Source organism: Marinobacter sp. M1C (assembly GCF_023314135.1).
In the GTDB taxonomy this organism is placed as follows: Bacteria; Pseudomonadota; Gammaproteobacteria; order Pseudomonadales; family Oleiphilaceae; genus Marinobacter.
In genome coordinates, this window is the sequence record NZ_CP092289.1 from 1265808 (window position 1) to 1323164 (window position 57357).

General features: G+C 56.5%; 52 protein-coding genes (2 of these 52 running past the window's edge). 37 read left to right on the forward strand and 15 right to left on the reverse strand.

Translation table 11 applies throughout. The features are described 5' to 3' along the window. The 4 genes from MIH19_RS06180 to upp all read right to left on the reverse strand — a co-directional run. On the reverse strand, positions 1 to 312 hold the start of the coding sequence (locus tag MIH19_RS06180; RefSeq protein WP_249008030.1) for a hypothetical protein. Its footprint begins 540 nt before the window's first position; the window shows 312 of its 852 coding nt (coding positions 1–312); it begins with the start codon at positions 310 to 312; its stop codon lies beyond the left edge, outside the window. A 118-nt stretch (positions 313 to 430) separates the two neighbouring features. Further along, a complete protein-coding gene (gene nirK / locus MIH19_RS06185; protein ID WP_249008031.1) occupies positions 431 to 1603 on the reverse strand; it encodes a copper-containing nitrite reductase in 1173 nt (390 codons plus the stop codon). A gap of 300 nt (positions 1604 to 1903) precedes the next feature. After that, positions 1904 to 3217, reverse strand: a complete 1314-nt coding sequence (locus MIH19_RS06190) for a uracil-xanthine permease family protein (RefSeq protein WP_249008032.1) — start codon at positions 3215 to 3217, stop codon at positions 1904 to 1906. A 2-nt stretch (positions 3218 to 3219) separates the two neighbouring features. Next, positions 3220 to 3858: a uracil phosphoribosyltransferase gene (gene upp, locus MIH19_RS06195; RefSeq protein WP_249008033.1), complete on the reverse strand. Its 639-nt coding sequence runs from the start codon at positions 3856 to 3858 to the stop codon at positions 3220 to 3222. 259 nt (positions 3859 to 4117) lie between these two features. Between upp and flhA the strand changes: the two genes are divergently transcribed. The 14 genes from flhA to MIH19_RS06265 all read left to right on the forward strand — a co-directional run bounded on the left by flhA (position 4118) and on the right by MIH19_RS06265 (position 18235). Further along, entirely contained in the window at positions 4118 to 6286 is a 2169-nt protein-coding gene (gene flhA / locus MIH19_RS06200) for a flagellar biosynthesis protein FlhA (protein WP_249008034.1), read from the forward strand. A gap of 57 nt (positions 6287 to 6343) precedes the next feature. Then, positions 6344 to 7705 carry a flagellar biosynthesis protein FlhF gene (flhF, locus tag MIH19_RS06205; RefSeq protein ID WP_249008035.1) on the forward strand — a complete coding sequence of 454 codons (1362 nt, stop codon included), beginning with the start codon at positions 6344 to 6346 and terminating at the stop codon, positions 7703 to 7705. A gap of 110 nt (positions 7706 to 7815) precedes the next feature. After that, on the forward strand, positions 7816 to 8628 hold the full coding sequence (locus tag MIH19_RS06210; protein WP_249008036.1) for a MinD/ParA family protein: 813 nt from the start codon (positions 7816 to 7818) through the stop codon (positions 8626 to 8628). 27 nt (positions 8629 to 8655) lie between these two features. Then, a complete protein-coding gene (locus MIH19_RS06215) occupies positions 8656 to 9396 on the forward strand; it encodes an RNA polymerase sigma factor FliA (protein ID WP_249008037.1) in 741 nt (246 codons plus the stop codon). Between the two features lie 77 nt (positions 9397 to 9473). Then, on the forward strand, positions 9474 to 9857 hold the full coding sequence (gene cheY / locus MIH19_RS06220; RefSeq protein WP_249008038.1) for a chemotaxis response regulator CheY: 384 nt from the start codon (positions 9474 to 9476) through the stop codon (positions 9855 to 9857). Positions 9858 to 9877: 20 nt separating this feature from the next. Continuing rightward, positions 9878 to 10663 carry a protein phosphatase CheZ gene (locus MIH19_RS06225; protein WP_249008039.1) on the forward strand — a complete coding sequence of 262 codons (786 nt, stop codon included), beginning with the start codon at positions 9878 to 9880 and terminating at the stop codon, positions 10661 to 10663. A gap of 16 nt (positions 10664 to 10679) precedes the next feature. Continuing rightward, positions 10680 to 12716 carry a chemotaxis protein CheA gene (locus tag MIH19_RS06230; RefSeq protein ID WP_249008040.1) on the forward strand — a complete coding sequence of 679 codons (2037 nt, stop codon included), beginning with the start codon at positions 10680 to 10682 and terminating at the stop codon, positions 12714 to 12716. A gap of 95 nt (positions 12717 to 12811) precedes the next feature. Beyond that, positions 12812 to 13963 (forward strand): chemotaxis response regulator protein-glutamate methylesterase, encoded by a 1152-nt coding sequence (locus tag MIH19_RS06235; protein WP_249008041.1) that lies wholly within the window; start codon positions 12812 to 12814, stop codon positions 13961 to 13963. Next, positions 13963 to 14706 carry a flagellar motor protein gene (locus tag MIH19_RS06240; protein WP_249008042.1) on the forward strand — a complete coding sequence of 248 codons (744 nt, stop codon included), beginning with the start codon at positions 13963 to 13965 and terminating at the stop codon, positions 14704 to 14706. The genes MIH19_RS06235 and MIH19_RS06240 overlap by 1 nt, the downstream gene beginning before the upstream one ends. A 16-nt stretch (positions 14707 to 14722) precedes the next feature. Then, complete coding sequence (gene motD / locus MIH19_RS06245) at positions 14723 to 15508, forward strand: flagellar motor protein MotD (RefSeq protein ID WP_249008043.1); 786 nt, start codon at positions 14723 to 14725, stop codon at positions 15506 to 15508. A 125-nt stretch (positions 15509 to 15633) separates the two neighbouring features. Next, the gene (locus MIH19_RS06250) at positions 15634 to 16431 is read left to right on the forward strand and encodes a ParA family protein (RefSeq protein WP_249008044.1); all 798 of its coding nucleotides are present in this window, start codon (positions 15634 to 15636) and stop codon (positions 16429 to 16431) included. Further along, complete coding sequence (locus tag MIH19_RS06255) at positions 16424 to 17140, forward strand: chemotaxis protein CheW (protein WP_249008045.1); 717 nt, start codon at positions 16424 to 16426, stop codon at positions 17138 to 17140. The genes MIH19_RS06250 and MIH19_RS06255 overlap by 8 nt, the downstream gene beginning before the upstream one ends. A gap of 141 nt (positions 17141 to 17281) precedes the next feature. Next, positions 17282 to 17770 carry a chemotaxis protein CheW gene (locus MIH19_RS06260; RefSeq protein WP_249008046.1) on the forward strand — a complete coding sequence of 163 codons (489 nt, stop codon included), beginning with the start codon at positions 17282 to 17284 and terminating at the stop codon, positions 17768 to 17770. Between the two features lie 60 nt (positions 17771 to 17830). Further along, positions 17831 to 18235, forward strand: a complete 405-nt coding sequence (locus tag MIH19_RS06265) for a DUF2802 domain-containing protein (protein ID WP_249008047.1) — start codon at positions 17831 to 17833, stop codon at positions 18233 to 18235. 15 nt (positions 18236 to 18250) lie between these two features. Here the strand turns inward: MIH19_RS06265 and MIH19_RS06270 are convergent, their stop codons facing one another. Next, the gene (locus MIH19_RS06270; RefSeq protein ID WP_249008048.1) at positions 18251 to 18541 is read right to left on the reverse strand and encodes an EscU/YscU/HrcU family type III secretion system export apparatus switch protein; all 291 of its coding nucleotides are present in this window, start codon (positions 18539 to 18541) and stop codon (positions 18251 to 18253) included. Beyond that, positions 18538 to 19941, reverse strand: coding sequence for a flagellar hook-length control protein FliK (locus tag MIH19_RS06275; RefSeq protein ID WP_249008049.1), 1404 nt, complete (start codon positions 19939 to 19941; stop codon positions 18538 to 18540). Before MIH19_RS06275 ends, MIH19_RS06270 begins: the two co-directional genes overlap by 4 nt. A 119-nt stretch (positions 19942 to 20060) precedes the next feature. On the opposite strand from MIH19_RS06275, the gene ccmA reads away from it, so the two are divergent. From ccmA to ccmI, 9 genes are all read left to right on the forward strand, one after another. Continuing rightward, positions 20061 to 20702, forward strand: coding sequence for a cytochrome c biogenesis heme-transporting ATPase CcmA (gene ccmA, locus MIH19_RS06280; RefSeq protein WP_249008050.1), 642 nt, complete (start codon positions 20061 to 20063; stop codon positions 20700 to 20702). Next, the gene (gene ccmB / locus MIH19_RS06285) at positions 20692 to 21399 is read left to right on the forward strand and encodes a heme exporter protein CcmB (protein WP_249008051.1); all 708 of its coding nucleotides are present in this window, start codon (positions 20692 to 20694) and stop codon (positions 21397 to 21399) included. Before ccmA ends, ccmB begins: the two co-directional genes overlap by 11 nt. A gap of 35 nt (positions 21400 to 21434) precedes the next feature. After that, on the forward strand, positions 21435 to 22184 hold the full coding sequence (locus MIH19_RS06290) for a heme ABC transporter permease (protein ID WP_249008052.1): 750 nt from the start codon (positions 21435 to 21437) through the stop codon (positions 22182 to 22184). After that, on the forward strand, positions 22184 to 22426 hold the full coding sequence (gene ccmD, locus MIH19_RS06295; RefSeq protein WP_249008053.1) for a heme exporter protein CcmD: 243 nt from the start codon (positions 22184 to 22186) through the stop codon (positions 22424 to 22426). Before MIH19_RS06290 ends, ccmD begins: the two co-directional genes overlap by 1 nt. Positions 22427 to 22440: 14 nt before the next feature. Further along, positions 22441 to 22911, forward strand: coding sequence for a cytochrome c maturation protein CcmE (gene ccmE / locus MIH19_RS06300; RefSeq protein WP_249008054.1), 471 nt, complete (start codon positions 22441 to 22443; stop codon positions 22909 to 22911). Between the two features lie 79 nt (positions 22912 to 22990). Then, positions 22991 to 25027 (forward strand): heme lyase CcmF/NrfE family subunit, encoded by a 2037-nt coding sequence (locus MIH19_RS06305; protein ID WP_249008957.1) that lies wholly within the window; start codon positions 22991 to 22993, stop codon positions 25025 to 25027. Further along, on the forward strand, positions 25027 to 25563 hold the full coding sequence (locus MIH19_RS06310; protein ID WP_249008055.1) for a DsbE family thiol:disulfide interchange protein: 537 nt from the start codon (positions 25027 to 25029) through the stop codon (positions 25561 to 25563). The genes MIH19_RS06305 and MIH19_RS06310 overlap by 1 nt, the downstream gene beginning before the upstream one ends. Next, positions 25563 to 26063 carry a cytochrome c-type biogenesis protein gene (locus MIH19_RS06315; protein ID WP_249008056.1) on the forward strand — a complete coding sequence of 167 codons (501 nt, stop codon included), beginning with the start codon at positions 25563 to 25565 and terminating at the stop codon, positions 26061 to 26063. The genes MIH19_RS06310 and MIH19_RS06315 overlap by 1 nt, the downstream gene beginning before the upstream one ends. A gap of 59 nt (positions 26064 to 26122) precedes the next feature. Then, entirely contained in the window at positions 26123 to 27439 is a 1317-nt protein-coding gene (gene ccmI / locus MIH19_RS06320) for a c-type cytochrome biogenesis protein CcmI (RefSeq protein ID WP_249008057.1), read from the forward strand. A 76-nt stretch (positions 27440 to 27515) separates the two neighbouring features. Here the strand turns inward: ccmI and MIH19_RS06325 are convergent, their stop codons facing one another. The 6 genes from MIH19_RS06325 to MIH19_RS06350 are packed head-to-tail and all read right to left on the reverse strand — an operon-like array spanning position 27516 to position 34411. Continuing rightward, complete coding sequence (locus tag MIH19_RS06325) at positions 27516 to 29015, reverse strand: hypothetical protein (RefSeq protein WP_249008058.1); 1500 nt, start codon at positions 29013 to 29015, stop codon at positions 27516 to 27518. Continuing rightward, positions 29009 to 30886 carry a VWA domain-containing protein gene (locus MIH19_RS06330; protein WP_249008059.1) on the reverse strand — a complete coding sequence of 626 codons (1878 nt, stop codon included), beginning with the start codon at positions 30884 to 30886 and terminating at the stop codon, positions 29009 to 29011. Before MIH19_RS06330 ends, MIH19_RS06325 begins: the two co-directional genes overlap by 7 nt. Continuing rightward, on the reverse strand, positions 30879 to 31904 hold the full coding sequence (locus tag MIH19_RS06335; protein WP_249008060.1) for a VWA domain-containing protein: 1026 nt from the start codon (positions 31902 to 31904) through the stop codon (positions 30879 to 30881). The genes MIH19_RS06330 and MIH19_RS06335 overlap by 8 nt, the downstream gene beginning before the upstream one ends. Continuing rightward, complete coding sequence (locus MIH19_RS06340; protein ID WP_249008061.1) at positions 31901 to 32431, reverse strand: DUF4381 domain-containing protein; 531 nt, start codon at positions 32429 to 32431, stop codon at positions 31901 to 31903. The genes MIH19_RS06335 and MIH19_RS06340 overlap by 4 nt, the downstream gene beginning before the upstream one ends. After that, positions 32428 to 33417, reverse strand: a complete 990-nt coding sequence (locus MIH19_RS06345) for a DUF58 domain-containing protein (protein WP_249008062.1) — start codon at positions 33415 to 33417, stop codon at positions 32428 to 32430. The genes MIH19_RS06340 and MIH19_RS06345 overlap by 4 nt, the downstream gene beginning before the upstream one ends. Before the next feature lie 7 nt (positions 33418 to 33424). Further along, on the reverse strand, positions 33425 to 34411 hold the full coding sequence (locus MIH19_RS06350; protein ID WP_249008063.1) for a MoxR family ATPase: 987 nt from the start codon (positions 34409 to 34411) through the stop codon (positions 33425 to 33427). A gap of 189 nt (positions 34412 to 34600) precedes the next feature. On the opposite strand from MIH19_RS06350, the gene MIH19_RS06355 reads away from it, so the two are divergent. From MIH19_RS06355 to MIH19_RS06370, 4 genes are all read left to right on the forward strand, one after another. Continuing rightward, the gene (locus MIH19_RS06355; RefSeq protein ID WP_249008064.1) at positions 34601 to 39505 is read left to right on the forward strand and encodes an NAD-glutamate dehydrogenase; all 4905 of its coding nucleotides are present in this window, start codon (positions 34601 to 34603) and stop codon (positions 39503 to 39505) included. Between the two features lie 65 nt (positions 39506 to 39570). Continuing rightward, positions 39571 to 40251: a carbonate dehydratase gene (gene can / locus MIH19_RS06360; protein ID WP_249008065.1), complete on the forward strand. Its 681-nt coding sequence runs from the start codon at positions 39571 to 39573 to the stop codon at positions 40249 to 40251. Between the two features lie 14 nt (positions 40252 to 40265). Then, positions 40266 to 41360, forward strand: a complete 1095-nt coding sequence (locus MIH19_RS06365) for a class I SAM-dependent methyltransferase (protein WP_249008066.1) — start codon at positions 40266 to 40268, stop codon at positions 41358 to 41360. After that, a complete protein-coding gene (locus MIH19_RS06370; protein WP_249008067.1) occupies positions 41357 to 42616 on the forward strand; it encodes a methyltransferase in 1260 nt (419 codons plus the stop codon). Before MIH19_RS06365 ends, MIH19_RS06370 begins: the two co-directional genes overlap by 4 nt. An 88-nt stretch (positions 42617 to 42704) precedes the next feature. Here the strand turns inward: MIH19_RS06370 and MIH19_RS06375 are convergent, their stop codons facing one another. After that, positions 42705 to 43319 (reverse strand): riboflavin synthase subunit alpha, encoded by a 615-nt coding sequence (locus MIH19_RS06375; protein WP_249008068.1) that lies wholly within the window; start codon positions 43317 to 43319, stop codon positions 42705 to 42707. Between the two features lie 152 nt (positions 43320 to 43471). Here MIH19_RS06375 and MIH19_RS06380 point away from each other — a divergent pair, with 152 nt between their 5' ends. The 5 genes from MIH19_RS06380 (at position 43472) to MIH19_RS06400 (ending at position 47659) form a co-directional block, all read left to right on the forward strand. Further along, complete coding sequence (locus MIH19_RS06380) at positions 43472 to 44275, forward strand: hypothetical protein (protein WP_249008069.1); 804 nt, start codon at positions 43472 to 43474, stop codon at positions 44273 to 44275. 88 nt (positions 44276 to 44363) lie between these two features. After that, positions 44364 to 45047 carry a TetR/AcrR family transcriptional regulator gene (locus MIH19_RS06385; protein ID WP_249008070.1) on the forward strand — a complete coding sequence of 228 codons (684 nt, stop codon included), beginning with the start codon at positions 44364 to 44366 and terminating at the stop codon, positions 45045 to 45047. 80 nt (positions 45048 to 45127) lie between these two features. After that, positions 45128 to 45586: a L,D-transpeptidase gene (locus MIH19_RS06390; RefSeq protein ID WP_249008958.1), complete on the forward strand. Its 459-nt coding sequence runs from the start codon at positions 45128 to 45130 to the stop codon at positions 45584 to 45586. An 80-nt stretch (positions 45587 to 45666) separates the two neighbouring features. Next, positions 45667 to 46911, forward strand: coding sequence for a mechanosensitive ion channel family protein (locus MIH19_RS06395; protein ID WP_249008071.1), 1245 nt, complete (start codon positions 45667 to 45669; stop codon positions 46909 to 46911). Continuing rightward, positions 46895 to 47659 carry an S-methyl-5'-thioinosine phosphorylase gene (locus MIH19_RS06400; protein WP_249008072.1) on the forward strand — a complete coding sequence of 255 codons (765 nt, stop codon included), beginning with the start codon at positions 46895 to 46897 and terminating at the stop codon, positions 47657 to 47659. Before MIH19_RS06395 ends, MIH19_RS06400 begins: the two co-directional genes overlap by 17 nt. Before the next feature lie 2 nt (positions 47660 to 47661). Here MIH19_RS06400 and MIH19_RS06405 read toward each other — a convergent pair whose 3' ends face one another. Beyond that, the gene (locus MIH19_RS06405) at positions 47662 to 48315 is read right to left on the reverse strand and encodes a CsiV family protein (RefSeq protein WP_249008073.1); all 654 of its coding nucleotides are present in this window, start codon (positions 48313 to 48315) and stop codon (positions 47662 to 47664) included. After that, entirely contained in the window at positions 48312 to 51833 is a 3522-nt protein-coding gene (gene mfd / locus MIH19_RS06410; RefSeq protein WP_249008074.1) for a transcription-repair coupling factor, read from the reverse strand. Before mfd ends, MIH19_RS06405 begins: the two co-directional genes overlap by 4 nt. 201 nt (positions 51834 to 52034) lie before the next feature. Between mfd and MIH19_RS06415 the strand changes: the two genes are divergently transcribed. The 5 genes from MIH19_RS06415 to MIH19_RS06435 all read left to right on the forward strand — a co-directional run. After that, complete coding sequence (locus MIH19_RS06415) at positions 52035 to 53504, forward strand: glyceraldehyde-3-phosphate dehydrogenase (protein ID WP_249008075.1); 1470 nt, start codon at positions 52035 to 52037, stop codon at positions 53502 to 53504. Between the two features lie 357 nt (positions 53505 to 53861). Next, entirely contained in the window at positions 53862 to 55208 is a 1347-nt protein-coding gene (locus tag MIH19_RS06420) for a Na(+)-translocating NADH-quinone reductase subunit A (protein ID WP_249008076.1), read from the forward strand. 3 nt (positions 55209 to 55211) lie between these two features. After that, positions 55212 to 56420 carry an NADH:ubiquinone reductase (Na(+)-transporting) subunit B gene (locus MIH19_RS06425; RefSeq protein ID WP_249008077.1) on the forward strand — a complete coding sequence of 403 codons (1209 nt, stop codon included), beginning with the start codon at positions 55212 to 55214 and terminating at the stop codon, positions 56418 to 56420. Beyond that, a complete protein-coding gene (locus tag MIH19_RS06430) occupies positions 56413 to 57216 on the forward strand; it encodes a Na(+)-translocating NADH-quinone reductase subunit C (protein ID WP_249008078.1) in 804 nt (267 codons plus the stop codon). Before MIH19_RS06425 ends, MIH19_RS06430 begins: the two co-directional genes overlap by 8 nt. 2 nt (positions 57217 to 57218) lie before the next feature. After that, positions 57219 to 57357, forward strand: the beginning of a protein-coding gene (locus MIH19_RS06435) for an NADH:ubiquinone reductase (Na(+)-transporting) subunit D (RefSeq protein WP_249008079.1). The gene runs 527 nt beyond the window's last position; only the first 139 of its 666 coding nucleotides appear in the window; the start codon lies at positions 57219 to 57221; its stop codon lies off the right edge, out of view.

Here is a 57357-nt window from a genome sequence, read left to right on the forward strand (position 1 = left end):
AGCAGGGTAGAACTCTAAGGTTACGCGTACTTGATGGCCGGCAGGTGGGTTATTTGAGGCTGAATCTTCAGATACCGGCGCTATATCTAGAATCTGGTGCGCGCCTTGTGTCCAGCTGCTTTGTGGGTATTCTGCAAAATCGAGCGTGACCTGGGGATGGTTTTGACGCCAGTCTTCATTGCTGTCCAGTTCGCCGTACCATTGGTATACGCTGGCGTGTATTAAATAATCCTTGGCGTTTTCATCGGCTTGTTGGGCTGTGGCGGTTTGGTAAACCATAGCCAGCAACAAAATACCTATTACCCTGAGCATGGCATCTTCCTTCATCTCTAGGTTGCCGCAAATTCGTGGCTCAGAAATGCTATTTCTAAGCCACACCTTCGCGCAATTTCTTTGAGCCATTCGGTCATTAAACAGCTAAGAAACGTCTTTAAGACCTGATGGGAAAAGGCTTGCTGACCTGGGTCATTAAATCATCATTCCATTCGCCGTTAACCTTGATATGGCCTGCAGCACCTTTCATGATGGCTTCAATTAAATTGTGATTTACATAAACATATAGCCCAGGTTGCATGAAGGTATATAAAGCTGCGCCAGCGCTGCCACCGGCAATGTGCCAAGTCTCCAAATTTCGAGAGGGTCTGTCATTGAATGAACCTGTGTTCCAAACATAATCCCCGTGACCACCAATAATATGTGGGCGAGTATCACGGTTAGCTTGAGAGTGAACAAACAGCACCGTTTCACCAAGCTTGGCTGTCATGGAATTCTGACCCGTTAAGGCCCCAACTGCGCCGTTAAAGACTACATGGGATGGGGTGAGGGTTTTCATCACTTCTAAGGTTTCATTCATGCTGCCTAAAACAGTGTCATAAGCCTTGTATTGCCCTTGCTCATTCTTGGGAATATAGAAATCTTGTTCGCCAATGTAATAGGCCTTGTCGTAGGTTAAGTTGTTACCATCGCCATCGCTTAAGCCTTCACGTGGCAATACCATGATGGCACCATTCATACCCATCACTACGTGCCAGGGGATCATCACTCCGCCTGGTGCACAGTGATATACAAAAGTTCCTATTTTAGTGGCCTTAAATCTGAAGGTGACTTCTTCACCTGGAGCAACAAGCGTTAACTCTCCGCCTCCCAAGGCACCCGTTGCCGCGTGAAGGTCTATGTTATGGGCTAGCATGTTGGTTTTGGGGTTAACTAAGGTTAATTCAACATAGTCGTGTTGGTGGCAAACAATTAACGGCCCGGGCACGCTGCCATTAAAGGCGCATACCCATGACTTAGCACCGTTTTCTAGATCTATTTGTTTCTCTTCTACATCGAGGCGTATTTCAATGACTTTAGGCTTGCCTTTGGCGACCTGGTCATGTGCAGGTACCATAGGCGGGACTACTAGTACTTGCTTGACTCGCTCCAGCTGATCAGCGGTATAGCTAGCCATACGGTCCACTTGTTTGCCGCTTTCAGCCTGAGCCAATGCTGGCACTAACCCTGCCGCAATGCCTGCGCCCAGAAAGCCAGCACTGATTGAGCCGCTGAGAAAGTTACGACGCTGTTCATTAATTGCTGATGTTTTTGAAGTTTTGCCTTCCATAACTAGCTCCATGATTCAGTAGCATTTTTCTGCGTGTTGACAGCACAAAATAATTGAGTGGGCCATCGGAAACTGAGCATAGATAAGACGACAAAATTACAATTGATTGAAATCAAATCGATATAATTGGCGTTATCCTAATTGACCGAGATCAGATAAATAATCATTTTGTCAAAATTTGCAGTAGAGAATAGCAGGCTGAATGTGATCCAAAATCGCGTTAGCTGGCTTCGTCGAGCCGTTAAATTGATGCCGCGACGCTTAAGTTAGCCGACCCCCAGGGCGGGGGCCGGGTGCTGATCAGTCTTTCTTTTCGTAAATGGCTTTGCCCCAGGCCTCGCGTGAGCCCGGCAGAATCAGGTTCAGGGCGATGGCCACGATCGCACAAAGCGCGATGCCTGCCAGATGGCCCAGCACCATGCCGCCAATGCCGAATACCAGGGTGACACCTACAATCACCAGGTTGCGCGGTAAGTTCAGGTCCACCTGGTGGCGTATCAGCGTGCTCATGCCCACCACCGCAATAGAGCCGAACAGCAGGCATAGAATGCCGCCCATCACCGGCACCGGAATGGTCTGCAGCACCGCGCCGAATTTACCCACAAAGGCCAGTACAATGGCGATAACCGCGGCCCACCACATGGTTTTCGGGTTGAAGTTGCGGGTCAGCATGACGGCGCCAGTCACTTCCGAGTAGGTGGTGTTGGGCGGGCCACCCAGCAGTGATGCGGCGCTGGTGGCCAGGCCGTCGCCCAGCAGGGTGCGGTGCAGGCCTGGTTTGTCCAGGTAGTTCTTGCGGGTAACATTGCCGATGGCCAGTACGTCGCCAATGTGTTCAATAGCCGGGGCAATCGCCACCGGAATCATGAAAAGAATGGCTCCCCAGCTGAATTGTGGCGCGGTAAAGTTGGGAATAGCCAGCCAGGGCGCTTGTTGCACCGGCGTCGTATCTACCAAACCCATTATGGCTGCCAGGCCATAGCCCACCAGCACGCCAAACATGATTGGAATCAGGCGAAAAATACCTTTTGCCCACACCGATGCGCCTACGGTACACACTAGGGAAATCATCGCAATCCACAGCGCGGTGTTTTCCGCAATAAGCTGTACGCTGCCGTCACCGGTGCGGCCAGACGCCATGTGCACTGCTACCGGTGCCAGCCCCAAGCCAATCACCATAATCACCGGGCCAATCACCACCGGTGGAAGCAGGCGGGTAATAAAGCCGGTACCGCGGACTTTTACCAGGGCGCTCAGAATGATGTACAAAATACCCGCCGCCATGAGGCCGCCCATGGTTTCTTCCATACCGAATTTGCCTTTGGAGGCAATTACCGGGGCAATAAAGGCGAACGACGACGCCAGAAAAATCGGAATCTGGCCGCCGGTCACAATGTGGAAAATAATGGTGCCAAGGCCAGCAGTGAAGAGCGCGACATTCGGGTCCATGCCGGTAATCAGTGGCATCAGCACCAGTGCGCCAAAGGCCACCAGCAACATTTGGGAGCCGGCTAACGCTTGCTTCCACATGGGTTCTTGAAAAGGCTCATGAAAAGATTCGTCGACAGGCTGGTTGTTAGCGTCGTTAACATGCTCGTTAGCGTGCTGGGACATGTTTAAACGTCCTTCTGCTTGGTGCCGAAAATCTTGTCGCCGGCGTCACCCAGGCCAGGCAGGATATAGCCTTTTTCATTCAGGCCGTCGTCGATGGAGGCGGTGTAGATAGACACATCCGGATGCGCAGCCAGAACGCGTTTCACACCTTCAGGGGCGGCCACCAGAATCAGCGCGCGAATGTCGGTGCTGCCGGCTTTTTTCAGCAAATCAATCGTGGAAATAATTGAGCCACCGGTGGCCAGCATAGGGTCGATAATCAGCGCCATGCGTTGGTCCAGTTCACCCACCAGTTTTTCCATGTAGGTGGTGGCTTCCAAGGTTTCTTCGTTGCGGATCTGGCCCACCACGCTTACCCGTGCAGCGGGCAAGAGCGCCAGCACGCCGTCCAACATGCCAATGCCGGCGCGCAGAATCGGGACGATGGTCACTTTTTTACCCTGAATCTGTTCAATGGTGACCGGCCCGGCCCAGCCGTCAATCTGCTGTTTTTTCAGGGTCATGTCTTTGGTGGCCTCGTAGGTCAGCAGCGTGCCCAGTTCTTGCGCCAGTTCACGAAAATTCTTGGTGCTGATATCGGCACGGCGCATCAGGCCAATTTTGTGCTGTATCAGAGGGTGTTTCACTTCGTGGATGGGCATGGCGGTTACCTGTTTGTCGTGATAATTGAGGGCGCAGGGTCGTTCATAAAGGCAACGACACAAAATGGCGAAAGGATACCGTATCTGGTGGTTTTCGTCAGGCCGCCGGTAGCAGAAAGTTGTAGAGAATTTCGTAAAGATTGGTACGGTTTTTGCGGTGTACCTGTTCAAACGCGCCAATGCGCCAGAAATCAGGCCAGATCAGATCAATTTAGATCGGTTTAGGCCCAATTAGGCAATCGTTAGAGAGAAATCCGGCATGGACCGAGCTTTAGTCTTTAATAACGTCAAATCCTTGGCGCAGGGGAACCTCGGGGTTCCGCTGATGCTGATGGGATTGCTGGGCATGATGATTCTGCCGGTGCCGGCGTTTTTGCTGGATGTGTTTTTTACCTTCAATATAACCCTGTCCATCGTGATCCTGCTGGTGTGCGTGTACGCCCTGAGGCCGATGGATTTTGCTGCGTTCCCCACCGTTTTGCTGCTGGCGACCTTGCTGCGCCTGGCGCTGAACGTCGCATCTACCCGTATTGTGCTGCTTGAAGGCCATAATGGCGGGGATGCGGCCGGTAAAGTCATTGAGTCTTTCGGTGCGGTGTTGATTGGCGGTAATTACGCGGTTGGCCTAGTGGTGTTTGCCATCCTGATGATCATCAACTTTCTGGTGGTTACCAAGGGCGCCGGCCGGGTGTCGGAGGTGAGCGCCCGATTTACCCTGGATGCTATGCCCGGCAAGCAAATGGCTATCGACGCCGACTTGAACGCCGGTTTGATTAACCAGGAAGACGCCAAATTCCGCCGTAGGGAAGTGGCCGAAGAAGCCGATTTCTATGGTTCGATGGACGGTGCTTCGAAGTTTGTAAAAGGCGACGCAGTGGCGGGCCTGCTCATCCTGGCCATTAACATTATTGGCGGGATTGCCATTGGTATGGCCCAGCACGGGCTGGATTTTAGCTTGGCGGTGGAGCGCTACGCATTGTTGACCATTGGTGACGGCCTTGTGGCCCAAATCCCGTCGCTGCTGTTGTCTACGGCGGCGGCGATTATGGTCACCCGTACTACCTCCAGCCAGGATATGGGCGGCCAGATTCTGCAGCAAATGTTCGATGTGCCCAAAGCTCTGGCCATTGCTGCCGGTATTCTGATTTTGTTGGGCCTGATTCCTGGTATGCCTCACGTCGCTTTTCTGGGACTGGGTTCGCTGGCGGCGGCGGCGGCCTGGTTTACCTGGAAGAAGAATCAACAAATTGTAGAAGAAGGTGACAGCTTCCCGGCACGTGGCGGTGCAGGAACGGCTGGTCGTACCAGTGGGGGCGAACTGGTCAGTGGCGACAGCAGTGGCCAGTCTCTACCGGCACCGGCAGAGAACCGCGAGCTGGGCTGGGACGACGTCGCCACCGTGGACATTGTGGGCCTGGAAGTAGGTTACCGGCTTATTCCGTTGGTGGATAAAAGCCAGGGCGGGCAGCTGCTTAGCCGTATTAAAGGCGTGCGTAAAAAGTTGTCCCAGGATCTGGGTTTTTTGATGCCTTCGGTGCATATCCGCGACAACCTGGATTTAATGCCCAACGTCTACCGCATCACCCTGATGGGCGTCACCATTGCCGAAGCCGAGATTCACCCGGAGCGTGAACTGGCCATCGACCCCGGTCAGGTGTTTGGCAAAGTGGAAGGGTTAGAGGGCAAGGATCCGGCTTTTGGCCTTGATGCCATCTGGATAGAACCAGAGAAAAAAGACCAGGCCCAAAGTCTGGGCTACACCGTGGTAGACGCCAGCACCGTAGTGGCTACTCACCTGAATCAGATTCTGCAGACCCACGCGTACGAGTTGCTGGGCCATGAAGAAGTGCAGAAGTGGCTGGACCAACTGGAAAAAGTATCGCCGAAACTGGCGGAAGAGCTGGTGCCCTCAGCGGTAAACATCAGCGTGTTGCTGCGAGTGCTGCAGAATCTGCTGAAAGAAGAAGTACCTATTCGTGACATGCGCTCTATCGCAGAATCCATAGTGAACCTGCATCCGCGCAGTCAGGACCCGAAAGCCTTGACCACGGTAACCCGCCAAGCCCTGCGGCGGATGATTGTGCAAAGCATCGTCGGTAACGAATCCGAAATACCGGTGATTACCCTGGATCCAGATCTGGAACAGTTATTGCTTAAGTCTGTACAGCAGAGTCAACAATCCGGCGCGCAGGACGATATCGGGCTAGTGCTAGAGCCGAACATGGTGGAAAAACTCCAGCGCTCACTGCAAGACAGCGTGCAGCGCCAGGAAGTGCTCGGCAAACCAGCGATTCTGCTGGTGTCCGGCCCGCTGAGGCCGGTGCTGGCAAAGTTCGCCAGTTACGGTATAGAGCGCCTGCACGTCCTGTCTTATCAGGAAGTGCCGGATAACAAACAGATTACCATCGTAGCGTCGGTAGGCCAGTAACGGCGCAGACGACACACGGATAACGCCAGCCGCGTTCCCGGCAAAGGATGAGCAAGCATGAAAGTAAAACGTTTTTTTGCACCTACAATGGCCGCAGCCCTGAAGCAGGTCAGCGAACACATGGGGCCGGATGCGATGATACTTTCCAACCGCCGGGTAGATGGCGGCATTGAAATTGTGACGGCCCTCGATTACGACGAAAACATGGCGCGCCAACGCTTAGGTGACAAAGCGGTGGCAGCTACGAGCGGCACCCATCTGGCAGAGCTGCAGGCAGACCAGCAGCGCCACCTGGAAGACGAGCTTGGCCGCTCCCGTGATCGCATCCGCGGCGTGCGCGATCAGCGTGCCGACAGCCAGGCCGGTTACGGTTCCATTGCTGAGACCGTCAATGGCTTTGCCGACATGACCAGCACAGATCCGTTTGCAGAGGGCGGCATAACCTTGCCGGCCGGCGCTGACGGGCGTAGCCAAAACGCGGCAGCGCAAAGCGGTCAGCCTGCGGGTTATGCCGGGGAGCTGGCGGCCATGCGTTCTGAAATAAGCAGTCTGCGCGAGCTGATGAGCGGTCAGGCCGCGCCTGCCGCCTTAAAAGACGCCAGTGTTGGCGCCAATGTTACGGCTCTTCAGCAGCGCCTGGCAGAACGTCTGGGTGAGTTCGGCCTAAGCCGCGAACTGTCTGACAATCTCGCTCGCCGTCACCAGTCCGGGCGCCTGGAGGATGGCTGGAAGCAGTCTCTGAAAATGCTGGTTAACGGTGTCCGTACCCCGCGCCAGGAATGGCTGGATGAAGGCGGTGTGTTTGCCCTTGTGGGACCTACCGGAGCGGGCAAAACCACCACCATCGGCAAATTGGCGGCACGCTACGTGCTTCGCCACGGCGCTGACTCCCTGGCGTTGATTACCACCGATCGTTATCGGGTTGCAGCGCACGAGCAATTGTTTGTGTTTGGCCGTATTCTTAACGTGCCGGTACGGGTGGTTGATGAAAGCCATCCGCTGGATGAAATTCTGGATGAGTTGTCTGACCGTCATCTGGTATTGATCGATACCGCCGGGCTGACCAGCACCGATCGGGGTTATCAGGAGCAGTTGGCCGAGCTGGCCCGCAGCCATCATAAAATCCGTACACATTTGGTGGTGTCTGCCACCAGTCAGCCGCGTATTATGAAATCCGTATGGCATTGCTATAAGATGGCAAACCTTGCCGGCTGTGTGATTACCAAGATCGACGAGGCTCTGACTCTGGGCGAAGCGTTGGGATTTGTTATGGAAACCAGCCTGCCGATGGCATGGTACACCGACGGCCAGAAAATACCCCAAGACTTGCACCCGGCGAAAGCGCTTGCGCTGGTGCAACTCGGTGTAGAACGAATGAAGGATTTGCGGCAGAAGCAGGCTGTTGCCACCGGTTCCTGAAAGCGCCGGTTGTAAAAGCATCACAGCAAGCGGGCAGTCGGGCAGTAAGGAACATTGGGGCAGCGGTAACATCCGTTCCCGGTTAAACATGGCAAGAGGCCATCATCAGTATGAGTAGAGCACATCCGGTTCAGGTAATTGCGGTCACGGGCGGTAAAGGTGGTGTTGGCAAAAGTAATGTGTCGGTCAACCTGGGCATTGCTCTGGCGCAAAAAGGCCGTCGGGTGGTGCTGTTGGACGCCGACCTGGGGCTTGCCAATATCGATGTGCTGTTAGGCCTGAAAACCAAGCGCAATCTGCAAGACGTACTCAATGGTGACTGCGACTTGCGTGACGTGCTGGTAGATGGTCCCGGCGGTATCAAGATTGTGCCGGCCTCATCAGGCACCCAGCGCATGACCCAGCTCAGTGCTATGGAGCACGCCGGTTTGATTCACGCTTTCAGTGACCTTGCCGACCAGATTGACGTGCTGATTGTGGATACCGCCGCCGGCATTTCCGAATCGGTGGTCAGTTTTTTGCGGGCATCCCAGGAACTGCTGCTGGTGGTGTGCGACGAGCCTACTTCGATTACCGATGCCTACGCCCTGATCAAGTTGATGAACCGCGATTACGACACCAGCCGCTTCCGGATTCTGGCCAATCAGGTGCACACAGAACAAGAAGGCCGGCTTTTGTATGAAAAACTGACCCGGGTTACCGAGCGTTTTCTGGATGTAGCGTTACAATATGTAGGCATGGTGCCCTTTGACGAGGCCGTCAAAAAAGCGGTGCGGCGCCAGCAAGCGGTGTTGGAAGCTTACCCGCAAGCAAAAGCCTCGCTGGCCATCAGGGCCCTTGCTGAAAAAGTGGACAGTTGGCCGCTGCCATCATCGCCGCGGGGTCACCTCGAATTCTTTATAGAGCGGCTCATCGAAGTTTAAAACACATCCCGTACAAAAAGCGGATTTATGACATTGGCGAAAGATCTTGGAGTCTATCAACGGTCGGGTGCTTCAGACGCTTCCCGGCTGATTGAAGAGCACGCGTCCCTGGTCAAGAAGATTGCCCTTCATCTGCTGGCGCGATTGCCCTCTAGCGTGCAACTTGAAGACCTGATGCAGGCCGGTATGATCGGCTTGCTTGAGGCGTCGCAACGTTATTCAACGGGCAAAGGTGCTACCTTTGAAACTTACGCGGGTATTCGTATTCGCGGCGCTATGGTGGACGAAATCCGCAAAGGCGACTGGGTGCCGCGTTCGGTGCACAGAAACTCCCGGCGCATTTCCAAGGCCATCAAAGCTGTAGAGGGCCGAGAAGGCCGCGAAGCCCACGATGTCGAAGTGGCTGCTGAGCTGGATATGACGCTGCCGGAGTACCACAGCTCCTTGGCCGACTCTAACAGTGGTCGGCTTTTTAGTCTCGATGAGCTCAATGAATCCGGCGAGCCGCCGATAGAACAATCAGAGACGGATGATAACCCGTTACACGGGGTGTCAGAGTCCGCCTTCCGTAACAGTTTGGCGGCGGCTATTGAAACCCTGCCAGAACGTGAAAAACTGGTGCTAAGCCTGTATTACCGGGAAGAATTGAACCTGAGGGAAATCGGCGCTGTGCTGGACGTCAGCGAAAGCCGGGTCAGCCAGATTCACAGCCAGGCTGCCTTGCGCCTACGCAGCCGGTTAGCCGACTGGAAAACGGACCCTACATAATTCTAGCGTTTGCAACCCGTGGGTTGCAGGCAGTGACGCAACGAGATTCGACTAGATTCCACCGATTGGAGGTCCTCTTGGACAAAAATATGAAAATTCTCATTGTGGACGACTTTTCCACGATGCGGCGTATTATTAAAAACCTGCTGCGTGACTTGGGCTTCACCAACACCGACGAAGCCGACGATGGCAACACGGCAATGCCGATGCTGAAAACCGGCAAGTACGACTTCCTGGTGACCGACTGGAACATGCCTGGCATGTCCGGTTTTGACCTGCTCAAAAATGTTCGCGCCGACGATCAGCTTAAAGCCCTGCCGATCCTGATGGTGACGGCTGAAGCCAAGCGCGACCAGATTGTCGCTGCGGCGCAGGCCGGTGTGAACGGCTACATTATAAAGCCGTTCACTGCCGCTGTTCTCAAAGAAAAAATCGAAAAAATCTTTGAGCGAATTCAGTAACCGGGGAGTGGATACAAGCCATGAACAAGTCAACAGGCGAGCGCCATGCCCTGGATCCAGAGCTGACGGAAAAATTAAAGCAACAGTCCGAACAGCTGGTTGACAGCGTGCGCGCGGGCGACTATCCCCGCGCTATGGCGATGATCAGCGATCTTGCAGAAGTGCGAAATCAAGGTCTGTATCACGAAGTAGGGCGGCTAACCCGCAGCCTGCACGAAGCCATGCGTAATTTTCAGATTGATCCGCGCAACCCCGAACAGAAAGAAGCTCTGTCAAAAATGACCGATGCCTCCGATCGCCTGGAATACGTAGTGAAAATGACTGGCCAAGCGGCGAATCGGACCATGGATCTGGTTGAAGAAAGCATGCCAGTTACCCGTCATTTGCAAAGCGAAGCCCAAGATCTGCATCAGCAGTGGCAGCGCCTGCGGCGGCGGGAGATGGCACCGACCGAATTCCGCGAGTTGCACGCCCGCATGGATCAGTTTTTGGCGGCGTTGAGTACTGACGCCGGCAAACTGTACGGTAACCTCTCAGAAATTTTGCTGGCTCAGGATTATCAAGATCTGACAGGTCAGGTGATTCAAAATGTCATCACCCTTGTGCGTGAAGTGGAAGAAAACCTGGTAAGCCTGGTGGTGATGGCCGGCCACGTAGACCAGTTGACCGGTACCGTGCACCAGATGGAGGACAATCAGCCTTCGGCTGAGCAGGGTGTGGGTCCGCAAATAATGCCAGAACAACGCAAAGACGTGTTGTCTGGTCAGGTTGACGTGGATGACCTGTTGTCCAGTCTTGGTTTCTGAGCAATGAGGAACAAACATGTCGTTTGATGGCGATGAAGAAATCCTGCAGGACTTTCTGGTAGAAGCCGGTGAAATTCTTGAGTTGCTGTCTGAGCAACTGGTGGATCTGGAACAGAATCCGGACGACAGCAATTTGTTGAATGCTATCTTCCGTGGTTTTCACACGGTCAAAGGCGGTGCGGGCTTCTTGCAGTTACATGCTTTGGTAAACTGCTGTCACTCGGCGGAAAACGTATTCGACACCCTGCGTAACCACAAGCGCAAAGTGACCTCCGACCTAATGGACGTCGTGCTGGAAACCCTGGACAACGTGAATGCCATGTTCGAAGAGGTGCGCCAGCGTGAAGCGCCTACAGCGGCGCCGCAGGAACTGATCGACCGGCTGAATCAGCTGGCGTTGCCTGCGGGTGAGGCTGTGCCACAATCGCCGGTGCCTGCCGCGACGGTGGATGTCGCCGACCAGGGCGACATTACCGATGACGAATTCGAGAAGCTGCTCGACGCCTTAGACGATGACAAAAAAGCATCAGCGGATACCAGCGAAACCATTGCGAGTAGCTCGGTCGCAAGCGGCAATGGCGATATCAGCGACGACGAATTCGAAGCCCTTTTAGACCAGCTTCACGGTAAAGGCCAGTTCGCCGGCGCGCCGGCAGCCGCCAAAGAAACCGCTGCCGAGGCCAGCAGTGCCCAGCCAATTGATATCTCTGACGACGAATTCGAAGCTCTTCTAGACCAGCTTCACGGCAAGGGTGGCAGCCCGACAGTGGCCGCTGCGGCCGCGCCAGAGCCCGCTAAAAAGCCCGAAACAGCGAAGGTTTCAGCCGTGGCCAAAGCGCCAGCCGAGCCGGCACAAGCAAAAACGCCGGCCCGCGATGCTGCCCCTGCCGCTTCGGAAACCAGCGTGCGGGTAGACACCAAACGCCTGGACGACATCATGAACATGGTGGGCGAGCTGGTGCTGGTGCGAAACCGCCTGCAACGCCTGGGTGACAAAAGCGAAGACGAGCAGATGCACAAAGCAGTGGCCAATCTGGATGTGGTCACCACCGACCTGCAAGCGGCTGTTATGCAAACCCGCATGCAGCCCATCAAGAAAGTGTTTGGTCGTTTCCCGCGGGTGGTGCGCGACCTTGCCCGCAGCCTGAAAAAAGAAATCAATCTGGTGATGCACGGCGAAGACACTGATCTTGACAAGAATCTGGTGGAAGCACTGTCAGATCCGTTGGTGCACCTGGTGCGCAACTCGGTGGACCACGGCATTGAAAGCCCGGAAGAACGAGAACGGGCCGGCAAGCCCAGAGTCGGCACCATTACCTTGTCGGCGGAGCAAGAGGGTGATCACATTCTGCTGCTGATCACCGACGATGGCGCTGGCATGAACGCTGAGGTGTTGCGCCGCAAAGCGGTCGAAAAGGGCATGTATGACCAGGATGGCGCCGACCGGCTGACCGATCAGGAATGCTACAACCTGATATTTGCCGCCGGTTTTTCCACCAAAGACCAAATTTCCGATGTGTCTGGCCGTGGTGTGGGCATGGACGTGGTGAAAACCAAAATCAGCCAGCTCAACGGCCAGCTTAGCGTGTTATCAAAGTTGGGCGAAGGCTCAAGCATTGTGATCAAAGTGCCACTGACTCTGGCCATTATGCCGACGCTGATGATCATGCTTGCTGATCAGTCGTTCGCACTGCCGTTGGTTAACGTGGTGGAAATTTTCCACCTTAATTTGAGCAAGACCAACGTGGTGGATGGTCGCGAGTGTGTTGTGGTGCGCGACAAGGTGTTTCCGCTGTTCCACATCAAGCGTTGGCTCATTCGTGGCGGTGCCAGAAATGTTGAGCCGGAAAACGGCCATGTGGTGATTGTGTCTATGGGCACCCGCCAGGTCGGGTTTGTGGTGGACCAGCTGGTAGGCCAGGAAGAAGTGGTGATTAAACCTCTTGGACGCGGGCTGCTGGGTACGCCGGGTATGGCTGGCGCCACCATTACCGGCGATGGCCGGATCGCGCTGATTATCGATGTGCCCAGTTTGCTGCAACATTATAGTTAGCGCCGATACATCGCCGACCCATTGTTGATTAATCGTCGATTAATTGTCGAACGGCCGCCGACTTGGCGGGCGGCAGGCATCGCCCGGAGAAATAAATGACAGTTTCTGTGCTGATTGTTGATGACTCCAGTTTCTTTCGCAAACGCCTGAGTGAAATTCTTGGCGCGTCTCGCCAGATTACCGTGGCTGGCACCGCCAGCAACGGCCGCGAAGCCGTAGAGCAAGCGGAAAAACTGCGTCCTGACGTGATTACCATGGATTACGAAATGCCGGTCATGGACGGGATTACGGCCGTGCGGGAAATACTGCGCAAACATCCGATACCCGTGCTGATGTTTTCGTCGCTTACTTATGAAGGTGCGCGGATAACCCTGGATGCGCTGGAAGCTGGAGCGGTGGATTTCCTACCCAAGAATTTCGAGGAAATTGCCGGTAACAGCAGCCAGCTACAAAAAATATTAGTAGAACGTGTTGTTAGTATCGCCCGTAGCCGCCCCATAAGCTCTGGGAGCACTCGCGCCCATGAGCCACCAGTGGCGGCGGTTGGGGCTACGACTGCGGCTAATCGTGCCGCGATACCAGCGTTGCAGCGACGCCCCTTAACTGAGCGCCCTGCGACCGCTGCAGCTGCAGCGGTTGCCAGCCCGGAGCGCCATCAGCGGCGTACGCCACCCAGGCACTACACAGTGGTGGCGATCGGCACCTCTACTGGTGGCCCGGTGGCCCTGCAGAACGTGCTCATCGGCCTACCCGCCAGCTTTCCCGCACCGCTGATTCTGGTGCAGCACATGCCCGCCAGTTTTACCCAGGCTTTTGCCGAGCGCCTGAACCAGTCTTGCCAAATACAGGTGCGTCAGGCAGAAGACGGCGATCTGTTGCGCCCCGGCCTGGCTTTGCTGGCACCCGGCGGCAAACAGATGATGGTGGAAAGCCGCGGTGGCCAAGGCCGGATACGCATATTACCTGGCGATGATCGGCTCAATTACAAGCCTTCAGTGGATGTCACCTTTGGTTCGCTGGCACGCAGCTTTCCCGGTAAAACCTTGGGTATTGTGCTGACGGGCATGGGCGCAGATGGCCGGGAAGGCTGCCGCATGATGAAACAGAGCGGCTCGATTGTGTGGTCGCAGGATGAAAAAAGCTCGGTGATTTACGGCATGCCCATGGCAGTGGCTAAAGCCGGCCTGAGTGACGAAATTCTGTCGCTGAACGACGTTTGCCAGCGGCTCAAAGATGGGGTCAGCTGATGGATGTGCTTAGCCTTCTGGGTGTTATCCTGGCTTTTGTAGCCATTCTGGGGGGTAATCTGCTGGACGGTGGTGCACTGGCGTCGCTGTTCAACGCGCCGGCGGCGCTGATTGTTATTGGCGGCACCCTGGCGGCCACCATACTGCAAACCTCCTGGCCGGTGCTGAAACGCGCGTTTAGCCAATCCCGCTGGGTATTTTTGCCGCCCTTTGTCAACCTGGAAGACGGTCTCGACAAAGTTGTGAACTGGAGCGTTATTGCCCGCAAAAGGGGCCTTCTAGGGCTTGAGGGGCTAGCAGAAAGCGAACAGGAGCGGTTTGTGCAAAAAGGCTTACTGCTGTTGGTTGACGGCGCCGAAAGCAACACCATTCGCAGCATTATGGAGGTAGAACTGGATACCCGGGAACAGCGGGATCTGGATTCGGCACGGGTGTTTGAAGCCATGGGCGGCTATTCGCCTACCATTGGCATTATTGGCGCGGTGATGGGGCTGATTCAGGTAATGACCAATCTGGAAGACCCGGAGACGCTGGGCAGCGGCATAGCCACCGCTTTTGTTGCCACCATCTACGGGGTGGCGTTGGCTAACCTTCTGTTTTTCCCGGTGGCCAATAAACTGCGCGGGCTGGTGCGCGAGCGCACCCGCTACGAAGACATGATGATCGAAGGCCTTATTGCCATCGCTGAAGGTGAAAACCCGAAATCCATCGAAATCCGCTTGCGTGGATTTCTTCCCTGGTAGCGAGTGTTAATGGCTTATGCGGCGCCGCAAACCACCCCAAGATGATCTTCACAATAAAGAGCGTTGGCTAATCTCATACGCCGACTTCATTACCCTGCTGTTCGCGTTTTTTGTGGTGATGTATTCGGTGTCTTCGGTTAACGAGGGCAAATACAAGGTGCTGTCAAATACCTTGACCGGTGTTTTCAACGCCCCGGAGCGCTCGGTTGTGCCAATTACCGTTGGCGAACAGCAGGTTGTTGGTGGGCGCACTGAAAGCGATGCCGTCATTGCGCCGGTGGTTACCGAGGCACCTCCCGGTTTGCCAGCACCAGACAACGCCAGCCGATCGCGTGGGCTTCAGGAGCTGGCCGGCCAGCTCGGGCTGGAGTTTAGTGAATTGATTGAGACGGGCGTGATTACTCTGAACACAGATGATGAGTGGTTGCAGCTGAATTTGCCCAACAGCCTGTTGTTTGGCAGCGGCGACGCTGAACCTCATTACGATTCCTTCGCGGTGATGGAAAAAATTGCGGGCGTGCTGCGCGACACCGACAACGCCATTCGCATTGAAGGTTTTACCGATAATCAGTCCATTCACAGTGGCCGCTTTCCGTCAAACTGGGAGCTTTCGGCTGCCCGCGCGTCGGTTCTGGTGCGCATGCTGGTGATGGATGGTATAGACCCGGCGCGGCTGGCGGCGGTGGGGTATGGCGAACATCAGCCGGTGGCGCGCAACGATACCGACGAAGGCCGTCGCCGTAATCGTCGCGTGGTGCTGCTGATTTCCCGCGATGCCAGCATTCGCGGTGCCATACGCTGAACCTGGCACGATTCCTGTAGTCTTTCTTTTAAAAAAGAGTGAACAGCGCTTTTTCAGTCGCGAACCACAACACAACGGCAATGTATTGCCGTGTGAAATGCCGAGGACAGGCAGGAGAGTCAAACGTGCGAATTTGGGCAGTGGCCAATCAAAAAGGCGGAGTGGGCAAAACCACCACCGTGGTTGCCTTGGGCGACCTGTTGGCCAGCCGTGGCAAGCGTGTGCTGATGCTGGATATGGATCCGCACGGTTCGCTTACCAGCTGGTTTGGCTATGATCCGGACCGCCTCAAGCACAGCCTGTTTGACCTGTTTCAACATCAGGGAAAAGTACCCGAAGGACTGCCCGCACAGCTGATTACCGACACCGGCGTGCCCAACCTTACGTTACTGCCGGCCAGCACTGCCCTGGCAACCCTGGAAAGGCGGATGATCGGTACTGAAGGCATGGGTCGGGTGATTTCCCGCGCGCTGGCGCAGCTGTGGGATGATTTTGACTATGTGCTGGTGGACAACACCCCGACATTGGGCGTGCTGATGGTTAACGGCCTGGCGGCGGCAAGCCATTTGATTATTCCGGTGCAAACCGAGTTTTTGGCCATTAAGGGTCTCGAGCGCATGTTGCACACCCTGCAAATGATTAGCCGTTCGCAGAAAAATCCCCTGAGCTATACCATTGTGCCCACTCTGTTTGACCGTCGAACCCAAGCCGCGAATAAAAGCCTGAATATGCTGCGTGATACTTATCCGCATCAGCTCTGGCGTTTTGCCATACCGGTAGACACAAAGTTTCGCGATGCCAGCCAGGCCGGATTAGTGCCCTCAGCGGTAGACGCCAACACCCACGGAGTGCGCGCTTATCGTCGCCTGCTTGACGATTTATTGGCGCAAACCGGTACCTGGCTGGAGCCGTCTGGTGGCTGACAAAAAAATGACACAGCTGGCGGACCCGCAAGCCGCCATCGCCAGTTATCTGGACGACCTGTTGCACACGGCCACCGATCAGGCGTATCAGCAGGACACGCAGGCGCAGGCTGTTGTTGCCATACCGGTGGTGGCAATAGCGCCACAGCCGCTGCCGGCCAAGCCGGAGCCGGTAATTGCTGAACTATCCGTGCAGATCGTGACCGCTCCGCAACTGTTGCCGGCAGCCGGGCCGCAGGCAAGGCCTGCGTGGGCCGAAAAGCCATTTGAATGTCTGATCTTCACCGTGGCAGGCTTGCAGTTGGCGGTTCCCTTGGTGTTGCTAGGGGCCATTTACCGCATCGAAGACGATATAATGCCGATGCCTGGCAGCCCGCCCTGGTATATGGGTATTCGCCCGGGCCGGGACAAAAACCTGCGGGTGGTCGACAGTGCCGAGTGGATTATGGCGGGTCGGGCGCCGGCAAACGCACGCGCTAATTATCGGTTTGTGATACACCTTAACAACAGTGACTGGGGACTGGCTTGTGATAATGTAGCTCAATCCTTTACTTTGAGCCCTCAGCAGGTGCGCTGGCGCACGTCGCGTAGCAAGCGGCCATGGCTGGCAGGCACAGTGATTGAGCAGATGTGCGCGCTGCTAGACGTTCAGAGCATGGCGAATCTGCTGGTTCGTGCCGAGCGCGAACAGCACTTGGATTTAAGCTGAACAGGCTCGGCGAGTGTTCACTGCTAACAAAGGTTAGTGATGGCACGATTCATGCCCCTTAAATAGCGTATAGGGGCGCTAATGATGATTTTTTGACGGTCAGGCTGCCTGCACGGCAGCCGCATATGGAGATTTAACACAATGGCAGCCCCAAGCGGACAGCAAAATCAGACCAAGGATGACCAGGTACTGCAGTATGTGACCTTTCGTCTGGATGATGAAACCTACGGCATCAACGTGATGCAGATTCAGGAAGTACTGCGTTACAGCGAGATTGCACCGGTACCGGGTTCACCGGACTACGTTCTGGGCATCATCAATCTGCGCGGCAACGTGGTAACGGTGATTGATACCCGTCGGCGTTTTGGCTTGAACGATGCCGACATCACCGACACCAGCCGTATTGTGGTGATGGAGTCTGCCGATCAGGTAATGGGAATTCTGGTGGATTCGGTGGCCGAGGTGGTTTACCTCAAGTCCAGTGAAATTGAAACCGCGCCCAATGTGGGCAGCGAAGAAAGTGCCCGCTTTATTCAGGGCGTGTGTAACAAAAATGGCGAACTGATCATTCTGGTCGAGTTCGACAAGATGCTGACAGATCACGAATGGGCGGATATCTCGACGCTGTAAGGTCTTAGGCCGGCAGTGAACGCAGATCGACGCCTTGACGCACACCAAGGAGACGTTGCTATGTTTGCTGATGTATTTGCCGAGATTCCCCAATGGGTGCCCTGGATTCTGGTCGCTACAGCTCTGTCTTTGCTCGTCGCGCAAATTTTCTTGCAAGGGCGGCAGTTGCGGGGGTTGCAGGCGGCGCTAAAAAGCCGCTGTGACATTCTTGGCCGCGAACTGCATGCCACTGCCAGCACCGGTATGGGAGTGGGCCAGCGCTTGGTAGCCTGCGAACGCCAACTGCACGAACTGCGAACCACCATCGAAGAAATGCGCCAGAACGATCCGTTGCGGGTGTCTTACGACGAAGCCGCACGGCTAGTTGATCTTGGTGCCGATATCGACGACCTGATGAACACCTGCGGTATTTCCCGGCCCGAGGCAGAACTGGTGTCTGCCTTGAAGAAACGCCAGGCAGCCTGACCCCCGGTTTTGGGGTTATTGACCGGCGTCTTCCGGTGTCATGCCCCGTATGTGAAAGGCGAAGGCCAGAATTTCAGCGACCAGCTGGTACAGCTGTTCGGGGATTTCGTCATTCAGCGACAGTCGCGCCAGGGTACTGGCCAGCTCGGCGTTTTCGTACAGGGGCACCCCGTGTTCGCGGGCAATGCGAATAATTTCGTCCGCAAGCTCGTGATTGCCAACAGCGCTGATAGTGGGCGCCCGCTCACCGTCGTATTTTAACGCGACTGCCGCTGACGACTGTTGCGGCTCGTTATTTTTGCTCATGCCTTGGTATCCACCAGTCGATGTTGCAGCTTTGTCGCTACCGGGCCCGGATTGCCCTGGCGACACTCCAAATCCGCCACTTCGAGCCCCAGATCGGTCAGGCTACTACGCAGCAGCGGCAGTTGTTGATGCACCTGGCGCAAGGTAGCCAGTTTCTCTGCCCACACCAAAGCGCTCACCGCTTGTTGGCGCAGGCTCACTTCGAATTGCAACGGGCCAGCCTGGTCCAGATCCATCGCCAGCACCAGGCGCCATTCGCCAACGCTTGCTCGTGATGGTCCGCGGTCGCTGCCGTCTTTACCCGGATGCTGTTCAATCCGCAGTTGCGCCAGCTTGGGTTGCTGTAGCGGGTTCATCCAAGGCAGTTCCAGTAAAAGCGTGTTGGTGGGCGCGCCCGCATCTGTGCCACCGCGAGCGTTCAACACCTGGGTGTGCAGCTGGTTTACGGTAATGCGGTTGAGCATACCGGCCAGAATTCGCAGCAATTGCCCGACGTTGGGCGGTTCTTCTCTGGCGCTGCTACCGGTGCTGGTCTGAGCCATGGCGAATGCGCCGGGAAACTGTAACGGCGCCTGAATCAGCGCTGGGCTAGCCAGCGGTGTCAGCCGGTTGAAGTGCTCTGGCCCTTGGCCCTGCTGTGCCAGAAGCGCGGTGATTACCCGGCCAATGGCCAGTTTTAGATCGGGTAGGGTTGCCGACGGTGTTGCCGCCAGTCGCGCTTCTGCAAACAGCCCGCTTTCGCTCAGCCATTGTTGTACCTGTTGCACCGCCGCGGTCTGCTGCCCGGCCCCGGGCGCAAGCTGGTTGCTGGCAGGTAAGCGCACAAATAATTGTTCCAGAGCCTGGCGCGCCGCTGGTGGCAGAGGCTGCGCGGCGGTGCCCGAGAAAGCCTGCGAGGGCAGCTGGCCGGGCGGTGTGTCGGCCTTCACACCTTGCTGCAAGCCGGCCATCAGTCGGGCCAGTCCGCTGTCCAGGCTTTGCTGCCAGGGCAGGCGTTGCACCAGGGCCTGTGCCAGGCTGACTTCCGGGGCTGTTGCCAGCTTGCCCATCAGCTGCAATTCGTTGCCGGCACGCAGCACTTTTATCCAGTCGCCGGCCTGAAGTTTGGTTTCGCCAATACTGGCCTGAACCTGAAGCGGTTTGCCGCGTATATCTAACAGCAGCTCGGCGCCACCATTCTGGCGTTGAATGACGTCGGTGACTCTTGCCAGCAGGCTTTCGTTACGGCCCATCTGCAACTGGTTCAGTACCCGCTGGGCGCTTAGCGCAGGCGATGTAGGCGGGACTGGGGCAGGCGCGCTGGTGCTGCCTTGCGGTGGCCGGCTGTCGGCGCTGGCGGGCGACGTAGATTGGGAAGTGGATTGAGGAGTGGGTTGGGGTGGATTGGTGGGAAGTTTCATCGCTACCAAATTGACCTGGAAATGGGTAATCACCGGCTGCTTTCGCTATAATGCGCCGCGCCAATATTGAATACACACGATGCCAGCCTACGCTGCATCGATACGGAACCGGGGCCCGGATGTCTGAACCGCTGCTACAGGCGATCAATTTACAGTGTGAACGCGACAAGCGGGAACTGTTCCGTGATTTATCGTTTTCCATATTGCCCGCAACTGTGACCCGTGTCGAGGGTGCCAACGGCTCCGGTAAAACCACGTTGCTGCGTATATTGGCCGGTCTTAGTGATGCCTGGGCGGGCCAGTTGCTGTGGTGCGGCGAGCCGCGTTTGCGCGTGCGCGAGTCGTTTTTACGCAATGTGCTGTATTTGGGCCACCGGCCGGGCATAAAGCCGTTGCTGTCGCCGCTCGAAAACCTGCGGGCGCTGATGGCCGGTCGCCGCCCGGTGGGCGACAAAGCCCTTGTGCAGGCGCTTGCCAGGACCGGTCTAGCGGGCTACGAACAGGTGCCATGCCGGCACCTCTCAGCCGGTCAGCAACGGCGGGTGGCACTTGCGCGCCTGTTGGTTGCCGACGAACCCCTTTGGCTGTTAGACGAGGTGTTCACCGCCATCGATGCGAGCGGCGTGGCGGCCATCGAAAACCTGCTGCAAGAGCGTGCCGCTGAGGGCGGTGCCGTGGTGTTTACCACCCATCACAACGTAAAGATTGCAGGTACGAAGCGACTGGTACTCACACCGGGGGCCGTTGGTTATGATGATTAAACCCCTGGATCAGGCCGTTGGTTCGATTGCGGCCATGAAAGCGGTGTTCGCTCGCGACATGAAAGTGGCCTTTCGTCAGCGTCAGGATTTACTCAATCCTTTGCTGTTTTTCATGATGGTGGTCACCCTGTTTCCGCTGGGCGTGAGCCCGGAAATCTCATTTTTGCAGGAAGCCGGGGCCGGCATTTTGTGGGTGGCGGCACTGTTGTCGGTGCTCTTGTCACTGGATCATCTGTTTCGTCACGATTTTGACGACGGCACACTGGAGCAGCTGGTGCTGCAGCCACAACCGCTGTTCTTGCTGGTGTTGGCCAAAACCATGGCGCACTGGGTGCTAACCGGACTGCCTCTGGTGTTGTTAACGCCGGTTTTGGGTGTAATGGTGCATCTGGACGGGAACTCTATCGCTATTTTGTGTCTAACTCTGCTAATCGGAACACCTGTTCTTAGTTTGATCGGTGCGATTGGTGCAGCGTTAACGCTGGGTTTGCGATCAGCGGGTGTACTCTTATCCTTGTTGATTATTCCGTTGTACATTCCGGTGCTGATTTTCGGTACCGGCACTGTTGCCGCCGCCGCCGAAGGTGCCCCGATTGGCGCCTATCTGGCGTTGTTGGGTGCCTTTCTGGTGCTGGCTTTGACTCTGGCGCCTTTTGCCAGCGCAGCGGCTCTGAAAGTCAGCCTGTCAAACAGCTGACAAACCGATTCAAACAGAGGCAAGGTACTTAACTGATGTGGCAATTTTTTCACAAGCTGGGATCACCAAAATGGTTTTACGGGATTGCCACCCGGCTAATGCCCTGGTTGCTGGTATTTGGATTGCTGTGTCTCGGCGCTGGTTTGGTGTGGGGCCTGGCGTTTGCGCCTAAGGACTACCTGCAGGGCAACAGCTACCGCATTATTTTTATTCATGTGCCGTCGGCGTTTTTGGCCCAGTCGGTTTACATCATGATGGCCTCGGCCGCGGTGGTTACACTGGTGTGGCGCATGAAGCTGGCCGATGTGTTTGTCAAAGCCGTAGCACCGGTGGGCCTGGTGCTCACCTTTATATCGCTGTTTACCGGTGCGGTTTGGGGCAAGCCCACTTGGGGCACCTGGTGGATCTGGGATGCGCGGCTGACATCGATGCTGATCCTGTTGTTTCTGTATGGTGGGTTGATCGCTCTTGACCGCGCCATTAATGATGAAAAATCGGCCGCCCGCGCCGTGGCGATATTGGTGCTGGTTGGCGTGGTGAATATTCCGATTATCAAATATTCTGTGGATTGGTGGAATACTCTGCATCAGCCGGCCACCTTTAAGCTGACAGAGAAACCCAGCATGCCGGCCGAAATGTGGGTGCCGTTGCTGTTGTCGGTGATTGGCCTGTATCTAGTGTTTGGCTGGCTGGCGTGCCTGCGTATGCAGACGGAAATTCTGATACGTGAACAGCGTACCCGCTGGGTACAGGAGCTGTTTCACGTGAATGGAGGTGCCAGATAATGGCGTTTGATTCCTTCGGTGCGTTTTTGGCAATGGAAGGCCATGGCCCCTATGTATGGGCTAGTTACGGTGTATTTTTTGTGTTGATGGCGGTGCTGATGGTGGGTTCCTATCGGCGCCGCAATACGGTGCTGCAAAGCTGCCGTCAGCACGCCGGTTCCCGCTCGTCGCGGGCGCCAAAACCAGATTCGGACACGGCGGCAGCGGCCAGCTTCACCCGTGTTGATGTTTCCCAAGACTGAGTGGCTGAAAAACCATGCACCCGATCCGTAAAAAACGTTTGACCATTGTGCTGTTCCTGCTGGCCGGCCTTGCCGTGGCGGTAGGCTTGACCACCTACGCCCTGCGCCAGAATATCAATCTGTTTTATGATCCTACCCAGATCGCCGCGGGAGAAGCACCGGCGGATGTGCGCATTCGTGCTGGTGGCATGGTGGAAAAAGGCTCTGTGCTGCGCGATACCGAAAGCCTGAAGGTGGCATTCAAGGTGACTGACTTTACCGAATCCGTCACCGTTGAGTACGTGGGCATCCTGCCCGACCTGTTTGCCGAAGGGCAGGGCATTGTGGCCATGGGTAGGTTAAACAGCGAAGGCGTGTTTGTGGCCGACCAGGTACTGGCCAAACACGATGAAAACTACATGCCACCGGAAGTGGCTGACGCTCTGGCAAAAGCCTCCGAAAGCCGCGATATCGCGGTTGAAGCTACCAAAACCCTGACCAACTGATGCCCGTTAAACGCCCGATACGCAAGGGTGTGTGGCACGTGAGTGGTGTATGGCAAATATGTGGAGTATGGAAAGTATGATGTATCCGGAACTCGGACAGTTTGCACTCATTCTGGCGCTGCTGTTGGCGGTGTTGCTGGCGGTGGTGCCCATGGTGGGCTCGGTCACCGGCCGTGATAGCTTGCAAGCGTTTGCCAGGCCGCTGACGGCGGGCATGTTTGTGTTTGTCGCCGTGGCCTTCGGCATTCTGACCTACGCTTTTCTTACCGATGATTTCTCGGTGGCTTATGTTGCCAACAACAGCAATAGCCTGTTGCCCTGGTATTTCAAATTCAGTGCGGTGTGGGGCGGCCACGAAGGTTCTCTTCTGTTGTGGATTCTGATGCTGGCGGGCTGGACCCTGGCGGTAGCGGTGTTTTCCCAGCGCCTGCCTGCGGTGATGGTGTCCCAAGTGCTGTCGGTGCTGGGCATCGTGTGCGTTGGTTTTTTGCTGTTTATCGTTATGACCTCGAATCCGTTTGAGCGAATACTGCCAAACATTCCCGCCGACGGCGCCGACCTGAACCCGTTGTTGCAGGATTTTGGCCTGATTATTCACCCGCCTATGCTGTACATGGGCTACGTGGGCTTTTCAGTCGCTTTTGCCTTTGCTATTGCGGCACTGATTAACGGCCGTTTGGACGCCGCCTGGGCGCGCTGGTCGCGGCCTTGGACCACTGTGGCCTGGGCCTTTCTGACCATCGGTGTTGCTCTGGGCAGCTGGTGGGCCTATTACGAGCTTGGCTGGGGCGGCTGGTGGTTCTGGGATCCGGTCGAGAACGCGTCTCTACTGCCTTGGTTGTCGGGTACCGCACTGATGCACTCGTTGGCGGTGACGGAAAAACGCGGTGTGTTCAAAAGCTGGACTGTGTTGCTGGCCATTGTGACCTTCGCCCTGAGCCTGCTCGGCACCTTCCTGGTACGCTCTGGCGTACTGACCTCGGTGCACGCTTTCGCCTCGGACCCCGAGCGCGGCACCTTCCTGCTGGTTTTGCTGGCCATCACGGTGATTGGTAGCCTGATTCTGTACGCGGTTCGTGCACCCACTGTGCACGTGCGCGCCCGTTACGGTTCCATGTCGCGGGAAATTTTCCTGTTGCTGAATAACGTCATGCTGGTGTCGGCGACCTTGCTGGTGGCGGTGGGCACGCTTTATCCGCTGGTGCTGGACTCACTGGATATGGGCAAGCTGTCTATTGGCGAGCCGTTTTTCAATCTGACCTTTACGCCGCTGGCCATCGCCGCCGGGCTGTTAATGGGTGTTGGTGTTTTTTCACGCTGGAAGAAAACCGACGCTGGCTGGTTGGCGCGCAAACTGCTGTGGCCGCTGGCTCTCAGCATTCTGATCAGCGCCGCGGCGATTGTCGGTTACGGCGAGTTCAAGATTATGGCTTTTCTTGGCATTTTCACCGCAGTGTGGGTGGCTGTGGCCACGTGTTGGGACCTGTCGGACAAGTCGAACTCACGCAAGGGCCGGATGCATGGGCTCAAGCGCCAGTCGCGCAGCTATTACGGCATGGTGCTGGGGCACTTGGGCCTGGCGATGACCATCGCCGGCGCAACAGTGGTGTCCAACTACGGCATTGAGCGCGACGTTCGTATGGAGCTGGGCGATGTTGCCACCGTGGGCGACTATCAGTTTGTTTTCACTGACATTGGCCAACGCCAGGGTGCAAACTTTACCGCCCAATACGGTGGTTTTGACGTGTTGTTGGACGGCCGTAAAGTGGCTGAATTGCACCCGGAAAAACGCCAGTATTCGGTGGGCATGAACGTGATGACCGAAGCAGACATAGATGCAGGCTTTACCCGCGACATTTTTGTCGCTATTGGTGAGCGCATCTCAGACAACGCCTGGGCCATTCGGCTGCAGTACAAACCGTTGATTCGCTGGTTGTGGCTGGGGGCTTTCATAATGGCACTTGGCGGCTTCCTGGCGGTGAGTGACAAACGCTACCGTATCCGCGAACGGGCAACCGAGCGAAAAGCAAAACCTGCCGACAGTGGCTCCCTTGTCGCACACCCGGTAATGACTTCTGTTACAAAACCGGTGATAGCTTCGGAGGCTCGGTCTTGATGAAACGGGTCCTGTTGTTTTTGCCGTTGCTGGTGGCTCTGGTTTTAGGCGTGTTGCTATTTTCCGGCATCGGAAAAGATCCGACAAAGCTGGAGTCAGCCCTGGTCGGTAAAGCCATGCCGGAGTTCGCCCTTGAGGACTTGCACCGGCCAGACGTGCAAGTCAGCCAGCAGGTGTTCCAGGGTGAACCCCGCCTGTTAAATGTGTGGGGCACCTGGTGTCCGTCGTGTCGCGACGAGCATGCTGACTTGATGTGGCTGGCCAAGAACGAAGGCGTGCCCATTGTGGGGCTGAACTACAAAGACCAGCGTGCTGAGGCCAAAGCATGGCTAGAGCGCCTGGGCGACCCCTACAGCACCAGTATTTATGATCCCAAAGGTAGCCTGGGTTTTGATCTGGGTGTGTATGGCGCTCCCGAAACGTTTGTAATTGGTGCTGACGGCACGGTGCTGCATCGCCACGTAGGCGTGGTGAACAAGCAGGTGTGGGAAGAGACTTTACGGCCTCTCTTGAACCAGGCAGGGGGCCAGTACTGATGGCAATTTTCAGGCTATTCAGCCGCTTTGCACCAGCCCTGCTGATTGTTCTGGCGCTGCCGGCCCAGGCGGTAGTGCGCGACGTCTATAGTTTCGACACGGATGACAAGCAGCAGCGGTACCAGACCATGACCGCCGAGCTGCGCTGCCCCAAGTGCCAGAACCAGAACATCGCCGACTCCAATTCGCCGATTTCCGAAGACATGCGTGACGAGGTCTATCGGATGATGACAAACGGCGCCAGCGACGTAGAAATCATGGATTCGCTGGTCGGTCGGTTTGGCGAGTTTATCCGTTACAAGCCCTTAGTCGAAAAGCGCACCCTGCTGTTATGGGCAACACCGGTTATTTCAGTGCTTGGCGGCTTTTTAATTGTGGGTGGTATTGTTTTGCGATCGCGCCGCAACAACCAGGTTGACAGCGAACTGAGCGCCGAGGAACGGGCGCGGGTGGAGAAGATTATGGACGGGCACAACGGCAAATCGGATTCACAGGCGTAACGCCCAAAACAAACCGCAATCACATTTAACGATTTTCTCTCATCGGTAACGGGATTTTCATGAGCAATATGTTTTGGATTGCCGCATCTTTATTAATCGTGCTGGCATTGGCCTTTGTGCTGTATCCGGTTTTGTTCCACCGCTCTGGCCGGAGCCAACAGCTAGACCAGCGCAATCAGAATCTGCTGGCTTACCGCTCGCGCATGCAGGAACTGGACGCGGAATACGAAGCCGGGGTGCTTGATAAAGACAACTATCAACAGCTAAAAACCGAGCTTGGTGGTTCCATGCTCGATGACATTCCTGAAAATGAAACGCCTGCCGCCTCAACCCCCGGCCGTAAAACCGGCATGGCGGTGGCGCTGGTGTCCATTCTGGTGATTCCCGCTTTGACCCTTGTGTTGTATGAGCGTTGGGGTGCTATGGATCAGGTAGAGCAGTTCATCACTATGGAACAGCTGGGGGCCGGTAATGAAGCCGGCCGCGAGCAACAGATGGCGTCGCTGGCGGCGCAGTTGCAGGCCAAGCTGGAAGCCAGCCCGGACAACCCCGACGGCTGGGCCATGCTGGGGCAAACCTATATGCGCATGGAAAAATACCCGCAGGCGGCACAGGCGTTTCAGCGTTTGGAGCAAAGCGTAGAGCGCGCTGGCGGCGACGATCCGTCCCGTGCCATGGCATTGGGTCTGGCCGGCCAGGCGATGTTTTTCCAATACCAGGGTGCTATGAACGCAGAGGTGCAGCAGGTAATTTCCAGCGCGCTGGAGCTTGACCCAAACGAGGTCAATGCCCTTGGCCTGCTGGGAATCAGCGCCTTTGGCCAGGAAAACTACCGCGAAGCGATTGGCTTCTGGCAGCGTATTGTTCAGGTGGCGCCAGACCACCCGCAGCGCGATTCTATTGAGGGCGGTATTACCGAAGCCTACAACCGCTTGGGCGAAACACCGCCTGAGAGTTTTCTGGCATCGATTCAGGCTTCCGATCAGCAGTCGGCTCAGGCCTTAAAAAGTGACGGCCCTGGTGTCACCGTCAGCGTTAGCCTGGACGAAGCTTTCTTAAACGACGTACCTGCCGATACCACGCTGTTTGTGTTTGCCCGCCAGGCCAACGTTAACAGCGGCCCACCGCTGGCGGTTGCACGCTTCAAAGCCGCTGACATGCCGTTGGAGATCCGTCTGGATGACTCCTTGGCAATGTCTCCGCAGAATACGATTTCCTCGGTTGAAAAAGTGATGGTCACGGCGCGCCTAAGCCCCAGTAGCAGTGTTATGGCCCGCGCCGGCGACTGGCAGGGCAGCCTGGCAGCGCCGGCTACCGTAGCCGCTGGTGAGCAAATACCCCTGACGTTAGTGATTGATAGCCTATTGATCGAATGAGCAGGGCCTTGCCGCGGTAGCGCCGCGTACGTTTTCGCCACCGCGGTGGTCTGCAATGATTTATACCTGAGTGGGGCTACTGCCGCGATGCATCAATGGCAGGCGGGTACAGTGGCGATAGATCATTGTTTGCCGCCTGGCTGGCCGGTCTGCGTTCTAGCTCACGAATTGCCTGTTGCAGTTGCGTCGGACTGTTTGAAACCTTGTTTTCCGACGCCTTGTCTTCCGACGGTTGCTCTGTGCCATAACGTTGTTGTTCAAGTATGGTTAGAGCGTCAGTGAGCGGCGGCAAATGACAGAACTCTGCCACCTGGCGCCAGCTTTGAAATTTCTTGTCCGGATACTGAAGGTTCATCCAGCGTAGCAACAGCCGCGGTGTGTCCGGATTGTTGTTGCCGGCAGCGGCAAGCAGTTCCTTGTAGAGCCCTGAATCGTCTGGCCCGAGGTTGCTCTCGGCTGCCTTGTTAGCTCGATAACGCGAGCGCTTTGCGCGCCAGAACAAACCTGCGGTAATACCCCAGCCAACGGCCATAAACAACGCCAGCCAAGGCCAGAAAGCACCGCCGCCAGTGGTATTTTGGCCGTTCATATCCGATTCTGAATCTGCGTCGCTGACGACGTTATTCAGCGTTTCATCAATGGCGGCGACCGCCGGAGCTTGGGCCTGAGCTTGAGTATTGATGCCTGAGCCGGGCGCAACCACCAGCACGCGCTCAGGAATAATCGCGACTTTTTCTGAATCGCTTGCGGTATCCCACCAGGGAACGCGCACCTCGGGCAGGCGTAGCTCGCCGGCCCGCACCGGTACCAAGGCGCTGGCCTGTTGCAATATAGACATCAAGCCGTCGGTGCTGATGTCGGTGGCACGCTTGGCGGGCTCTGGATAAGTGCGCAGCCCCGGCGCTGTCTGAGCCGGGAAGGGCGGCAGGGTAGCATCTGGCAAGCCGCTGGCGCGCAGGGTTAGCTGGCGGGTCAGATTTGCACCGCTGGTGACGCGGTTATCGCTGGGGAGACCGCTTTCTTCCAACGTTAACCCTGTGGCGGGTAGCCAGACGCTGCCGCTGAATTGCGGCGGTATGTCTTTCACCGGCAGGTCAAACAGTTGTTCGCTGCTGCGCAGGGTCTGCAGGCGGCCGTTGGCGCCGCGAAAGCTGCCTTCAAATTCCAGGGGTGCCAGGCTGAGTTGGCCCGGTGCCTGCGGGTAAACCGCGTAGCGGCGTTCAATCATACGGTAGCGTTGATCACCCCGAACCCGCGAGTATTCCTGTTGTGGGCCCAAGGATTCAATCACCGCGTTATTGCTGGCCGGCTCCGACAGTTCGCCGCGAATAAGCTCATTGCTGAAGTACAGCTGTACCGTTAGCAGCAGCTGCTCCTGCACATAAAGTTCGGCTTTGTCGGTGGAGAGCTCTATAAAACTCTTCCGCACTTCTTCAGTCGGGTTTTGCGCCCATGCCGGCAACGCTAGCAGGCACAAGGCGATGATCAAAAACCGACCAAAGCCACGGCAATCGCTGTAATCGGCATAACCATGCCGCTGCAACGGCGTCGAGAATTTACGGTGTTGCTCTACCATGGCGTATCGCCTCTGTCTGCTGGTGTCTGCCGTTGCCGGTATTGCTGAAGGAATTTCTGCTGCAACAGACCGCCAGGGTTGTCTGGCACCCGCCTTAAATACTGCTCTTGGCTCTGGCTCAGCGGGGCTTCCCGGGTATCTGCCGGGGCCTGTTCCGGCCCCGGCTCTTTACCGGGCTCACTCTCGATTTCACTCTCGACTTCACTCCCTGATTTTTTATCAAGTTCGGCATCGAGCTCTGCGCTATCGCCGTTGTTGTCAGATTGCTGATCGCGTCCGTTTTCACCGTTTTCCGGCCTTCCGGAATCCTCGGAGTTCTCTGCATTCTCGGAGTTTTCGCTGTTCTGCGGCTCCCCGTCCTGGCTGTCAGAGCCCGGGTCCTGTCCGGATGACGGATCTTGCTGTTGACCTTGTTCTTGCTGTTCCTGCTCCTGCTCCTGTTGCTGGAGCAGGTCGCCAACCAAGGCTCGGTTGGCAAGGGCGTCCGGGTGTTGGGGCTGCAGGGTGAGTGCCTGGTCGTAGGCAGCAATAGCCTGCGCCAACTTGCCCGCTTGGGCCAGGGCGTTGCCCCGGTTGTAGGCGCCCTCGGCTCCCGGCACGTCGGCGAAGCGATCACCGGCGGCTTCGAACTCGCCACTGCGATAGAGCGCCGTGCCTTGCCATTCAGGCGTTTGTAGCTGCTCTGCAGCCTGCTTTGGGTTCTGCTCTATCAGAGCTGGCGCGCGCTGATCTTCACGCTGCCACAGCTCGCCCCAGCTAAGGGCTTGCGCAGGCTGCGGCAGGGTAGGTAGCAAGGCGAGCGCGAACAGCGCTAAAGCGCCGCGGCGCCAGATCAGCAGTAACAAGGGAAGGGCCAGCCAAAGTAGCCAGTAGCCGTCTTCCTGCCACTGTGACCGTTGGCGTGTTTTTGCAGGATCAAGCCGTGCCGCGTCGGTTTTGGCGAAAGCCGTGTTTGAGCCGCTGACGGCCAGCGCGCTGAGGTCACGGCCATCCAGCGTCAGAGTCGCGCTCCTGCCGCCATTGGCCGCTGCTAGCTGTGCTAATGTCTCGGGCGCTGCCTGGCTGATCACAATGCGGTCGCCGTCGCGTATAAAACCGCGCTCTGCCAGAGGGATTGGGCCACCGGCGCGGGTGCCAACGGTGAGGGTGTCAAGTTGGAAACGGCTGCCTGTTAACAGCTCGGTAATGGCCTGGCGGTAACGGGGTTGCACGTCGTCTGTGATTAATAAAATACGGCCGTTGCCCGGTGCTCCGCGTTCGAGCAGCTCCATGGCCTTGCGCACTGCGAGATCGGCGCGGTTGCCTGCGGCCGGCATCATCACCGGTTCCAGAACGGCGAGCATGGATTCGGTAGTGGCACTGTCGTCGCTGAGGGGCGTTACGCCGTGAGCGTCTGCGGCGTACACCACCAGAGCTGTAAGGCTGCCTTGGCGCGCGGCAAGAATGTCGCGAACCTTGCGCTTGGCCAGTGTCAGGCGGTTCGGCTGCACGTCGGTGGCCAGCATCGACAGCGACAGGTCCAGCACGATCACCAGGCTGTTGGCGGGCGGTGCGGCGGGGCTTGGCGCCTGGCGCAACACCGGGCCTGCCAAGGCCAGACTGATCAGCGAAAACGCCAGCACGGCTGCCAGCGGGCTGTTGATTCGTGGCATTCTTCTTAGCACTCTTTTTGGCACTCTTCGCTGGTCCGCAGTGCTGTGTCGCGGCTCCGGCAGCAGCGGCGCCAGAAGATGCTGGGGTATCAGTGCCGACCAGCCGCTGTCGCTGTCACCGCGATGCCGGGCCAGCCAGTACACCAGCGGTGTGGCCAGCAACAGCAAAAGCCACCAGGGCCGCAGCCATTGTAACTGCGAAATCATCAGCTCAGACATGGGGCTGTTTCTCTGTTTCGGGGCCTTGGCGAAGCGGTTGCTGGCGTAGCTTTTGGTAGCGGCGGAACAAAAGCGCAAACAGCCACAGGGTTACCGCCAGCGCCGCCGGCCAGACATAATATTCGCGCACCGGTCGGTAAAACTGACCTTCTTGGAGGGCCGGTTCGAGCTGGTTAATGCTGGCGTAAATACCGGCAAGTTCGGCCAGATTACGGGCGCGAAAATATTGGCCTCCGGTTTGCTGCGCCATGCGCGTTAGTAGGGCCTCGTCTAGATCCCGCGACGGATTGCGCCGCAGCAGTCCGGTTATGGCGCTATCCGCGCCGGCGCCAATACCGATGGTGTAAAGCCGCACGGCACTGACCTGTGCCAGCTCACTGGCTTTGTCAGGCGTTATTTCGCCGGCGGTGTTGGCGCCGTCGGTCAGCACAATGGCAACTCGTTGCTCTAGGGGCCGCTCGCGCAGGCGCTTCACCGCGAGCCCAACGGCGTCGCCAATGGCGGTTGCGTTCCCGGCCATGCCGAGGCCGGCTTCTTGCAGCAGAATGTTTACCGTTGTTCGGTCAAAGGTCAGGGGTGCTTGTACATAGGCCTGGCTGCCAAACAGGATAAGGCCCAGGCGATCGCCCTGGCGCTGATCAATAAACTCGGCCAGCACCTGTTTTACCGCCTGTAACCGGTTAATCCGTCGGCCCTGACGCACCATATCCGGCTCGTCCATGCTGGGTGAAATGTCGACTACCAGCATCAGATCGCGCCCTGTTGTCGGCAGTTGCCGAGCCTCGCCCACCACTTGTGGTCGCGCCAGCGCCAGAACCAACAGCAACCAGCCGGACAGTATGAGCAAACGCAGCCATACAGGGTTTTTGGCGCTATGGCTGGACACCCCCGGCATGTCGGTTAACCAGTGCCCCAGGGGCATTACCGGTGCTTGCACGGGTTGGGCTGCGCGGCGGCGCCAAAACAGCGCCAGCGGCAGCAATGCAAGCAATAGCACCCAGGGATAAGCCAGTGTCATGGCGCACCCCGCAGTTGTTTTTTATGGCGTTGCAGCCAGCGCCCGGCAAAGGCTAGTGCCTGCTGCGGGTCGCAGCTGTTGTGGGGTTGCCAACAGGCGTTCACCATTGTGGTAACCAGGTCTGCTTCAACGGCGTTATCGCTACTGTGCTGCAAGAACGCGACCCAATCGTCGCCGCTCAGGGCGACGACCGGTTGCAGTGGGTGGATATCACGGGCCGCACGCTTTAGCAATGCGTTAAGCTGGCTGAACCAAACGGGGCTATTCTGCGTTTGCGTTTGCGCCCGCAGCGCCGCCAGTTCCCGTTGTACAGCTTGCCAGCGCCGGTTGCGCCGCTGCCAGCGTTGCCATCCGCGCACGGCCAGCACCAGGCAGAGCAAGCCTGCAGCGGCCAGTAACCACCAGCCGGGCGCTGGCGGCCACCAGCCTTCGCTCACGGGTAAATGAATATCGCGCAGTTGTTGCAGCGCGTTGGCGGCGTTGTCGGCCATATTGTTGGCCCCATTGTTGGCGTTAGGGGTGTTCATCCCAGGCGGCCCCCGCCGGCCATCAGCGCGCGCAGCGCCAAGCGCGGATGCTCGCCAGTAGAAACATCAATGCGGGTGACCGCCGCCACGCGCAGGCAATGTTGCAACCGCTCCTGGTGTTGGTTCATGCGCTGCTGCCAGGCCTGGCGAAACGTGTTATCCGCGGCGTCAAACCATAGCGGCCCAATGGCGCTGGCCACCGCAAACTGGCCGTGCCGGGGCAATGCCTGCTCCAACGGATCACTGATATGAACGGCGCTGACGCTGTTGTGCTGAGCCAGCTTACCCATCAAGCCAGCGCTGTGATCGCTCAGCTGCATAAAGTCACTGATGATGAAAATTCGGCTGCCGGTGCGCGCAACGCGACAGGCTTCAGCCAGCGCGTTATCCAGCGACCCCGGCTCTGCCAGCGGCGCGCTCGGGGTGGGGTGAAACTGGCCGGGCTGATGTTGTAGGTGGGCAAGGTTGTCTAGCAGTCGCAGCACCGAGGTCTTGCGCCCTGCCGGGCGCTGCAGCGTTAACAGCTGGCCATTGAACACCAGACCGCCTACCCGGTCGCCGCCAAAAAGTGCAACCCAGGCCAGCATGGCCGTAGCTTGGGCGGCGCGCACCTGTTTGTAGGCGCCGGTACTGGCAAAGAACAGTGACGGGCTTAAGTCACATAACAGCAGAACCGGGCGCTCTCGCTCTTCCTCGTAAATTTTTGTATGGGCCTGTTGTCGCCTTGCCGTTACTCGCCAGTCAATGGCGCGAATGTCATCGCCTGGCTGATATTGCCGAACTTCGGCAAACGCCATACCGCGGCCTCTTTGTGGCGAGGCGTAAGCTCCGGCCTGGCGGCTGCGGGTGGCCTTGGCCGACGGCAGCCGCAGCGTATGGGCTTCTGCCTGCAGCTTTACCAGCGCAGCCAATGGCAGTGCGATGTCGTGCGCTGCGTTGGCGTGCGCGGCAGAGGCCGACACATTGGATGCGTTACCGTGAATCATGGGCGGATTATGCCGTCACCGGCAGACATTCTAAGAGTCGCCGCAAAAAATCGTCGGTGCTGATGCCTTCAGCCTGAGCGTCGAAGTTTAGCAGCACCCGGTGGCGCAGCACGTCAAAGGCCACATTGCGGATATCGTCCGGTGTTACATAGTCGCGCCCATCAAGCCAGGCCTGGGCGCGGCTGCAACGGTCCAGTGCGATAGTGCCACGCGGGCTGGCGCCAAAACTGGCCCAGCGCGCCAGTTCCGGGCCTACCTCCGGGCCTAGCTCTGCAGGCTTGCGAGTGGCTAGCACCAGTGCCAGTAAATAGTCCTCAACGGCCTCTGACATGTGTACGTCGGCCACCTGCAGGCGCGCGGCAAACACCTCGCTGGCACTCACACGGCGGGTAACGGCGGCCGCAGGTTGGCGAAAGTCGCGGCGCGCCAGGTGCAGAATCTTGCGTTCGGCGCTGGCATCGGGGTAATCAATCAACACGTGCATCAGAAAGCGGTCGAGCTGGGCTTCCGGCAGGGGGTAAGTGCCTTCCTGTTCTATCGGATTCTGCGTCGCCATCACCAGAAACAGCGGTTCCAGCGCGAAGGTGTTCATGCCCACGCTGACCTGGCGTTCGCCCATGGCTTCCAACAGCGCTGATTGCACCTTGGCCGGGGCGCGGTTTATTTCGTCGGCCAGTACCAGGTTGTGAAACACCGGGCCGCGCTGGAATTCGAAAAGACCGGTTTCTGCGCGATAGATCTCGCTGCCGGTCACATCGGAAGGCAACAGGTCAGGGGTGAACTGGATGCGGTGAAAGTCGCCTTCAATGTATTCAGCCAAGGTTTTGATGGCGGTGGTTTTAGCCAACCCCGGGGCACCTTCTACCAGCAGGTGGCCATCAGCCAGCAGAGCCATCAATAGGCGGTTAACCAGGGTTTTCTGGCCAATAATACGTGTTTCCAGCTGGCTCTGAAGATCCAGAAAAGTCTGCTGTAATGATAACGACGATGACATAGGCAAGGTACTCATGACCGGTAACGATAAAAGACAGCTATGCTACAACAATCTGACTGATAAGTAGTTGCCGTAATTTTGCGGAGATGCCGGCAAAAATCAAGCGCTTGACATATCCTAGTGCGATAACAACGGCATAAAAACGATATAAAACCAGTTCCCATCGTTCACACGAACCAGAGGTACGCTATGAATGCGCTGACATTGGCCAGTAAGGAACAATTTTTTTCGAAGTTAGAGGAGGCGTTTGGCGAGAAGATTGCCAAAACCGAAGCCACCCGAATCAGCGAATTTGCTCGCCAGCATTACTCGCAGATACCTCTGGAAGAATTGGTCAATCGGCGATTTTCAGATATTTATGGCGGTGTAATGGCAGCGTGGCAGTTTCTGCGCCAGCGCGTACAAGACGAAACACCGGTTTCCGTGTTCAACCCGGATCTGGAGAGCGATGGGTGGACGTCGACTCATACGATGATTTTTATTATTCATCCGAACATGCCGTTTCTGATTGACTCTTTGCGCATTGCCATTAACCAGCGTGAAATTGGTACCCATTCCATTCAGCACGCGGTGCTTCAGATCAGCCGCGATAAAGATGGCAAGTTGGCCGATCTGCACGGCAAAGATGCGAGCGGGACTGCACAGGCCGAGTGTGCTCAAGAGGCGTTTATTGCCATTGAAATTGATCGCCACAGCGCGCCGGAAGAAATGGCCGAGCTGGAGCAGGTACTGCAAAGTGTGTTGCACGAAGTACGCATCGCGGTGGGTGATTTCCCCCGGGTAAACGCGAAAGTGATCGAAAGTCGCGAGGAGCTGGAGCATTCCGCCGGAGGTATCAGCAAGCAACAGAAAAAAGAAGCACAGGCATTTTTGACCTGGCTGCAAGAAGATCATTTCACGTTTCTCGGTTACGACGAGTACGACTTTATAAACGACAAAAACGGCGTGGAGGTGCGCCGGGTAAAAGATTCCGAACTGGGCATACTGCGGGTAACCAACGAACGCCCCGTGTGTGTGCGCTTAAATGAGTTGCCCAATCGCACCGGTCAGGAAATGACCCGCACCGACGATGTGTTTATTTTTGCTAAATCCGCCCAGCGTTCGCGCGTGCATCGGCCAGCCTACCCGGACTACATTGCCATAAAACGCTTCAACCAGAAGGGTGAAGTGGTGGGTGAGCGGCGTTTTTTGGGCCTTTATACCGCTCGAGTGTACAACGAGCGACCAGACCAAATTCCATTGATTCGCCGCAAGTTCGAAAGTGTGATGGCGCAGTCAGGCTTCCCCCGTGACGATTATACCGGCAAAGAGCTTGATCAAATCCTGACGGTGTTGCCCCGCGACGAGCTGTTCCAACTCAACACTGATGAACTGCTGCGATTGGCCACGGGCATACTGTACATTCAGGAACGCCGGCGTATTGAGTTGTTCATACGCGAAGACGTGTACGGTCAGTTTGTGTCTTGCCTGGCCTACTTCCCACGGGACATCTACAACACCGAGCTGCGTCTGAAAGTCGAGCAGGTTCTGGTAGAAACTTTGGGCGCCGAAGACGTCGAATTTGTGACTTATTTCTCCGAATCGGTACTGGCACGGGTACAGTTCACCATTCGCGTGCCGCCGATGGAAAATCGCCAGCTACCACTGGCTGAGATTCGCCAAAAGGTGTTCGAGCTGGCGCAGTCCTGGAGTGACGGGCTGTCAGAAGCCCTTACTGAAGCCTGGGGCGAAGAGCAGGGCAGCGAGATGAAGCGTACCTGGAGTGCTGGTTTTCCCGCCAGTTACCTGGAAATGTTTTCACCACGCCGCGCCGCTATTGACCTGGAATACGTTGCCAGCGCCGCCAAAACCGGCGATATGGCCATGAGTTTTTATCGGGCGCTGGAAGAAGACGACAGCACAATTCACTTCAAATTGTTCTATCCAAACCATCCGGTACCCTTGTCTGACGTGATGCCGGTGTTCGACAACTTTGGCTTCCGCGTACTCAGCGAACATCCGTTTGAGATGACCAATCGCAATGGTGAGGTGGTCTGGCTGCACGACTTCACTCTGCGTACGGTTTCTGGCGCCACGATCGACCTGCAACGTTTGCGGCCACTGTTCGGCGAGCTGTTTCGTCGTGTTTGGCGCGGCGATGCCGAGAACGACGCTTTCAACCGCCTGATGAAATCGTCTTATAAGAGCTGGCGCCAGATTGCGCTGTTGCGCACCTACGCCCGTTATATGCGCCAGATTCGGTTTTCCAACAGCCAGACTTTTATTGCCAAAACATTATTCCACCACACGAACTTGACCGAAGTTTTGCTGGCTTACTTTGAAGCCCGCTTTAATCCGGATAACGGCTACAGCTTCGCCAAGCGCGAGGCCACGCAACAAAAACTGCTGGTGGAATTTAACGCGGGGCTGGAAGAAGTTGAGAACCTGAGCGAAGACCGGGTGTTCAAGCTGTATATGGAGCTGATTCAGGCAACCTTGCGTACGAATTATTATCAGCCTGACGAGTCTGGTCAGCCCAAATCTTACATCAGCGTAAAGCTGGATCCGACCGGCATTCCGGACATGCCACTGCCGATGCCGATGTTTGAAATATTTGTGTATTCACCGCGAGTAGAAGGTGTGCATCTGCGCGGTGGCAAAGTGGCGCGCGGAGGCCTGCGCTGGTCGGATCGATTTGAAGATTACCGTACCGAAGTGTTGGGCCTGGTAAAGGCGCAGCAGGTAAAAAATGCGGTGATTGTGCCGGTGGGAGCGAAGGGCGGTTTTGTTGCCAAGCAGCTGCCGAAAGCCTCTAACCGCGAGGCATTCCAGGCCGAAGGCAAAGAAGCGTACAAAACCTTTATTCGCGGGTTGCTGGACATTACCGACAACTTGGTGGACGGCAATATTGTGCCACCGCTCAGCGTGGTGCGCCAAGACGCAGACGATCACTACCTGGTGGTAGCCGCCGACAAAGGCACCGCCACATTCTCTGATATCGCCAACGGCCTGTCTGCCGACTACGACTTCTGGATGGGCGATGCCTTTGCCTCTGGCGGCAGCAACGGTTATGACCATAAAAAAATGGCCATTACCGCCCGCGGCGCCTGGGTATCGGTGGAGCGACACTTCCGGGAAATGGGTATCAACCCGGCGGATGACGAGTTTACCGTGGTGGGCATTGGTGACATGGCCGGTGACGTGTTTGGCAACGGCCTGCTGAGCTCGGAAAAAACCCGCTTGGTAGCGGCGTTCAACCATATCCATATTTTTATCGATCCGGCTCCAGACGCAGCCAAGGGTTATAAAGAACGCCTGCGCCTATTCAAAATGCCGCGTTCGGCCTGGACTGATTACAACAGCGAGTTGCTATCCGCCGGTGGTGGCGTTTTTAGCCGCAGTACGAAATCCATTCCGCTGAGCCCCGAAATCAAAGCCCTGCTAGGAATTAAAGCAGATCGGGTGCCGCCCAACATGCTGATTGCCCACATCCTCAAAGCGCAGGTAGACCTGCTGTGGGTTGGCGGCATTGGCACTTATGTCAAAGGGGGCGGTGAAAGCCACAGCGATGTCGGCGATAAAGCCAATGACGGCGTTCGTATCAACGGCGCCGAGCTACGCTGCAAGGTGGTTGCCGAAGGCGGTAACCTGGGCCTTACCCAGCGCGGCCGTATTGAATACGCGCTCAAAGACGGGCGCTTGAACACCGACTTCATTGATAACTCCGGCGGTGTGGACTGTTCAGACCACGAAGTGAATATCAAGATTTTGCTCAATCGCTCCATTGTGATGGGCGATTTGACCGCCAAACAGCGCAACCTGCTGCTGGAAGACATGACCGAAGACGTGTCTGCTCTGGTGCTAAAGAACAATTATCGCCAGACCCAGGCGCTGAGCATTGCCAGCGAAGACGCCGCCAAACGCATTGAAGAATATCGTAGGCTGATGAACACCTTAGAGGCAGAAGGCAAACTTAACCGCGAGCTGGAATTTTTGCCCGACGACGAGGCTCTGAACCAGCGCAAACTCGCTGGTAAAGGCCTGACACGGCCGGAACTCGCGGTGTTGATTGCGTATGTGAAAGCCGACTTGAAGCAGACCCTGGTGGCCAGCAACCTGCCTGATGATCCGTTGTTGGCGGGAGAAATGTCGAAGGTGTTTCCGCGGGAGCTCAATCGCAAATTTGCCAACGAGCTGGGCGAGCACCAGCTACGGCGGGAAATCATTGGCACCCAGATTGCCAATGATATGGTTAACCATATGGGCATCATTTTTGTCGATGGCATCAAACAGTCGACCGGCGCCGATTCGGCGCAGATAGCACTGGCCTGGATTATTGCCCGCGATCTGTTCCGCGTTGACACCTGGTGGGACCGCATTGAAGACCTGGATTTCCATGTAAACGCTCAGCTGCAGATAGAACTGATGCAAGAGATGATGCGGCTGATGCGGCGCACTGTGAAATGGCTGTTGCGCAATCGCCGCGCCGAACTGTCGATTGCTCATCACATTGAGCGCTTTGCCGACAGCGTTTGGGCTATTACCGCGGGCCTGCCGGACTATCTGAACGGACAAACCCGTAAACTCTGGCAGAAGCGCCATCAGGCTCTGATGGATTCCGGAGTGCCGGAAGACCTGGCGCCGGTGCTGGCCGGTACCGACTATTTGTATTCGTCGCTGGGCATTATCGAAGCCCAGGAAGCGACAGACGTGCCATTGAAAACCGTGGCCAGCTTGTACTACGAAATCAGCGAGCGTCTGCAGTTGAATTGGTTTGCCGGCGCCATCTCGGCGCTAGTGCCAGCCAGCCATTGGCAGTCGCTGGCGCGGGAAAGTTTCCGTGAAGATCTGAACTGGCAGCAGCGGGCGCTGACCACCGGCGTGCTGCAGCAAGCCGGCGAGCCGGGTGATGTAGCTCTGTGCGTGGATCAATGGATGGCCCGTCACCAGCCGATGATTGACCGCTGGCAGGAGATGTTGGTTGAGTTGAAACGCAGCCCCGAGCCGGAATACGCCATGTTTTCTGTAGCCTTGCGGGAACTACTGGACCTGGCGCAGATAACTCTTCACCAGGTACCAGTTGAGCCGGAAGAAATGGCTTCTGAGGTGAACTAGGTATTGATTAACGGGAGCAATTCCCGTTCAATCCTTCGCTTTAACTCAAAAATTGGAGCAAATAGATGGGGCAACTGGATTATTTACTGGAAAAAAACCGGGCCTGGGCAGAGGGCATTAAAGCGCAGGACCCACAGTTTTTTGATCGGTTATCAAATCAGCAGGCCCCGGAATATTTGTGGATTGGTTGTGCCGACAGCCGGGTGCCAGCCAATCAGATTGTGGACCTGATGCCCGGCGAGTTGTTTGTGCACCGTAACGTGGCCAACGTGGTGGTGCATACCGACTTCAACTGCCTGTCGGTGTTGCAGTTTGCGATTGATGTGTTGAAAGTGAAACACATTCTTTTGGTGGGTCACTACGGCTGCGGCGGTGTTAAAGCCGCCCTGCTAAACGAGGGCTTTGGCCTGATTGCCAACTGGCTGCGCCACGTGCAAGACGTGCGTGATCGTTACCGGCACATTCTGGAACCCATCACCAGTGTGCAAGACCGCGCCGACCGCCTGTGTGAACTGAACGTGATTGAACAGGTGGACCACGTGTGCCAGAACAGCATTGTTCAAGACGCCTGGAAACGGGGCCAGGACTTAACCGTGCACGGCTTCGTGTACGACCTGCGTGACGGCATAATGCGGGATATGGGCTTACCCATAGCCAACGCTGCCACCAGCGAGCATGCCCGCCAGCAGTCGGTGGATGAAATGGTACTTCGCCCGGTGCGCTCCGGCCGCCTGATTAAAGCCTGAATTACGGAACGCCCATGTCTGCATTACCTAATTCCCACGAAGCGCTGCTTCGTAATCGCTCCTACCTGACCGGTAAGGTCGCCCTGCTGGGCGCTATTGCACCGGATTTACTGACCGAGCTGGCAACGTTGGGCAGTACTGGCCTGGCTATGACCGAGCACGCCGGATACGCCCACGCGCTGGAACAGGCCGCCAGCTGGCCGGTGGCCTTTGGCTACAACGCCCCGGCTCTGACCGCCGCAGCCTTTGATTCTGTTGTGGTGTTTTTGCCCAAGGCCCGCGCCGAGCTTGATGTGCGGCTGTCGCTGGCGCGTTGGCTGGTGTGCCCCGGTGGCCGCCTGCTGGTGTTGGGGGAGAAAAAAGAGGGCATTGCCGGCGCGGTGAAACAGCTGCGCAAGGCCTTGCCTCAGGTGCACAAAATTGACAGTGCGCGGCATTGTCAGGTGTGGTGCGCAGAAGACGTAACACCGCTTGCGCACTTTGCCATCGCAGATTGGCTGGATTGGAGCCAGATCAGCGTTGCCGGTCGGGAGCTCGATGTAGCAGGCTTACCCGGTGTGTTCAGCCGCGGCGAACTAGACTCGGGTACAAGCCTTTTGCTGGAAACCCTGGCCAGCACCCCATTGACTACCCTGTCGGTTCGGGCGGCGCCCGGTATACCGCCGACGAGGGCCGGCAAGGCCCTGCGTGTTCTCGACTTTGCCTGCGGCGCCGGCGTTATTGGCGCCTGGTTGCAGACTGATGAAAACACGGACCTAAGCGTTGACGCCGTAGACGTGCAGTCGCAGGCGCTGCTGAGCGCTCGCGCGACTTATGACCGAGTGGGTGCACGGGGCGAAATTATTGCGTCTGACGGCATTGCCGGGCTAGACGGCCGCTGGCAGGCGGTGGTGTCTAACCCGCCGTTTCATAGCGGCGTGCGCACCGATATGACCATGACCGAGCGCTTTGTGCGCGACCTGGCCAGCCACTTGGAACACGGCGGTGAGCTGCGGTTAGTGGCCAACAACTTCCTGCCTTATGAGGCATTGATTCGTCGTTGTATTGGCCCGGTTGAACGCCTTGCGGAAAACAACAAGTTTACGGTGTATCGGGCCTTTCGTCAGTGATATGGCCGTTGAATCTGGAGCGTGCGGCGCCTGCGCCAACGCTTGATAGGGCAGCGAAGCCAAATGCCAACGCTGCCAGCCTTCAAGCCTGGGATGCGGCGGATGAGCTGCTGTTGCAGCAGGCCACGCATTGGATGGACGACAAGTGGCTGGCGGACAAACAGCAGGCGGACAAACCACACCCGCGGGTGCTGGTGGTGGATGACAACTTCGGCGCTCTTACGCTAGGGCTATGGGGGTTGCAGCCGGTTATCCTGGCCGACAGCGCGGCCCTTGGGCCGGTGCTGGCTCACAATCTTGCCTTGAATCCACCACTGCACAGCATTTCGAGCCATCAGGCCGCGCCGCTGAGCTGGCGTGACGACCCGGTTTTGACGCAGGAAACGGCAATAACCAGCCGGTGCAGCGTCAATGTAATGAGTGGCCCGTTTGATCTGGTGGTTATGCGCATTCCCCGCTATGGCGACTACCTGGCCTGGCTGCTTAGACGGGTAAATGCCTTGCTGGCAGACGACGGCGTGCTACTCGCGGGCGGCATGATAAAACATCTGCCAGACCGCAGTGTGGACGTGTTTGCCCAAGCGATTGTTACCGAAAAGGTGTGCCCTGCGCGCAAAAAAGCGCGGGTGGTAATATGCCGAAAAGGAAGCGCAGAATTAGCAAACTGGAACCCTGCGTGGCAGGGCTACTCGCTTGCTGCGGGCGCTGAAATAGCAAAAGCACTGAGCGTTGCAGCTCTGCCGGCGGTATTCGCCCGCGACAAGCTGGATATCGGCACCCGGGCATTGCTGCCCCACGTTACGCAGGCAGCCGCAACGTTGGCGCCAGGCGCGCGGGTGTTAGATTTAGCCTGCGGTAATGGCGTACTTGGCTTGGCAGCGCTTGCGGCTAACAGCCACCTTGAATTGACCTTCAGCGATGTTTCCAGCCAGGCGGTTATAAGCGCCGCTGCCAACGCCGCCCGCGAATTCCCCCACAGCGCATTTTCTTTCCACCATGCCGACAGCATTTCCGCAGATGGTGGCGAGTTCGATCTGATACTGCTTAATCCGCCGTTTCACGACGGTGGGATGGTGGGTGATCATATCGCCTTGGCGCTGTTTGCCGCCGCCCGCCGCCATCTTCGCCCCGGTGGACGACTGTTGCTGGTGGGCAACCGGCATCTGGGATACCACCGCAGCCTCGGCCGCTTTTTCCCCCAGGTGCGCCAGCTAGACGCTAACCCGAAATTTGTGGTGCTTGAAGCTAGCCGTTAACATCGGGCGCTCGTGGCTTTCAATGACCGCTTTTGATCACCGCCTTCAGTCACGCCTTTTAATCACGTCTTCCGAACACGCCACGGGATTAAACGGCAGGGCGGCCGTAACCCAAGCGTGCCAAGGTGTCGACAATGGTTTGGGTCTGGCTGTCTATTTCAATATTCACGCTTTGGCCCACGCTGGTTTCACCAAATACGGTGGCGCGCAAGGTTTCTGGAATCAGATGCACATTGAAGCGGTTGCCATGCACTTCGCCAATGGTCAGGCTGGCGCCGTTAATAGCAATGTAGCCCTTGGCAAACACATAGTGGGCCCAGTCTGCCGGTACCTCAAACCAAAGGCTGACGTTGTTTTCGCTGCGCACAATATCGACAACCTGCGCGCGGGTGTGAATATGTCCAGATAGTAAATGCCCGCCGATTTCATCGCCAATGCGCGCTGCGCGTTCGTAATTCACCCGGCTGCCGGTCACCAGAGCGCCCAACGTCGTCAGCCGCAGGGTTTCCTGCATGGCGTCAAAGTACAGCACGTTACCCTGCTGGCGGGTGACGGTCATGCAGGTTCCGTTAATGGCAACTGAGGCGCCGATGGAAATGCCTTCGGCTTTGCCGGTAGGCAGGGCGATGGCAAAAGTGCTTAGCCCGGGCGCGGCGATAACGTCGTCAATGGTCGCAATGCCTTGAACAATGCCTGTAAACATGGGTAAAAAGCCTCGTGCGTTTTGTAAAGATGGCGTGACATACGGTTGGCCAGAATAACCAGATGACGCCGAGGTAACAACGCACACCTCAAGATTCTGTTGCTGGCGCCGTTAGCACTAATAAGTCCACATTTTTTCAGGCGGAATTGCCCATGGCCCAAAACACAGGAACCAAGGCGCGACAGGTATCTGCAACGGCTTCTTTAGCCGTCGCGCCCGCCGTATTGCGCCAAGGCCGGGCGGCCGACCCGGCGCCAGTCGTGGCGGATAAGGCTGTGGCTGTTGCGGGGCAATCGTCTGAAGCCATGGCTGCCGACGCTTCGGGCAGTCGCGATGCTGATTTTGGCGGCAACCGTGATAAAGCCGCCAACCGCCAGCGCCAGTTGCGATTGATAATGCGCCAATGTGACCGGGTGCTGCTGGCCGATTACGACTTGCTGACGATGGAGCAATGGCCGGATAACGCCCGGATTTCCGCTGCGCGATGGTGCCGGGATCTATGGTTGTTGGCGGTGGTTATTGCCGCTGTGTTGTTCATTGGCGGAGTGCTCGGCGTATTACCGGCCTGGCTGGGCGGTACCGGTTTTGGCGCGTTTGTTACGACGCTGCTGCTGGCGCTGCCGCCGGTGCGCAGGGTGTTCAGCTCACGCCCGTCACACCGGGAGCTCATGCAGCAGCGTCGGCAAATGCTGCGTGACGCCAGGCGCCACGTGGCGCATCTAGAGGGAAGCGATGGTTTGGTGTGGCAGTGTGAACGCATGGCTGCGTTCAACCCTGCGCTGGCAAGTCACAGCTTTTCGCGATTACGGGAAGCATCGGAGAAGCACACACTGGTGCGGCAATTAACCGAGCGCAAATACGTGCGCCTGTATCTGTTCTATCTGGTAGAGGCAGACAAAGCCTACCAGAGGCTGCAGCAGGTGTTTCTGGACAGCCGCCAGCAGGAGCTGGAGTAGGTCACGATTGACGGCAGCACTAACTTGACAAGCTGATTTTTCAAACGTATGTTTAAAACATACGTTTTTTACGGAATCAGGATTAACAATGGCGCAATCAGATACTGTAGATCGCATTCTGGACGCAGCGGAAGAATTGTTCGCCGATCGCGGATTTGCTGAAACATCGCTGCGGATGATCACCAGCCGGGCGAAAGTGAACCTTGCCGCCGTTAATTATCATTTTGGCTCCAAAAAATCCCTGATACAAGCAGTTTTTGCCCGCTTTTTAACGCCTTTTTCAGCCACCGCCCAAGCTGCGTTTGACGATTTGGAAAAAAGTTGTGATGGCAAAGCGCCAACGTTAAACCAGACCCTGCGTGCCCTGACCGAAAGCGCGGTGCGAATGCCACAGCGCAGTGAACGCGGCATTGCGATTTTCATGCGGCTTCTTGGCCTGGCTTATACTCAGTCGCAGGGGCATTTGCGAAAATTTCTGGAGCAGGAATACAGCGAACCTTTCAGCCGTTTCATGCGCTTGTTAAAAGAAGCTACGCCAGAGTTGTCGGCGGTCGATCGCTACTGGCGCATTCAGTTTATGCTTGGCGCCACCGCTTTCACTATGTCCAGTAACGAAGCTTTACGTGATATTCTAGCCAACAAGATGGGCGTGGAAACCAGCGTGCAGGAAATTGCTGCGCGGCTGGTGCCGTTTTTGGCAGCCGGCATGCAGGCGAAAGACCCAATGCTGACGCCTATGCCCTGCGACCAGGAAGCACTGGCTGTGTTTTAATCAGCCAGTGCCGCCACTAAGCCTGAACGGAGCCTATTGTGGTTATCGGCGCTGCTGCTGTCAGTCATCTGATTATTGATATAGCCCGCCAGCGTCTGCAACTGTTTGACGTAGCTTCTACGTGCGTGGCTGATTATTCGGTGTCCACGGCGCGCAACGGCGCCGGCGAACTCGATGGCAGTGGTTGCACCCCACGGGGCCAACATTATATTCGCGCCATGATTGGCGCCGGGCAACCGCTGAACAGCGTATTCCGTGGCCGCCGCCCGACCGGCGAAATCTACAGCCCCGAATTGGCCATGGCCCACCCCGAGCGTGACTTTATTCTGTCCAGAATAGTGTGGCTGTGCGGCCGGCAGTGGGGCGTAAATCGCGGCCCCGGGGTCGATACTTTTCGCCGCTTCATATACATTCACGGCACTCCTGACACCGAGCCGATGGGCACTCCGTTGTCCCACGGCTGTGTGCGCATGCGCAACGCCGACCTGGTGGCACTGTTTGTCCGATTAAAGCCAGGGATGCCGGTGTTCATTTTTTAGTACGTCGATTTTAACCTGTTATTACAGAGCACCGGCAGAGCTGCCCGGCGCATTCTTCGGTTTTGCATAAGAGGGATTCCATGATTGAGGAAGGCATAGTGGCCTTTAATGGTTGGATGACGCACTTCGAGCTGCTGTCTTCGGGCTGGCGCGTGGGTCTTATTGTGTTTGGTCTGGTATTTGGTACCGCAACGGTGGCCTACATCGCCAGCCACGTGATTGCCGCCTTGGAAAGCAGGTTTGTTAAAACCCGCAATATCTGGGATGACGCCATACTGCACGCCATACGTTTGCCTCTGGTGTTTTTTATCTGGTTGCAGGGCGTTTACTGGGCGGCGGAAGTGGCCTACTACTATTCCGAAGCGGATGTGTTTACCGCCAACGACGCCTTGCTTCAAATTGGCTTCATCTGGGTGGTGAGCTGGGCTGTGTTGGGCCTGATCAAGCAGATTGAGCAGGTGTTAGTGTCGCCGGTTAAAATGAAGAAACCGATGGATTACACCACCGTCAACGCCATCAGTAAGCTGTCGCGGTTGGTGGTGGTGATTACTGCGGTTTTGATTGCCTTACAAACCCTGGGCTTTAGTATTTCCGGTGTACTGGCGTTCGGCGGTGTGGGTGGTATTGCCATCGGTTTTGCTGCTAAAGACCTGCTGGCCAACTTTTTTGGCGGTTTTATTATTCACCTCGACCGCCCATTCAAGGTAGGCGATTGGATACGCTCGCCAGATCGCAATATTGAGGGCACGGTAGAGCAGATCGGCTGGCGTATGTGCACCATCCGTACGTTTGACAAACGCCCGCTTTACGTACCTAACGCTACGTTTACCACCATTGCGGTAGAAAACCCGTCACGTATGTCTCACCGCAGAATCAGTGAAACCATTGGCGTGCGCTATGACGATATAGGCCGCATACAGGACATTGTTAACGATATTCGCACGATGCTGAAAAATCACAAAGAGATTGAAACCAGCCAAACTCTGATTGTGAATTTTCTGGCGTTCAGCCATTCCACGCTGGACATCATGGTGTACACCTTCACAAAAACCCGCGAGTGGGTGAAGTATCACGAAGTGAAGCAGGACGTGCTGCTAAAAATCAGCGACATTATTGTTGGCCATGGGGCCGAAGTGGCGTTCCCGACCCAGACCCTGCACGTGGCCGATAGCGTTAAGCTGAAGCATCTGGAACACAGTTCCGACGGTGGCCAGGGCGGCGATAACGCCAGTAACGAGGCTGGCGAGCGCTCTTTGCGCGACGACCGCGAACAAACCTCAGGCCAGGAAAGTTCTGTGGAGAGCCGTCATGCAAAACCTCGCTGAACGCCCCGTGGGCATTATCGGCGGCACCGGCCTGACCGCACTTGAAGGCTTGCAATTAACCGGTGAGCAAAGCGTGACTAATACCTGGGGTGCGCCTTCATCGGTGCTCACCAGTGGTTTACTGGGCCAGCAGCGTGTGCTTTTTCTGGCCCGCCACGGTAACCCACACCGGATACCGCCTCACCAGATTAACTACCGCGCCAATATCCAGACGCTTTTTGATGCCGGCGTACGCACGTTGGTGAGCGTTAACGCTGTGGGCGGCATACACCCGGATATGGGCCCGGCCCACATTGTCATACCGGACCAGCTGATTGATTATACTTGGGGTCGCAAAGGTACGTTTTTTGAGGGCGAGCTGGATAGCGTTACCCACATTGATTTCACCTGGCCTTATAACGAGCCGGCGCGGGCGATTATGATCGAGCAAGCGGAACGTCTGGGATTAAGCTTTTCCAGTCACGGGGTTTACGGTGCCACCCAAGGGCCGCGCCTTGAAACCGCTGCGGAAATCCGCCGTATGGAGCGTGATGGCTGTGATCTGGCGGGTATGACAGGTATGCCAGAAGCGGCTTTGGCGGCGGAGCTGGGTATGCGTTATGTCAGCCTGTGCCTGGTGGTTAATTATGCGGCCGGCAAGTCCAACACGGTCATCACCATGGTGGACATTCAGCGAGCGATTGACGACGGCATGGTTGCCGTGAAAACCCTGCTACAGGCTTCCGTTGCCGAGCTTGGGGGTTTGTAGGCTTAGTTCTCGATTTTCGCGAAATAGATCAACACACCGATGGTGGGGGAGTCCAAAAAATGGATTTCGCTGCTGCGCATGCGGCGGGTTTCACGGATCCAGGTCAGCAGCTGCGGTTCAGATTGAACGCCGGGCTGCGCCTTTGAGGTAGCGTCTTGCCAATGGTTCAGGTGCGCTTCCACATGCAAAAAGCGCTTGCGATCGATTTTTATATAACCTTCCACGTCACGCTGCCTGGCCTGCGGCAACCAGTCGCCAATGGCTACCGCCAGGCGTTCGCCACCGTAGTTCTGCGGAAAATCTTCGAGCCATCCGGCTTTGGCCAGAATGCGGAACCGGCCGCTGTTGGTCAGCCGCGCAGCGGCGCTGTCCAGATAAAGGCCGCTGACCTGGTCCAATGAGCTGCGCGGTCCACCGCCCTCAGGTGTTACCCAAAGCGCCTTGTTAATAACCGGCGTGGGGGTGACCGTTTGCCCGCTCATATTCTCGACCAGGTTTTCGGGCGCAATAATGCGTTCCAGAATCACGAATTCCGCGCGATAGCGGTCGCTGGCTTGGGCCAGCGGCGCGCCTACTACCAATATCAAAAGAACCAGCGCGGTCATGGTAAAGGGTGAACCCGGGCGTTTATGCAAGTCAGTTTCTCCAACAGTCATCGGGGCCGGCCTGAGGATTTGGCCGGTGCCAGTTCATCGAACATAGCGGCAATGCCATCCAGCTTACCATTGGTTGAGGTGTCGTTCAGCCGAAAACGGAAACTGTTGGCGCCTTCCAGGCGGTACTCGCCGGGGTCGGATTGCACTTTCTTAATCAGCGCCAACGGGTCCACGCTGGTGTTGTTGCCAAACTCCAGTCGCGCCCATTCCTTGCCAGCGTCTACTTTAACCACTCCCAGGGCCTCGGCGCGCATGCGCAGCGCCGCCTGGCGCATCAGATTTTTAGCCGGTTGTGGCAGCAATCCGAAGCGGTCAATCATTTCCACCTGAAGTTCTTTTAATTGTTCATCATTGGAAACGCTGGCAATGCGTTTATACAACATCAGCCGGTTATGAACGTCTGGCAGGTAATCGTCTGGAATCAGCGCCGGAATGCGCAAATTCATTTCGGTGCCGTGGCTCAATGGCAGCTCAGCGTTGGGTATGCGGCCTTCACGAATGGCTTTTACCGCTTCGTCCAGCAGTTGCATGTACAGGGTAAAACCAATGCTCTCGATTTGCCCGCTCTGTTCTTCTCCCAGCAGTTCGCCGGCGCCGCGGATTTCCAGATCTTGGGTGGCCAGCATAAAACCGGCGCCCAAATCCTGGGCTTCAGAAATGGCCTCGAGGCGCTTCTTTGCATCGGAGCTAATGGCTTTCGGTGGTGGCGTGAGCAGGTAAGCGTAGGCTTGATGGTGGGAACGACCCACCCGGCCTCGCAACTGGTGCAGCTGGGCCAGGCCAAATTTGTCTGCGCGCTCGATAATAATGGTGTTGGCGGTGGGCACGTCTATGCCGGTTTCAATGATGGTGGTACACACCAGTACGTTGAAGCGCTTGTGGTAGAAGTCCGTCATGATCTGTTCCAGATCGCGCTCGCGCATCTGGCCGTGGGCCACGCCAACGCGGGCTTCGGGAATCAGTTGGCGCAGATCTGCTGCGGTTTTTTCAATGGTAGTGACATTATTGTGCAGAAAATAGACCTGACCGCCACGCAGGATTTCCCGCAGAATCGCTTCTTTTACCATGGGTTCGTCGCGCTGACGCACAAAGGTTTTTACCGACAGTCGCCGCGCTGGTGGTGTTGCAATGATGGACAGGTCACGCAGGTGGCCCATGGCCATATTCAAGGTGCGGGGAATGGGTGTGGCCGTTAGGTTGAGCATGTCGACTTCAGCCCGCAGCGCCTTTAACTTTTCTTTCTGTTGCACGCCAAAGCGGTGTTCTTCATCAATAATCACCAAGCCCAAATTCTTGAACCGAATGTCGCCTTGCAGCAGTTTGTGGGTGCCAATAACAATATCGGCTTTGCCGTTTTCCATAGCCTCCAGCGCTTTATTGGTCTGGCTGCCGCTGCGGAAGCGGCTGAGCAGCTCTACATTAACGGCGGTATCCGAAAAGCGATCGCGGAAAGATTCGTAATGTTGCTGCGCTAGCAAAGTCGTGGGCACCAACACCGCCACCTGTTTGCCAGACCAGGTGGCCACAAACGCGGCGCGCATGGCCACTTCGGTTTTGCCAAAGCCCACATCGCCGCAAATCAATCGGTCCATCGGGCGTTCGCTGGTCATGTCTTCCAGCACTGCCATAATAGCCACTTCTTGATCCGGCGTTTCCTCGAACGGGAAGCCCGCTGCAAAGGTGCGGTAGGCTTCCTGCGGGTTCTCGAAGCTGAAGCCTTTGCGGGCTTCGCGGCGGGCGTACACGTCTAAAAGCTCAGCCGCGGTGTCGCGGATTTTCTCCAGAGCTTTTTTCTTGGCGTTGTTCCAGCGATCGGTGCCCAGCTTATGCAGCGGCGCGTGTTCGGTGTCGCTGCCGGCGTAACGTGAAATCAGATGCAGGCTAGACACAGGCACGTACAGCTTGGCGCTGCCGGCGTATTCCAGCATCAGAAATTCGCTGGCTTCACCTTCCACGGTGATGGTTTCCAGACCCTGATAGCGGCCCACGCCGTGGTCAATATGCACCACCGGCGAGCCAATACGCAGTTCCGAAAGGTCACGGTAGCCGTCGTCGTTCAGTTCAGTGGGCTTTTCCCGGCGCCTGCGCTGCAGCACCCGCTCACCGAAGAGAGCCGTTTCGGTGATCAGCGCCAGTTGACGGTCTGGCAGCACCAAGCCCTGCTCCATAGGCGCGATGGTAATGCCCAAACTGCATTTCGGGCTATCCAGAAAACTTTGCCAGCCGTCCAGCGCCTGAAGTTGCAGGGATTGTTGGGCCAGGTTGTCGATCAGCGCTTCGCGCCGGCCAGACGATTCGGCACAAATCAGAATGCGCCCGTCGAATTCGGTGATGAACCGTTTCAAGCGCCCGGCAGGGTCTGCTGCGCGCCCGTCCATGGCTATGTCTGGCAGTTCGAGGGCGGCGCAGTTCACGCTGCCGCTGCCGTTGCCGTTGCCGTCGTCGGTGGCTGTGCGTGTGGTTACCCGTGGAAACTGCTTGAGTAGCCCGAACAGCTCGTCCTGCTGCAAAAATAGCTGGGCTGGCGGCATGATTGGCCGCACGCGGTCGTGGCGCCGGTCTTCATAGCGGTTGCGGGTTTCGCTGTCGAACTGCTGTACCGATTCGTTCAGGCCGTCAGCGGTGAACACCCGGGTGCTGGCCGGCAGGTAATCAAAAAGCGTGGCGGTGGCATCAAAAAACAGTGGCAAGTAATATTCGATGCCTGGCGATGTGATGCCCTGGCTGACGTCTTGATACACAGGCGCGCTTTTGTCTGCGTTGGGGAATTGCTCGAACCAGCGCCCGCGAAACGCCGAACGGGCTTGTTTATCCCAAGGGAATTCAAACGCCGGCAGCAGTTCCACCTGCTGGATGCGATCAACCGAGCGCTGGGTGTCTGGATCAAAGGTGCGCAGGGTTTCAATTTCGTTGTCGAACAAATCAATGCGGTAGGGCTGGCTGGCGCCCATAGGGAAAATATCCAGAATGGCGCCGCGCACAGCGTATTCGCCGTGCTCGTAAACGTTGTCGGCATAGCGGTAGCCAGCCGCTTCAAGCTGCAAGCGCCAGCTGTTGATGTCCAGCGTCTGGCCAACTTTCAATAGCAGGGTGTTGCCCTGCAGGTAATTTACCGGCGGCAATCGGTGCATCAGGGTGCGCGCAGGCACGACGAGCACGCCGCGTTGGGTAGAGGGCAGGCGGTGCAGGGTGCGAATACGGCGTGAAATAATATCCTGATGAGGTGAAAACTGGTCGTAAGGCAGGGTTTCCCAGTCTGGCAGTGACAGCAATTCCAGGCCATCGGCGCTTATGGCCGGGCCGTCTTCTTCCGCTGGCAGGCCCAGAAAAAAACGCATTGCCTGTTCTAAGCGGATGGCGTCGGCGGTGCTGCGGGTGATCACCAGGGTTAACCCCTGATGGCTGCGCGCGCTTTCACAAATGGCCAGAGCGTCACTGCTGCCATGTAGTTGACCCCAGACACGATGATCGGCAGGCTTTTTTGGAAACTCCGGGGCAAGCAGGGTAGTGCTAGTCATGTTGGAAAATGTGCCTTTTTCGAATTCGAGAGCCGGTAAATAAGCTGGCCATTCTACCGCTGCAGTGCATGAGGGGTCGAGTGGCTGCAAAAACGGGCGTTGGATTTGCCGTAGGCGGCGTTAAATTGGATAATACCTCACCCGATTTTTTCCATGTTTACTTTGCATGCCCAAAACGTTTCTATCCAGAGGTCTTAAACCGTGAGCCACGAACAGATCCACCAGCACCTGTCGAACTGGACAGAGCGCGAATCTACCGCCGAAGCCATGATCCCGCTAATTGGACGCCTGTACCGACGTAACAACGTGGTCACGTCGGTTTACGGCCGCTCGGTGATTAATCAGTCAGTGATTGACATCATTCGCGCCCACCGTTACGTGCGGCAGGTAGAAGACAGCGAGTTGTCGGTACACGACACCCTGCCCATTCTTCAGGCGATGGACGCTATGGAACTGGGACGTGGCCACGTAGATATCGGTAAACTGGCGGTTAAATTCCGTGCTATTGGTGGCGATCTGAACGAGTTTCTTACCCAGGAAATCGGATCCATCGCAGGTTTGTACGCTTCCCAGTCGGAAGAAGATGCCCAAAACGACACCAAAGACATAGTGCTTTACGGTTTTGGCCGTATCGGCCGCTTGCTGGCCCGTATTCTGATTGAAAAAGCCGGCGGCGGTAACAATCTGCGCCTGCGCGCCATTGTTGTGCGCCATGGTGGTGCCGACAACGATCTGGAAAAGCGTGCCAGCCTGTTGCGTCGCGACTCCGTGCACGGCCCCTTTAATGGCACTATTCGTGTTGACGCGGAAAACTCCGCGCTGATCGCCAACGGTAACTTCATCAAGGTAATTTATTCCGCCGGGCCAGACCAGGTGGACTACACCCAGTACGGCATCAACAATGCCATTGTGATTGATAACACTGGCATGTGGCGCGATGAAGAAGGTTTGGGCTTGCACTTGAAATCCAAAGGCGTCAGCCGCGTCATGCTGACCGCGCCGGGCAAAGGTGACATCAAGAACATTGTTTTCGGAATCAATAACGACTGGATTACTGACGACGACAAAATTCTGTCGGCCGCCTCTTGCACCACCAACGCCATTACCCCGGTGCTGAAGGCGATCTACGACGAATACGGCATTGAAGATGGCCACGTAGAAACGGTGCACTCTTACACCAACGACCAGAACCTGATCGACAACTACCACAAAGGCAGTCGCCGTGGCCGCAGTGCGCCGCTGAACATGGTCATTACCGAGACCGGCGCCGCTAAGGCGGTGTCAAAGGCGCTGCCAGAACTGAAAGGCAAGCTGACGGGTAACGCCATTCGCGTGCCCACGCCGAACGTCTCCATGGCGATTCTGAACCTGAATCTGAAGACAGAGGTGGATGTAGAAAGCGTTAACGAATACCTGCGTGATATAGCACTGCACTCCGAACTGCAAAAGCAGATTGATTATGTAAACTCCACAGAAGTGGTGTCGACCGATTTTGTTGGCTCGCGCCACGCCGGTATTGTGGACGCTCAAGCAACGATTGCTGCCGGTAAGCGCCTGATTCTGTACGTTTGGTACGACAACGAATTCGGCTACAGCGCACAGGTTATAAGGGTTGTTAGCCAGATGGCAGGCATCAACTATCCTATTTTCCCCAAGCGCGTTCGTGGCTGAGTTGGTCGTGCTGGCTCTAAGGTAATTGCCTGATGAGTGAAAAAAAGCCCCTTCAGTTTTGGCTGTCGGGGCTTTTTTTCGGCACGGCACAAACACACCCACTTCACCTTAAGCAACAAACTGGTGGGCCTTTGCGGTGGAAATGCGGGCCCCGACTCTCTATAATTAGCGCGATTTTGGATATGTCTGACGCCCGCTTCTTACCCTTCCTCTGCCACCGGTCTGTGCTTGCGTAACGCTAACCGCTTTACGGCAAGCCATTCAACACCACACCGGTGAGGTATGTGCAGGGAGTTCGAGGTAATGCGTCTGGCGTGGTAAATACATCGAATAGTTTCTGATGATTGGATGAGGCTAATGATAAAGATCACAAAAGGCCTGGATCTTCCCATCAGCGGCGCCCCCGAACAGACCATCACCGACGGCAAACCGATTCGCCACGTGGCACTTGTCGGCTTTGACTATAACGGCATGAAGCCGACGATGGTTGTGAAGGAAGGAGATCGCGTTAAACGCGGCACGCTGCTGTTTATGGACAAGAAGACCGAAGGCGTTCGTTACACCTCACCGGCAGCGGGCGTGGTGAAAGAGATCAACCGTGGTGACCGTCGGGTTTTCCAGTCGATTGTCATCGAAATTGATGGCAACGAGGCGGAAATCTTCGCGCGTTACAACGAAGCCGATATCGCGGGCCTGGAGCGCCAGCAGGTTGTTGATAACCTGATCGAATCCGGGTTGTGGGCGACGCTGGTAACGCGTCCGTACAGCAAAGTGCCGGCTATTGACTCCGCGCCTCATTCAATCTTCGTGTCGGTGATGGATACCAACCCGCTGGCCGCAGACCCTACCATCATCATTGCCGAAAACAGCAAGGCCTTTGAAAATGGCCTGAGCATTATTGCCAAACTGACCACCGGCAAGGTGTTTGTAACAGGTAAGCCGGGCTCAAACGTGGCAGTGCCCAAATCTGATGCTATTGAAGTCAATCAGTGTGACGGTGTTCACCCTGCCGGTAACGTAGGCACCCATATTCATTACCTGGACCCGGTATCGCTCAGCAAAACTGTGTGGTCTGTGAATTACCAGGACGTGATTGATATTGGCAAGCTGTTCGTCACCGGTGAACTTCCGATTGAGCGTATTGTCTCAATTGGCGGTCCAAAAGCTCTGAAGCCTCGCTTGGTTCGTACACGTTTAGGAGCCAGTCTGGTTGAGTTGTTGGATGGCGAAACCGAAACCGACTGCGAACTGCGTCCGATATCGGGCTCAGTGTTTGGCGGCCGACGGGCCGAAGGCACCTGCGCCTACTTAGGGCGCTTCGCCAATCAGGTGTCGGTGCTGGCTGAAGGCAATAGCAGGCACTTCATGGCCTACCTGTCGCCGGGTGTGAATAAATTCTCGACGCTGAACATCTACCTGTCAAAACTGACCGGTGGCAAACGATTCAACTTCAATACCAGCACCAACGGCAGCGAGCGAGCGATGGTTCCAGTGGGCGCTTACGAGCGCGTCATGCCGTTGGACATATTGCCAACCCAGCTGTTGCGGGCGTTAATTGTCGGTGACACGGAAATGGCCCAGAAACTGGGCGCGCTGGAACTGGATGAAGAAGATCTGGCTCTGTGCACCTTCGTGTGTCCGGGTAAATATGAATACGGGCCAATTCTCCGAGAGAACCTGACCCGCATCGAGATCGAGGGCTAAGTTATGGCTATCCGACAGTTTCTCGACGGAATCGAGCATCATTTTGAAAAAGGTGGTCGTCACGAGCGTTGGTACGCGCTCTACGAAGCGGTAGACACCATTTTCTACTCGCCCAGTTCGGTCACCAAATCCACCTCTCACGTGCGTGATGGCATTGACCTGAAACGCATCATGATCACAGTGTGGCTATGCACCTTTCCGGCCATGTTTTTCGGTATGTGGAACATCGGCTTTCAGGCCAACAGCTACCTGGCCACCAACCCGGAGGCTTTGATCGGAGACGGCGGTTTGCGCACGGCGTTTATTAACGCTTTGGCGGTAACCGGCGCGGGTGCTGGCCTGCTGGATAATTTCATCTACGGTATGGCCTATTTTATTCCCATCTACGCGGTGACCTTTATTGTCGGCGGGTTCTGGGAAGTGATGTTTGCCACCGTGCGTCGCCATGAAATCAACGAGGGCTTTTTCGTAACCTCGATTTTGTTTGCGCTGATTTGCCCGCCTACCGTGCCTTTGTGGCAAGTGGCTTTGGGCATTACCTTCGGTATCGTGATCGGTAAAGAAGTGTTTGGCGGAACTGGCAAAAACTTCCTCAACCCAGCGCTGACCGGCCGTGCTTTCTTGTACTTCGCCTACCCCGCGCAGATCTCCGGTGACACGGTATGGACAGCGGTCGACGGTTTTAGCGGCGCGACATCCCTGAGCTGGGCTGCTAGCGGCGGTGTTGAAGCTCTGGAAAGCCAGATTGGTTGGGCGAACGCATTCATGGGCACCATTCAGGGCTCTATGGGTGAAACCTCAACCCTGGCTGTGCTGGCAGGTGGCGCTGTGCTGCTGATCATGAAAATAGCCTCTTATCGCATTGTTGGGGGCGTATTGCTGGGCATGATTGCCACTTCGTTGCTAATGAATGTGGTGGGGTCAGAAACGAATCCCATGTTTGCCGTGCCGGCACACTGGCACTTGGTGATTGGTGGGTTTGCCTTTGGTATGATGTTTATGGCGACAGATCCGGTATCGTCTGCCATGACCCACACCGGCCGCTGGTGCTTCGGCATTTTGGTGGGCGTGATGACCGTTCTGATACGTGTCGTAAACCCGGCCTTTCCCGAAGGCATCATGCTGGCGATTCTATTCGCCAACCTGTTTGCCCCGCTGATGGACCACTACGTTGTTCAGGCCAATGTTAAACGGAGGCTCGCTCGTGGCTAAAGCTAAAGAAACAGTCGCCAGAACGTTAATGGTCGCTTTGGTACTGAGTATCGTGTTTTCAGTTATCGTGTCGACCGCCGCAGTAATGCTGCGCCCGGCTCAGATCAAAAATCAGAACCTGGACATCAAAACCAATATTCTGGCAGCCTCGGGCATGTTGCCGGAAGCCGCCAGTGCCGAGCAGATCGAAGATATCTTCACCCGTTTTGATGTTCGCCTGGTAGATTTGGATTCTGGCGCCTTTGTTGAGCCTGCATCGGTCAATGTTCAAGACCCGATGAAGTACGACATGTACAAAGCCGCGTCTAACCCGGATATGTCCACCAAGATTCCTCCCAAGGAAGACCTGGCGGGCATCAAGCGTCGTCCTAATGTAGCCAAGGTGTATCTGCTGCGCGAAGGCGATCAGGTCAAGCGCGTTGTACTGCCGGTTCACGGTTATGGTTTGTGGTCCACTTTGTATGGCTTTGTGTCTCTTGAGGGCGACCTGAACACCATCGAAGGTCTGGGCTTTTACGCCCACGCGGAAACGCCGGGCCTGGGTGGTGAGGTGGATAACCCGCGCTGGAAGTCCCAGTGGGTGGGTAAGCAGCTTTACGACGAAAACAAAACCGAGCCGCAGATCCGCCTGGTAAAAGGCGGTGTTGATGCCAATACTGCGAACAAGCAACACAAAGTGGACGCGCTTTCTGGTGCCACCTTGACCAGTCGCGGTGTAGAGCATCTGGTGAATTATTGGATGGGTGATCGTGGCTACGCGGCGTTCCTCAAGAAACTTCGTGAAGGGGAGGTCTGATCATGTCCGAAATGACCGCGAAACAGGTTCTGTTTGAACCGATTTTCAGCAACAACCCGATTGGGTTGCAGATTTTGGGTATCTGTTCAGCGTTGGCGGTAACCACCAGCATGAACGTCACCATTGTTATGTGTCTTTCCG

What these genes read in the sequence shown, in the direction of transcription:
- nirK (WP_249008031.1), bottom strand. Translation starts at nt 1,603, where the DNA reads ATGGAAGGCAAAACTTCAAAAACATCAGCAATTAATGAACAGCGTCGT.
- MIH19_RS06190 (WP_249008032.1), bottom strand. Translation starts at nt 3,217, where the DNA reads ATGTCCCAGCACGCTAACGAGCATGTTAACGACGCTAACAACCAGCCT.
- upp (WP_249008033.1), bottom strand. Translation starts at nt 3,858, where the DNA reads ATGCCCATCCACGAAGTGAAACACCCTCTGATACAGCACAAAATTGGC.
- flhA (WP_249008034.1), top strand. Translation starts at nt 4,118, where the DNA reads ATGGACCGAGCTTTAGTCTTTAATAACGTCAAATCCTTGGCGCAGGGG.
- flhF (WP_249008035.1), top strand. Translation starts at nt 6,344, where the DNA reads ATGAAAGTAAAACGTTTTTTTGCACCTACAATGGCCGCAGCCCTGAAG.
- MIH19_RS06210 (WP_249008036.1), top strand. Translation starts at nt 7,816, where the DNA reads ATGAGTAGAGCACATCCGGTTCAGGTAATTGCGGTCACGGGCGGTAAA.
- MIH19_RS06215 (WP_249008037.1), top strand. Translation starts at nt 8,656, where the DNA reads ATGACATTGGCGAAAGATCTTGGAGTCTATCAACGGTCGGGTGCTTCA.
- MIH19_RS06225 (WP_249008039.1), top strand. Translation starts at nt 9,878, where the DNA reads ATGAACAAGTCAACAGGCGAGCGCCATGCCCTGGATCCAGAGCTGACG.
- MIH19_RS06230 (WP_249008040.1), top strand. Translation starts at nt 10,680, where the DNA reads ATGTCGTTTGATGGCGATGAAGAAATCCTGCAGGACTTTCTGGTAGAA.
- MIH19_RS06235 (WP_249008041.1), top strand. Translation starts at nt 12,812, where the DNA reads ATGACAGTTTCTGTGCTGATTGTTGATGACTCCAGTTTCTTTCGCAAA.
- MIH19_RS06240 (WP_249008042.1), top strand. Translation starts at nt 13,963, where the DNA reads ATGGATGTGCTTAGCCTTCTGGGTGTTATCCTGGCTTTTGTAGCCATT.
- motD (WP_249008043.1), top strand. Translation starts at nt 14,723, where the DNA reads ATGCGGCGCCGCAAACCACCCCAAGATGATCTTCACAATAAAGAGCGT.
- MIH19_RS06260 (WP_249008046.1), top strand. Translation starts at nt 17,282, where the DNA reads ATGGCAGCCCCAAGCGGACAGCAAAATCAGACCAAGGATGACCAGGTA.
- MIH19_RS06265 (WP_249008047.1), top strand. Translation starts at nt 17,831, where the DNA reads ATGTTTGCTGATGTATTTGCCGAGATTCCCCAATGGGTGCCCTGGATT.
- MIH19_RS06270 (WP_249008048.1), bottom strand. Translation starts at nt 18,541, where the DNA reads ATGAGCAAAAATAACGAGCCGCAACAGTCGTCAGCGGCAGTCGCGTTA.
- MIH19_RS06275 (WP_249008049.1), bottom strand. Translation starts at nt 19,941, where the DNA reads ATGAAACTTCCCACCAATCCACCCCAACCCACTCCTCAATCCACTTCC.
- ccmA (WP_249008050.1), top strand. Translation starts at nt 20,061, where the DNA reads ATGTCTGAACCGCTGCTACAGGCGATCAATTTACAGTGTGAACGCGAC.
- ccmB (WP_249008051.1), top strand. Translation starts at nt 20,692, where the DNA reads ATGATGATTAAACCCCTGGATCAGGCCGTTGGTTCGATTGCGGCCATG.
- MIH19_RS06290 (WP_249008052.1), top strand. Translation starts at nt 21,435, where the DNA reads ATGTGGCAATTTTTTCACAAGCTGGGATCACCAAAATGGTTTTACGGG.
- ccmD (WP_249008053.1), top strand. Translation starts at nt 22,184, where the DNA reads ATGGCGTTTGATTCCTTCGGTGCGTTTTTGGCAATGGAAGGCCATGGC.
- ccmE (WP_249008054.1), top strand. Translation starts at nt 22,441, where the DNA reads ATGCACCCGATCCGTAAAAAACGTTTGACCATTGTGCTGTTCCTGCTG.
- MIH19_RS06305 (WP_249008957.1), top strand. Translation starts at nt 22,991, where the DNA reads ATGTATCCGGAACTCGGACAGTTTGCACTCATTCTGGCGCTGCTGTTG.
- MIH19_RS06310 (WP_249008055.1), top strand. Translation starts at nt 25,027, where the DNA reads ATGAAACGGGTCCTGTTGTTTTTGCCGTTGCTGGTGGCTCTGGTTTTA.
- MIH19_RS06315 (WP_249008056.1), top strand. Translation starts at nt 25,563, where the DNA reads ATGGCAATTTTCAGGCTATTCAGCCGCTTTGCACCAGCCCTGCTGATT.
- ccmI (WP_249008057.1), top strand. Translation starts at nt 26,123, where the DNA reads ATGAGCAATATGTTTTGGATTGCCGCATCTTTATTAATCGTGCTGGCA.
- MIH19_RS06325 (WP_249008058.1), bottom strand. Translation starts at nt 29,015, where the DNA reads ATGGTAGAGCAACACCGTAAATTCTCGACGCCGTTGCAGCGGCATGGT.
- MIH19_RS06330 (WP_249008059.1), bottom strand. Translation starts at nt 30,886, where the DNA reads ATGTCTGAGCTGATGATTTCGCAGTTACAATGGCTGCGGCCCTGGTGG.
- MIH19_RS06335 (WP_249008060.1), bottom strand. Translation starts at nt 31,904, where the DNA reads ATGACACTGGCTTATCCCTGGGTGCTATTGCTTGCATTGCTGCCGCTG.
- MIH19_RS06340 (WP_249008061.1), bottom strand. Translation starts at nt 32,431, where the DNA reads ATGAACACCCCTAACGCCAACAATGGGGCCAACAATATGGCCGACAAC.
- MIH19_RS06345 (WP_249008062.1), bottom strand. Translation starts at nt 33,417, where the DNA reads ATGATTCACGGTAACGCATCCAATGTGTCGGCCTCTGCCGCGCACGCC.
- MIH19_RS06350 (WP_249008063.1), bottom strand. Translation starts at nt 34,411, where the DNA reads ATGTCATCGTCGTTATCATTACAGCAGACTTTTCTGGATCTTCAGAGC.
- MIH19_RS06355 (WP_249008064.1), top strand. Translation starts at nt 34,601, where the DNA reads ATGAATGCGCTGACATTGGCCAGTAAGGAACAATTTTTTTCGAAGTTA.
- can (WP_249008065.1), top strand. Translation starts at nt 39,571, where the DNA reads ATGGGGCAACTGGATTATTTACTGGAAAAAAACCGGGCCTGGGCAGAG.
- MIH19_RS06365 (WP_249008066.1), top strand. Translation starts at nt 40,266, where the DNA reads ATGTCTGCATTACCTAATTCCCACGAAGCGCTGCTTCGTAATCGCTCC.
- MIH19_RS06375 (WP_249008068.1), bottom strand. Translation starts at nt 43,319, where the DNA reads ATGTTTACAGGCATTGTTCAAGGCATTGCGACCATTGACGACGTTATC.
- MIH19_RS06380 (WP_249008069.1), top strand. Translation starts at nt 43,472, where the DNA reads ATGGCCCAAAACACAGGAACCAAGGCGCGACAGGTATCTGCAACGGCT.
- MIH19_RS06385 (WP_249008070.1), top strand. Translation starts at nt 44,364, where the DNA reads ATGGCGCAATCAGATACTGTAGATCGCATTCTGGACGCAGCGGAAGAA.
- MIH19_RS06395 (WP_249008071.1), top strand. Translation starts at nt 45,667, where the DNA reads ATGATTGAGGAAGGCATAGTGGCCTTTAATGGTTGGATGACGCACTTC.
- MIH19_RS06400 (WP_249008072.1), top strand. Translation starts at nt 46,895, where the DNA reads ATGCAAAACCTCGCTGAACGCCCCGTGGGCATTATCGGCGGCACCGGC.
- MIH19_RS06405 (WP_249008073.1), bottom strand. Translation starts at nt 48,315, where the DNA reads ATGACTGTTGGAGAAACTGACTTGCATAAACGCCCGGGTTCACCCTTT.
- mfd (WP_249008074.1), bottom strand. Translation starts at nt 51,833, where the DNA reads ATGACTAGCACTACCCTGCTTGCCCCGGAGTTTCCAAAAAAGCCTGCC.
- MIH19_RS06420 (WP_249008076.1), top strand. Translation starts at nt 53,862, where the DNA reads ATGATAAAGATCACAAAAGGCCTGGATCTTCCCATCAGCGGCGCCCCC.
- MIH19_RS06425 (WP_249008077.1), top strand. Translation starts at nt 55,212, where the DNA reads ATGGCTATCCGACAGTTTCTCGACGGAATCGAGCATCATTTTGAAAAA.